General features: G+C 28.0%; 28 protein-coding genes and 1 CRISPR repeat array (1 of these 29 only partly in view). Of the genes, 11 read left to right on the forward strand and 17 right to left on the reverse strand.

The genetic code is table 4. From position 1 onward, the window contains the following. A protein-coding gene (locus tag ACWXVS_RS00400) for a hypothetical protein (RefSeq protein WP_455994479.1) crosses the window boundary here: on the reverse strand, window positions 1-274 show its start. 317 nt of this gene lie to the left of the window's left edge; 274 of the gene's 591 nt are visible here — the first part of the coding sequence; the start codon lies at window positions 272-274; its stop codon lies off the left edge, out of view. 394 nt (window positions 275-668) lie between these two features. Here ACWXVS_RS00400 and ACWXVS_RS00405 point away from each other — a divergent pair, with 394 nt between their 5' ends. From ACWXVS_RS00405 to lon, 5 genes are all read left to right on the forward strand, one after another. Next, complete coding sequence (locus ACWXVS_RS00405) at window positions 669-2,225, forward strand: M28 family metallopeptidase (RefSeq protein WP_455994481.1); 1,557 nt, start codon at window positions 669-671, stop codon at window positions 2,223-2,225. Between the two features lie 129 nt (window positions 2,226-2,354). After that, a complete protein-coding gene (gene plsY / locus ACWXVS_RS00410; RefSeq protein WP_455994483.1) occupies window positions 2,355-3,032 on the forward strand; it encodes a glycerol-3-phosphate 1-O-acyltransferase PlsY in 678 nt (225 codons plus the stop codon). A gap of 67 nt (window positions 3,033-3,099) precedes the next feature. Further along, window positions 3,100-4,092 carry a heat-inducible transcriptional repressor HrcA gene (gene hrcA, locus ACWXVS_RS00415; protein ID WP_438340469.1) on the forward strand — a complete coding sequence of 331 codons (993 nt, stop codon included), beginning with the start codon at window positions 3,100-3,102 and terminating at the stop codon, window positions 4,090-4,092. Further along, window positions 4,092-4,910, forward strand: a complete 819-nt coding sequence (locus ACWXVS_RS00420) for a nucleotide exchange factor GrpE (RefSeq protein ID WP_455994485.1) — start codon at window positions 4,092-4,094, stop codon at window positions 4,908-4,910. Before hrcA ends, ACWXVS_RS00420 begins: the two co-directional genes overlap by 1 nt. A gap of 76 nt (window positions 4,911-4,986) precedes the next feature. Beyond that, window positions 4,987-7,485 carry an endopeptidase La gene (gene lon / locus ACWXVS_RS00425; protein WP_455994487.1) on the forward strand — a complete coding sequence of 833 codons (2,499 nt, stop codon included), beginning with the start codon at window positions 4,987-4,989 and terminating at the stop codon, window positions 7,483-7,485. A 38-nt stretch (window positions 7,486-7,523) separates the two neighbouring features. Here lon and gap read toward each other — a convergent pair whose 3' ends face one another. Beyond that, the gene (gene gap, locus ACWXVS_RS00430) at window positions 7,524-8,525 is read right to left on the reverse strand and encodes a type I glyceraldehyde-3-phosphate dehydrogenase (RefSeq protein ID WP_455994489.1); all 1,002 of its coding nucleotides are present in this window, start codon (window positions 8,523-8,525) and stop codon (window positions 7,524-7,526) included. A 491-nt stretch (window positions 8,526-9,016) separates the two neighbouring features. On the opposite strand from gap, the gene ACWXVS_RS00435 reads away from it, so the two are divergent. Genes ACWXVS_RS00435 through ACWXVS_RS00445 form a run of 3 tightly spaced genes read left to right on the forward strand, consistent with a single transcriptional unit; the run spans window position 9,017 to window position 27,005 of the window. Then, window positions 9,017-9,241: a hypothetical protein gene (locus ACWXVS_RS00435; RefSeq protein WP_438340465.1), complete on the forward strand. Its 225-nt coding sequence runs from the start codon at window positions 9,017-9,019 to the stop codon at window positions 9,239-9,241. A 17-nt stretch (window positions 9,242-9,258) separates the two neighbouring features. After that, window positions 9,259-18,162 (forward strand): hypothetical protein, encoded by an 8,904-nt coding sequence (locus tag ACWXVS_RS00440; RefSeq protein WP_455994491.1) that lies wholly within the window; start codon window positions 9,259-9,261, stop codon window positions 18,160-18,162. After that, the gene (locus ACWXVS_RS00445) at window positions 18,162-27,005 is read left to right on the forward strand and encodes a hypothetical protein (protein ID WP_455994493.1); all 8,844 of its coding nucleotides are present in this window, start codon (window positions 18,162-18,164) and stop codon (window positions 27,003-27,005) included. Before ACWXVS_RS00440 ends, ACWXVS_RS00445 begins: the two co-directional genes overlap by 1 nt. Before the next feature lie 128 nt (window positions 27,006-27,133). Here ACWXVS_RS00445 and ACWXVS_RS00450 read toward each other — a convergent pair whose 3' ends face one another. The 7 genes from ACWXVS_RS00450 to ACWXVS_RS00480 form a co-directional block, all read right to left on the reverse strand. Beyond that, window positions 27,134-27,565, reverse strand: a complete 432-nt coding sequence (locus ACWXVS_RS00450; RefSeq protein WP_455994495.1) for a 23S rRNA (pseudouridine(1915)-N(3))-methyltransferase RlmH — start codon at window positions 27,563-27,565, stop codon at window positions 27,134-27,136. A 9-nt stretch (window positions 27,566-27,574) separates the two neighbouring features. Beyond that, on the reverse strand, window positions 27,575-29,398 hold the full coding sequence (mnmG, locus tag ACWXVS_RS00455; RefSeq protein ID WP_455994497.1) for a tRNA uridine-5-carboxymethylaminomethyl(34) synthesis enzyme MnmG: 1,824 nt from the start codon (window positions 29,396-29,398) through the stop codon (window positions 27,575-27,577). 10 nt (window positions 29,399-29,408) lie between these two features. Beyond that, complete coding sequence (rbfA, locus tag ACWXVS_RS00460; RefSeq protein ID WP_438340442.1) at window positions 29,409-29,738, reverse strand: 30S ribosome-binding factor RbfA; 330 nt, start codon at window positions 29,736-29,738, stop codon at window positions 29,409-29,411. Window position 29,739: 1 nt separating this feature from the next. Further along, on the reverse strand, window positions 29,740-31,545 hold the full coding sequence (infB, locus tag ACWXVS_RS00465) for a translation initiation factor IF-2 (protein ID WP_438340441.1): 1,806 nt from the start codon (window positions 31,543-31,545) through the stop codon (window positions 29,740-29,742). Then, window positions 31,506-31,805 (reverse strand): DUF448 domain-containing protein, encoded by a 300-nt coding sequence (locus ACWXVS_RS00470; RefSeq protein ID WP_438340440.1) that lies wholly within the window; start codon window positions 31,803-31,805, stop codon window positions 31,506-31,508. The genes infB and ACWXVS_RS00470 overlap by 40 nt, the downstream gene beginning before the upstream one ends. Beyond that, window positions 31,789-33,393 (reverse strand): transcription termination factor NusA, encoded by a 1,605-nt coding sequence (gene nusA / locus ACWXVS_RS00475; protein WP_455994499.1) that lies wholly within the window; start codon window positions 33,391-33,393, stop codon window positions 31,789-31,791. The genes ACWXVS_RS00470 and nusA overlap by 17 nt, the downstream gene beginning before the upstream one ends. Before the next feature lie 105 nt (window positions 33,394-33,498). Then, window positions 33,499-35,658, reverse strand: coding sequence for a helix-hairpin-helix domain-containing protein (locus ACWXVS_RS00480; protein ID WP_455994501.1), 2,160 nt, complete (start codon window positions 35,656-35,658; stop codon window positions 33,499-33,501). A 139-nt stretch (window positions 35,659-35,797) separates the two neighbouring features. Between ACWXVS_RS00480 and ACWXVS_RS00485 the strand changes: the two genes are divergently transcribed. Both ACWXVS_RS00485 and ACWXVS_RS00490 read left to right on the forward strand, forming a co-directional pair. Next, window positions 35,798-36,703 carry a nucleotidyltransferase gene (locus ACWXVS_RS00485; protein WP_455994503.1) on the forward strand — a complete coding sequence of 302 codons (906 nt, stop codon included), beginning with the start codon at window positions 35,798-35,800 and terminating at the stop codon, window positions 36,701-36,703. A 238-nt stretch (window positions 36,704-36,941) separates the two neighbouring features. After that, window positions 36,942-37,115 (forward strand): hypothetical protein, encoded by a 174-nt coding sequence (locus ACWXVS_RS00490; RefSeq protein WP_455994505.1) that lies wholly within the window; start codon window positions 36,942-36,944, stop codon window positions 37,113-37,115. A gap of 414 nt (window positions 37,116-37,529) precedes the next feature. Here ACWXVS_RS00490 and pip read toward each other — a convergent pair whose 3' ends face one another. The 5 genes from pip to ACWXVS_RS00515 all read right to left on the reverse strand — a co-directional run bounded on the left by pip (window position 37,530) and on the right by ACWXVS_RS00515 (window position 43,911). Then, complete coding sequence (gene pip / locus ACWXVS_RS00495) at window positions 37,530-38,465, reverse strand: prolyl aminopeptidase (protein WP_455994507.1); 936 nt, start codon at window positions 38,463-38,465, stop codon at window positions 37,530-37,532. A 93-nt stretch (window positions 38,466-38,558) separates the two neighbouring features. Continuing rightward, complete coding sequence (locus ACWXVS_RS00500) at window positions 38,559-39,488, reverse strand: DHH family phosphoesterase (RefSeq protein ID WP_455994509.1); 930 nt, start codon at window positions 39,486-39,488, stop codon at window positions 38,559-38,561. A gap of 3 nt (window positions 39,489-39,491) precedes the next feature. Continuing rightward, window positions 39,492-41,687: a PhnE/PtxC family ABC transporter permease gene (locus ACWXVS_RS00505; RefSeq protein ID WP_455994511.1), complete on the reverse strand. Its 2,196-nt coding sequence runs from the start codon at window positions 41,685-41,687 to the stop codon at window positions 39,492-39,494. Window positions 41,688-41,689: 2 nt separating this feature from the next. Further along, window positions 41,690-42,568, reverse strand: coding sequence for a phosphonate ABC transporter ATP-binding protein (phnC, locus tag ACWXVS_RS00510; RefSeq protein WP_455994513.1), 879 nt, complete (start codon window positions 42,566-42,568; stop codon window positions 41,690-41,692). A gap of 50 nt (window positions 42,569-42,618) precedes the next feature. Further along, window positions 42,619-43,911, reverse strand: coding sequence for a hypothetical protein (locus tag ACWXVS_RS00515; protein ID WP_444704854.1), 1,293 nt, complete (start codon window positions 43,909-43,911; stop codon window positions 42,619-42,621). A 418-nt stretch (window positions 43,912-44,329) separates the two neighbouring features. Here ACWXVS_RS00515 and cas9 point away from each other — a divergent pair, with 418 nt between their 5' ends. After that, window positions 44,330-47,830, forward strand: coding sequence for a type II CRISPR RNA-guided endonuclease Cas9 (cas9, locus tag ACWXVS_RS00520; RefSeq protein WP_455994515.1), 3,501 nt, complete (start codon window positions 44,330-44,332; stop codon window positions 47,828-47,830). A gap of 86 nt (window positions 47,831-47,916) precedes the next feature. Next, a CRISPR array of direct repeats spans window positions 47,917-48,283; the repeat unit is 36 nt; unit sequence GTCTAACCTTGCTTAAGAATAGTATAGTACTAAAAT. A 38-nt stretch (window positions 48,284-48,321) separates the two neighbouring features. Here the strand turns inward: cas9 and ACWXVS_RS00525 are convergent. The 3 genes from ACWXVS_RS00525 to cas1 all read right to left on the reverse strand — a co-directional run. Beyond that, window positions 48,322-49,068, reverse strand: coding sequence for a hypothetical protein (locus tag ACWXVS_RS00525; RefSeq protein WP_455994517.1), 747 nt, complete (start codon window positions 49,066-49,068; stop codon window positions 48,322-48,324). Window positions 49,069-49,071: 3 nt separating this feature from the next. After that, window positions 49,072-49,377 carry a CRISPR-associated endonuclease Cas2 gene (cas2, locus tag ACWXVS_RS00530; RefSeq protein ID WP_438340428.1) on the reverse strand — a complete coding sequence of 102 codons (306 nt, stop codon included), beginning with the start codon at window positions 49,375-49,377 and terminating at the stop codon, window positions 49,072-49,074. Window positions 49,378-49,381: 4 nt separating this feature from the next. Beyond that, on the reverse strand, window positions 49,382-50,188 hold an 807-nt coding region (gene cas1 / locus ACWXVS_RS00535; RefSeq protein WP_455994519.1), incomplete at its 5' end, for a type II CRISPR-associated endonuclease Cas1.

Genomic DNA, 50,188 nt, shown 5'->3' on the forward strand with positions numbered 1-50,188 from the left:
CAGTAAGATTGCTATACTCATCCCTAGCCTTGTCAGTCATAGTGAAGTTAGCGTTAGCAATTGTATCATTTACTTTAGCTCGCAATTCTTCCCCAATTAAAGAACCATCGCGATTAATAGAAGCATCAATGCTATTGCTTTGTTGAACGCCGCTATCTTTTTCTTGTTTATTTGTAGTTTGACTACAGCTAGTTAGCAAAACAGCTCCTGTAATAACGGGCGTTGCAGATAAAAAAAGTTTCAATATAGTCTTCTTCTTTTTAAATGTTTTCATAATCTAATACCTCTTTTAACATAATTATAAACTTTTTAGAAAAGATATATAAAAAAATAAAACACTGAAATTTTGGAAAATATGCATTATTTATTAAAGCACAACTAGATTATATTTGTCAAACTGTTAATATTTTTATTATGCAAATCATATATTGGGAAATGAATATTGCTTAATTTAATTAAGAAATTTGCAACATGCTTTTTTAAAAGATGTCTTAATTTTAATTGAAAAATTGTTATTATTAATATATTTATTATAAATATATTTTTGCTTAATCTGGTCGATTTTTGTGTATAAAAAAATAATAATAGTTTAAAATATATTTATATTTTACAAATTGCTGAATGTTATTTTGTACAAATATAAAACAATTTAAGAAAGGAAATAGTTTATGAAACGTTCAATTAAGGGACTAATTGCCATGGGGGGGCTAACTGGCATTGCACTACCAATAATGGCAATCTCATGTTCAAATCCAAATAATCCAAAATCCACTGATGAAGTAGGGCTAAGAAATACATTTACAAATTTCTTGTCTACTGTTCATGGTAGAAAAGCAGGAGATGATAATAACTTTAAAAAAACGTCATTAGCGACGACAACTCTTAAGTACAACCCTAAAAAACTTTTGAATGATGGAATAAAGTTAGAAAAAGATAAAAGATTAACAACAGAAATAGTTGAAAAGAATTTACTATACAAATTTGGCGAAAAAGTAGATCAAAAAGTTAATAATTATGGTAGCTATTATGCATATAAATATTTAGTTAAAGAAATCGCAGATATGGGTTATACTAATTACACTCCAAATGGAATCACATATCCTGAATATGCTCATGCAAGAACTGTGCAATACGATGAAACCAAAGATAAAGCAATAGTTGATTCAATGAAGCAAAATTTAAAGAATGATGGCTTCTTTACACAAGGTTTTTTATTTGCAAATAATGGATACAATAATGTGGGTAATAATATTGTGGTAACAATTAACCCAAGTGCTAAATTAACTGATAATGGTAAAAGAAAAATTAAAGATTTTTACATTGTTTCTCACTACGACTCAATGAATAATGTAGGACCAAAAGGTGTTTCATGAGGTGCAACTGATAATGCTACCGGTGTTACTGTTAATTTAAATTTATTAAAGTATTTCTCAGATCCTAAAAATAGAGATAATCTAAGTGTTAGATTACATTTAATTTTTGTTGATGGTGAAGAGCTTGACAAACTAGGCTCAGAAGCATTCGTAAAACAATTTTTAACTGGCGAAAAAAATGAATTACGTGATAATTCTTTAGGAATGATTAATATGGATACAGTTGCCGGCGGTGATTATATGTATATTCACTCTCCTAATACTGTTGATGATTTGAATGACGATGGCAAGGTTGAAAAAGATAAATGAAATTTATCTCCATTACTACGTAACCACATCAATAAGCTTTCAAAAGAAAGAGCTAACAAAATAAAGGATGCTGATCAAGAATTAAAAATTCATCCGCAATTTGTTGAAACGGAATATAAAGAAGGCGAAACTGGAGACTGATCAGACCATGCTCCATTCTATCAAATCGCTAAGTTACCAGTGGCTTATGTTGAATCAACAAACTTCGCAATTAAGGCAAAATCAGGTAAATATGATGGATATGCTCAAACTATTAATCCTAAGGCTTGAGTATTAACAAACGGTAAAACAATAGAAAAATTAAAAGAAAGAAAATTGGAAAATGGCCAAATTGTTCATGATTGACCTGATGGATTAACGAAAAAAGATTTTGCGATCCTTGGAGATATTTGACACAGTGATTTAGATACTCTAAAATGGGTTAATGATAACATTGGTCCAAAATTTTATAAACAACTAGATACTGTATTTCAAACTTTAAAGGCAACAGTAACATCATTACATAAAATTGAAGGAAATAACTTTAGTTACATTAAGCTATAAACTAAAAATCCTTGTTTTCAAAAAACATTACCTAATTACTAAGCGGGTAATGTTTTTGTTTAATTTTTTTGATGTATACTTGTCTTAATTTTGAATAATGATTTACTAAAATAATGTATTATTTTATTTATGTTCAATTGAAAATACGTGTGAGTTAATTTAATAATTTTAATACTAGGCTACTTAATTGGCTCGATTAATATTAGCATAATTATTTCAAAAAGAAAAAAACGTGATATTAGAAATTTTGGTTCAAAAAATGCAGGTGCGACAAATGCCTTAAGAGTCTTTGGTTTTAAATTTGCATTAATTGTTTTTTGCTTTGATATTTTTAAGTCTTTTATTCCCACAATCATTGTTTTTGCTATCAAAAAAGGAGTAAATAGTAATTTTATAATTCCTTTATTTGCAGGTTTGGGAGCATTGATTGGGCATATTTTTCCTTGTTACTTTAATTTTAAAGGTGGCAAAGGTGTTGCTTCATTTTTTGGAATGATTTTGGCATTTGATTTTCCAACATTTTTATTGCTTGTATTGGTTTATATAACCTTAGTTTTAATCATAAGATATATTTCGATTTCATCCGTGGTTATATCAATTATTTTTGCTTTTTATTCATTTATTCCTTATTTTTATACATCTTGAATTCTTTCGTTTATAAACCATAATATTCCATTATGATCACATAGTTACATTTTAGTTTTTGCTTCTATATTAATTTTGTTGAAACACATTCCAAATTACATTAGATTATCAAATAAAGAAGAAAAGAAACTTAACTTATTTAGTAGTAAAATTAGCAATTAACTTTATAAAGTGCTAAAATAGTGCTAAAATATATATTATTAAATTTTAAGGAGGTGTTTTTTGTTTTATGGAATTAAAGGCACGCCACATAGAAATTTTTAAGATGATTGTTGAAAAATTTTTTGAGACAGGAGAACCTGTTGGATCTAAAAAATTAGTTGAATCAAAACACTTGACTTCTTCATCTGCGACTATTAGAAATATTATGTCTGATCTTGAAAAGATTGGTTTTCTAGAAAAACCGCATGTATCTGGTGGGAGAATACCTTCAACTAAGGGCCTTGAATACTATACGAAATATATTGCATATAATCCAAAAAAGTTTTTTAATAAAAGTTTGAGTGATATTCTTGTAAAGAAAAGATTGAGTGTAGATTCTACATTAGATGAAGCTGCTAATTTGATTAGTAAAATGGCACATTTTACTGTTGTTGCAACTTCCAATAATAAAGATGAAAAATTAAAAAGTATTCAATTGACACCTCTTGATACGTCTTCAGCAGTTATTGTTATTGTTACCAGCAGTGGTAATGTGCAAAATAAAATTTTTGATTTTAGCGATGATATTGCTTTAAATGATTTGAGAATTGCTGTGAGACTATTTAAAGAAAGACTAATTGATACGCCTTTAATTGAATTGGCTGAAAGAGCTAAGGCTTTGTTACCTTTATTTAAAGAAAGAATAGGCAATTATGAAAAAATATTAGAAAAGTTTGTAAAAACTATTTTTGTTTTTGAAGAAAAGATTCAAAATAAAACCTATAACAAAAACGCAATGATTTTATCAAAAGATATATCTCGTGAAGAATTGGTTGACTTATTAGATCTCATCGAAAAACATTCGGTATGATCAATGATTGAAAATAATTTGGACGAAGACAATAAAATTAAGCTTGATTTTTCAAGAGAAAATTTAAATATTATTAGTAAAAAAATTGACTTTGAGAACGATAAAAATATTAAGGAAATCTCAATTATGGGGCCTAAAAATATTGATATTGATGAATCATTAGAAACGTTAGACATATTGGCAAAAATAGTGCAAAAAGGAGATAAATAATGTGAGATTTTAAAAAATACGAAAAAGTAAATTTTGAGCTATGTGAGAAAGAAAATCACAAAGAAAAAATAACACACTTTTCATACGTTTGAGATTATGATGATGTTGATCCTATTATTAATGAAATATTAAACAAAGGTAAGAGTGAAGCTGATGATTTACTTAGTTATAGGATTAAGAAAAAAAGTTATGTTCTTAAATTGGTTTCAGTCGCTGATCTAGATGATTGAACAAAAAAAGTAATTGAAAAAAATGCCATTCTTACAAATGAACTTTCAGAAAAAAAAGATAGAATTAAATCTTTAGAAGAAACTATCGAAAAAATTAACAACGAAAAAGAGGAGTTAAGAGTTAAATCAATAATCGAAGCTAATAAATTTAAGGATGAGGTTATTGCAATTCAAAAGAAAGCCCAAGACTTAATTAGTGATCATAAACAAAAAAATAATGATCATCAAGAAAAACAAATTGCTGAAGCAAAGAAATATGCGCTTCAATCTTTTATGGAAAATATAATTCAACCTATAAATAATTTTGAAAAAGCAATTCTTGCTGCTAAAAAAATTGATAATGATACATTGAAAAATTTTATCGTCGGATTTCATATGTTATATAATCAGGTTGAAAATATTCTGTTTGATTTTGGATTGAATAAAATTATTCCAAATGTTGGTGATAAGTTTGATTCTAATATTCATCAAGTTTATGAATTGGTTGCATCAGATTTAGAAAAAGATACAATTTTAGAAGTAAAAAATATTGGTTATAAACTAAATGATAGAACTATTAAACCGGCATTAGTTATTGTTTCAAAATAATTCGCTATTTTTTCCTAAATTAGCAAATAAAAATAATAACGTAAATAGAATTTAATAAAATGAAATGAGGAAAAAAATGCAATTACCTTTTATACCAGTTAAGAAGCAGATAATACTGCCACAATCAATGGATGAAATAAGAGTAGGAAAGAAAAATTCGGTTCTTGCCTTACAAAGTGCATTGGATAGTAAGGAATCTAATAATAAGATATTAATAACTTTTATTAAGGAGCAATATATAAATGCCGAAGTAATTACCTCTTCGTCAATGCTAGAAGATTATGGCATTGTAGCTCTTATCAAAGAATCATCGGAAAATAAAGGTGTTTATAAAATAAGTCTTGATGCAGATAAAATTGTTAAAATTAATGAAATTCATTCGTCTGATACCAACCCGGAAGCACCGCTAATATATGCTTCATTTGAATACAAAAACGAAAAAGGGCAAAAGGTCGATATTGAAAAAATAAAAAATTCTATTGAATACTTAAATAATTTTGTTTTAAAACTTGAACCGCAAACAGATAAAAATTTTTCGTCAATTTCTAAACAGGTATTTAACTTTGAAAAAGTCAAAGATTTTGCAATGCAAATGAATTCACTGGTTAAATATAACAAGGAAGAAAAAATCGATGAATTGATATGAAAAAATTTTGCAATTATTAGAGAAGCCTTTACTCGAGATGAACTATTAGGTTTTTTGTCTTTAGATATTTACGATCTTATTAAAAATATCGCTGATAGATTAGCTTGAAAAAAAGAGTCAACAAATATTGACATAGAAATAACTAAGAAATTAAATGAAGAAATGGAAAGCTCACAAAGAGATTTTCTTCTTCGCGAAAAGATGAAGCAGTTAAGACAAATGCTTAATGATGAATCACAAAATAATGCCGAAAATATGGAAAAAGACCCAGAAACTAGCCGCAAGTTTCCTAAATATGTAATTGAAGCATTAAAGACTGAACAAGCTCGCTTGGCTGCCATGATGGCTTCGAGCCCAGAGGCAAATATCTCTAAAACATACATTGATTTAATTTTGGCATTACCATGAAGAAAAGTAAGTAAAGAATTAATTGATATAAATCATGTTAGAGAAGTCTTAAATAAACACCATTTTGGACTTGAAAAACCAAAAAAGAGAATTTTAGAATTTATTTCAGTTCTTACTCACAAACAAAATCAAAAAGAAACTGGTGATTATTTGCCTATTAAAAATGATTCTGACCATTTTATTGATACAAAATTATTCGTTCATAAAACCGGTGATACCTTGAATAATCCAGTTAATAATATTCCTATTTTAACCTTGATTGGTCCTCCAGGAACAGGAAAAACCACATTAGCAAAATCCATTGCAGAAGCTTTAAAAAGAAAATTTATCAAGGTATCGCTTGGTGGTGTAAAAGATGAAAGTGAAATTAGAGGGCATAGAAAAACCTATGTTGGGGCAATGCCTGGGAAAATTATCTCCGCTATTAAAAAGGCAGGTGTTTCTAACCCAGTTATTCTTCTTGACGAAATAGACAAAATGTCTTCTGATTTTAGAGGCGACCCAACTAGCGCTATGTTGGAGGTTCTTGACCCTGAACAAAATGCTAATTTTCAAGATCATTATCTTGACCTTGAATATGATTTATCAAAGGTTTTATTCATAGCTACTGCCAACTATTTTGATTCGATCCCACCCGCATTAGTTGATCGTGTTGAATTACTAGAATTGTCAACATATACCACTGCCGAAAAATTAGAAATAGCTAAAGCACACTTAATGCCCAAAGTTTTAGAACAAAATTCGCTTAAGGAATCGCAAATCCAAATTGATGATGAGGTTATAAAATTTATAATTCTTTCATATACAAGAGAAAGCGGTGTCCGTGAGCTCAAACGTTTATTAGATAATATAGCTCGTAAAATAGTTGTGAAAATATTAGATAATGAAATTAAGGATGAATTTAGAGTTTCTAAAGATGTTGTTGTTGATTTCTTGGGCCCAATTAGATTTGAAGATGATGAAAACGAAAATAGAGATCAAATTGGTGTTGTTAATGGCCTTGCATACACAAGCTTTGGGGGTTCTACACTAGCCATTGAGGTTACTACATTTCCGGGCAAAGACGGGATAAAATTAACCGGTCATTTAAAGGAAGTTATGAAGGAATCTGCGCAAATTGCCTTAGGTTATGTGAGAGCAAATGCTGAAAAATTTGGAATTAATTTTGATTTTGATAATAAGGCAATTCACATCCACGTACCAGCGGGCGCTATTCCAAAAGATGGACCATCAGCCGGTGTTACATTTACTACTTCTATAATTAGTGCGCTAACTAGAAAACCGGTTCCCGCAAACATTGGTATGACTGGCGAGATAACGTTGAGAGGTAAAGTATTACCAATTGGTGGACTGAAAGAAAAATCATTAGCTGCATGTCAATTTGGAATTAAAAAAATATTTATTCCATATGACAATATTAAAAATTTAGTTGATGTACCAGAGGAAGTTAAAAAAGAAGTTACTTTTGTACCTGTGAAGTATTATGAAGAAATATTTGATGATATCTTTAAGACAAAATAATTAGAAAAAAACCTGCTTTAAAGCAGGTTTTTTATTGTTTATTTTATGTTAACTAGATGCTTTAATGTTCTTATATATTGATTAACAAACGACGATTCGTTATCATATCATGCATAAACTTTGTATAATTTTTTGCCATCAACTTCTAATGCTTGAGTTAATTGAGCATCAAATATTGAACCAGCGGTTGAACCAATAATATCACTAGAAACAATAGGATCTTCAGTATAGAAAAAAGATTCTGAACTTGCATTTTTCATTGCCTTATTAATTTCCTCGACAGTTGTATCTTTTTTAAGTTCAACAGTAACATCGATAATTGACCCTGTAATAGTTGGAACTCTTAAAGCAATACCATTCATTTTACCCTTTAGCGTTGGGATAACCTTACCTATCGATTTAGCCGCACCTGTTGTGGTTGGAATCATATTTGAGGAAGCAGCTCTCGCTCTTCTTAAATCTGAATGAGGTGCATCTTGTAATCTTTGGTCTGCAGTGAATGAGTGTACAGTGGTCATGAAGCCTTTTTCAATACCGAATTCATTTTCTAAAACATTTAGAACAGGTGCTAGACAGTTTGTTGTACATGAGGCCCCAGAAACAACAACATCGTCTTTTGTTAAAATATTTTCATTAACTGAATAAACTATAGTTTTTACATCCGCGCTTTTTGAAGGGGCCGTAATTAAAACTTTTTTTGCTCCAGCATTAATATGTAGTTGGGCTAGTTCAGTTGTTAAGAATCTACCTGTACCTTCAACAACCACATCGACTGCCAATTGTTTTCAAGGGAGTTGAGCAGGATCTTTTTCACTAAATATTGGAAACTCTTTACCCTCCACAATTATTGATTTTTCAGTGTTTGAAACACTAAATGGAAACACGCCATGAGCTGTATCGTATTTTAATAAGTGTGCTAATGTTTTTGCATCAGTTAGGTCGTTGATTCCAACAATTTCAACATCTGCATCATTTCATATTTTTCTAAAGATTAAACGGCCTATTCTACCAAAGCCGTTAATTGCTATTTTTTCCTTCATTTTATTTATACTCCATAAATAATAAAATAATTAATTTAATATTAATAATTATAATTCTAAATAATTCTAAAATAACTTAAAAAAACAAAATATTAGGGATTTTTATAATATAGATAATTCCTTAAATTGTGTTATATTCTTAAACATTAAAATTTAACAAAATTAGCAATTTTGTCTTAAAAATTATAAATTCTATATTTTAAAAGAAAAAAATATTTTGTTTTTTGTTATTAAGTATTTTATTATTACAAATAATTATTTTTCAACTTAAATTAAGCTCTAAAAAAAAAAAAAAAAAAACATTTTTTAACCCAAAAATTAATTATTTTTTTAAAAAAAGCGCTTAAAATAAGCAAAAAAATGCGAACTTAAATAAGTATTTATTTAAAAAATATGTTTTTTAGTTTAAACTATTAAATGAATTTACAAAAATTTTATTGTATTCAATAACAGTTAAATTTTTAATTTAAATAATGGAGGAGGGCAAAATTATGGACAATGTAAAGCCTGTTCATTTAGCAAGCGAAAAAGCCATAAATCGAAAAATAAAGGTATCAATAATCATTGGAACAATTTTTATTCTTTTATTTCTTGCTTTGTTAAGTGTAGCAATAGCATATTTAGCAGATTACTTGGTTTACATGAATACAGATAGTGATGGGCTATTATGAACCGTAGCACAACGCAGTAAAGGTTTATTTAACTTGTTTGGTTAAATAATAAAGGAGGAAACATGAATGAAAGAAATTTAGATTTAGAAAAGAAGCATAGAAAAGTAAAAAAAGGTGTTATTGTAACTTCTTTATTAACTGCAATACCAGCTATTACTTTAGCTGCTATTGTTCCTTTTCTTCATAATACTGAATATAAGTCAATAGATACAAAAGCTCATGATGACTTGGTTCAAGAGCAAAAGAAGGCTAGAATATTTTTAAATAAGTATGATGAAATGCTTTCGGAGCAATCAAAAAATAAATTACAAACAGCAATTAACTATGCAAATCAATTAATCGCAAATAAAATTAGCAATCAAACAGCTGATGCTGTCTCGGCTATTAGAAATATGCTTGAGCAAAGAAATATTTTAAGAAGAATGGTAAGCAGTTTAATGCTTGTTGATTCAAACAGTGCAAAAGTAGCGCGTGATGCTATAGAACAACTAGGCAATTTAGTTAAGTCACCAGATTTAAAAAATGAGTTTAATAAACAACTAGACATCTATAATGCTAGTCAGCAAACTTATGATGATAAACAAAAATTTGCTGATGAGGTTGAAAAAATAATTGCTAAGCAAGACAAGATAGCATTTGATCTAGAATTAAAAATGAATGTTTTTGTCCTAAAGAATATTCAAAAAACAGATAGACTTAATATCAGTATTAAGAATGTTAAGGTTCTAAAATTAATTGATTTTATCAACGGCAAACTTGAACAAAATGTTTTATCTAGGGATAGTGTTGTTGATGTCTTGGATACATTGTTCACAACACAAAGTAATGATTTATTTAAAGATGAATCAATTAATAATGAAGCTGAAATTCAAAAAATTTATTCACAAATTGTTGAGGCAAAAAATCAAGTTGCAACAATGGATTTAGACCAGACAATAAAACAAATCATTTATGATGAACTAGATGCTATTAAGAAGTTTGTAATAGAAAATAAAGGAAATCTATCATTTGAAGTTATAGGACTGCAAGATTCAAAAAAAATAACGGCTTCACAAGTTATAAGTGACTATATATCAACAATAATCAACAAAACATCAGACTATTTTGGCAGTGATGAAACTACCTTAAACAAGGTAAAAGACTTAATTGCACAAGCAGATAAAATTAAACAACAGGTTGATAGCAAGTTTATTGGTGCTATTGATTTTGCTATTATTCAAGCAAATAATAAGGTTAAAGATACAGACCCTTCAACCAACAAATTAAAAACTCCAGCATATAAAATTCATTCCGATTTGTATAGGGCGTTAAATGAAATAGCTATTGCGAATAAATTACTTAATGATGCGAAGGAAGAAATTAATAAAATTCAAGATGCAAATTTTAAGCAAGCACTTATTGACAAAATTGAAAATCAAGAATTCAAAAGTAGTGCTGGCTTCTTTGAATATGTTTCAACTATAAATCAGATATTAAGTGATATTGACACTAATAATACCCTTAAAAATTTCTATAAAGAACAATTCAACATATTATCTAAACAGTTGAAATTTACATCCGGAAAAAATAGATACAACAAAACTTTTGTAAATGATGATTCTACGCTTTTAAATGTGCAACAAGCACTTTTAGCTATTAATGAAATTGACTTTGAGAATACTTCTCTTGCCGATTTAAGTAGTAAATTTGAGGAATATAGCGAATATGAAAGAATTGCCAACAAGAAGGAAATTGAAACTATTATTGAAGGAATCGAAGGCGAAGTTTCAAAAATCGTTAATATAAATAAATATTATCCAACCATTAAAAAGACATGAGAGGAATTAAAGTCTAAATTATTAAGTTTAGCTGCCATAAATTCAACAGCAACTCGTAAAGAAATGTCTGTTTTTGAAGATGAAAAAGCCATTTTACCTAATGGTCAAAAAGCGATAGCGGGTGGTTTAATCAAGGAAGCTCTTGATTTCTTTGATGTTTCTAAACTTTCACATCAATCAAGCCCAATTTTTGAAGATAATAATAAATTATTAGATGATATAAAAAATGAATGAAAGGATAATCCTGATTCTCCTGTTGCAAAGGATCTTGCTTTTAAAACGGCCCGCATTTCTGCCGATATTAAGCTAGTGATGGAAGATGATAAGCTAACATTAGAACAAAAAGAAGCAGAAATTGCTAAATTAAAGAAGTTACAAGATGAATATGCAAAGAAGGTTGTAAGTGCAAAAAAATTGGAAAATACCAAAGATGAAACTGCCCAAATTTTAGCAATTGTGAAAAATAAGGAAAAGGTTAAAACTTATCTTGGTAAGGAATTAAATGAAATTCAAAAACTTAAAAGATTATCTGATGAAGCGCTAAAAAATCCGACAGAATATGATTTGGATGATATTCAAACCAAATTATCAATAGCATTAAAAGATTTTGAAAATAAGCGTTCAATTTTAGAATCATCAACACAATCCTCAATTATTGCACAGTTAATTGATGACACATTTTCATCTCGTCGCGAAGAAGGCAAAACAACTCCTGTTGAAGCTAAATTTTTAGCCAAGTTAGCTGATTTGCAAGCCGAGGTAGATGCTATTAAAGACGAAAAGAATTTATCGGAAAAAGAAAAGAGCGATAAACGTCAACTTTTAGCTAATAAGTTTGATGTTTTGCGTGAATCAATTGAAGTTGCGGCAACATTTGAGCTAACTATTAAACAACTTGAAATTGAAAATAAAGAATCTAAGAAAGTTTATCAATCTTTAAAAGTCGATTCAACTAATGATAACCAGTTTAAAACTATAGAGGCTAGAAATCAAATTAGAACCATTGTTGATAAACTTGGGGTTTTAAATACGGAAACTGATGGATTAATTGAAAAATATCACAATATTGTTGATAAGGAATTATATAACCCTGAAATACATAATAAGACATGATTAGCAAAACAAAATATAGATATCGCTGGTCGCACGCAAAAGATTAAATTAGAAGTTGCTAAGGATAAATTAATTAAAGAAAAAATATTATTAGCAAACAATAAACTTGCTGATGCCGATTTATCCAACAATTTAAAAATTAATAATGATCCATTTGCATTAATAAATGGTGATATTGAAATATTTGAAAAAGCTAGTCAAGATGGACTTAATAACATTGACAAGGTTCAAAAAAGTATTGATGAAATGAGTGCAAGCATTACATCTATTCAAGATGAACTTAAAGTATTGTATAGTGATTTGATTAAAGAATCAGATGAAGAAAAAGTTAAAGATATTAGAAGCAAAATTGAATCAAAAAATTTCCAAATTGAAGGTATTTCGCAACGCATTACCTTTGCTTATCAAAATATTATTAACGATACAAATCGAACGGTTGCAAAAATTGCTTCACAACATGATTTACACGAAAAAACTAAATCATCAGCAATTGAATTATCAAAAGTTGATAAAAACAAATATTTGGAACTATATACAGCTTTTACACAAGTTATCAATGTTAATAGAGGTTCGCTAAATGATACATTAGCAGAAATTAATGATAAGATTATTGCCTTAAATGAGATAAATGCAAAAATAGAAATTTCTAAAGAAGTTAAAGATGCTATTGTTCGCCTGCAAGCCGTAAGAGATAATCAATATAAAAATGAAGCAAATGATAAGTCACAAAGATATATTTTTGAAAAAATAGATAAAGAAATTGAAGAGGAAATTATCAAATTTAGTACCTATATTTCTAATTATCGAACCACCAAAGCAGATCTATCTAATCAAAAACAAAGAATTGAATATTTAATTAATCAACATACTGTTAAGAAACAAGAAATTCATAGTCAATTTGAAGATGCTAAGGCCCGTTTAGAAAGACAAATTAATAAGTTCCTAAATGATGAACAAACTGAAAAATTTTCAGTTTTGGTTTCAAATCCTAGTCTAAATAGTGGCTCAGAAATTCAAAAGTTAAAATTTAAATTTGATGAATTAGTTAATAAAACAAAACCTATTCCATCAGATCAAACAAGTAAATCTAATTATGATAAAGCCAAATTTGAAGACTTAAAAGCATTATCTTCGAAAGTAGATATTAGTTTTAGAAAAGATGAATTTAAACATACTAAATCATTGGTAGATAGCAAACTAGATAATTTAAAAAATAAGATGAATGAATCGCCAACTATAACTCTACAAAATAACATAACTATTGAGAATTTTATTTCAAATATTAATGAAACTATTCTTCATGCTGATAATGAGGTAACACCGAGAGTTAATGCTATTGATGTGAATGATGTCTTATCTGAAACTCGTAGAATTGAAACCTTAGGAAACTTGATTGATGAACAATTAGCTGTTTCAAAAAGATTATTAGAACTAAAAAATAATAGAAGTACTGATGCATACAATCGTTTAGTAAGTGCGCTTGTTAAGTCAATTCCTGAACAAAGTGCCTCGACACCACTAATTGAGGATAAAATAACAGAATTGCGTAATGCTTTTGTTGAGTCCGTACCTTTTGAACAATTAAAACAAAATCAAAAGGAAAGATTTGATGCATTTAAAAAGGAAGTAGAAAGCAAGGTTAATACACAAATTCACGATGCTAAAGTAAAAGAATCATTAGTTGGGACTGATGGTTTAATTTCGAAATATGTTGAAGAACTTGAAGCAATTACATACGTAGATGATAAGGCTAAATATATTGGAGAAGTTAATGAAGTTAATAAAAAACTGCAAATTGTAAGAACTAATTTTAAAGCAATTTTATCATTAGCTGAATCCGTAAAAGAAAATGAAGATAAGGTAGCAAAATTAACAGTAGTAGATGGTCCGATTAAGGATGTATTTGATAACCTAAAAGAACAGTTTAAGAAGCAAATTGATGATGCCAAAGCTTCATATAATGATCCTACAAAATATTCAATTTTAAGTCAAAAGAAAGCTGATATATCTTCATTGGTTGTAAGACTAGAAAAGGTTATTGAATTAAATAATAATATTAAAACCTTAAAAACAGAATCAACTCAAATGACCTATAGAGAAGGTAGAAACGCTAATGGTGCTGCGACTGCTAAGGAAAAGCTAACTAGATATGTAGAAAAATTAGAATCATATGCAAAAGATGCAAAGGTAAATAGTGATTTAAACCAAATGCAAATTTTGGATGAAATAGTTACTAAATTCAAGAGATTAATTGCAAAACAAAAAGACATTTTATCAAAATATGATTCACTTGGTGAATGAAATTTTGACAGTCAAAAATATGGCTATGATATTGATCAAAAGAATCTAGGTCAAATTGTAATTGAATCAATTCCAGAAATACCACAAGATACATTTGCTCCAATAACTATAACTTCAAAAATTGATAATGCAACCAAAGTACTTGAAAGCCAACACCTTGCCTATCAATCACTTTACAATACAAGAAAATCTGCATATGAAGAAATTAAAAAGGCCTTTGATAATGAAAATAATATGCTAACAACTTCTGATAAGTATAAAAATCAAGATCAGAAAATATTTGATGAACTTAAAAAAGATAGAACGCAAAGATTTAAAGAAAGATTATTAACCATTTCCCAAATAATGAATGCCACTGATATTAATGCAATTGATAATATAAAATCAGAGGTTTTATCATCACACTCTTTATTTGATAAATATGCTGATTTAGCTGTTGTTGTTGCACAAGCTAAAAAACAAGTAGAAACTGGCCAAAAAGCCACAAATAAATCTGATGCTTTAAATAAGGCAATTCAAGTATTGGAACATGAGTTTAATATTGTGGAAAAAACATCAGCTACGCAATCAAAGGATAATTTTTACTTTGGCGTTTTAATTGCATTAGAAATTGAGGCAAAGCACAAATTAATTGAAAGTAATGCTAAAAAGATAGATATTTTAATTTCTTATTCTGATAAATTGAGTAAATTGAATAGCACAAGCGAAATTAGTGAGGAAGCTAAAAAACCGCTAAAGAAAATTCTAGATGATTTGTTAGTTGAATTAGATAACCGGGACGCTATTGATGTACGTGGTTTAGAAGCATTAAAAGAAACATATTTAGATGTTGGAAAAAATAGCTTTGAAATTAGTTTAAAAAATAGTATCGAACTAAAAAAAGCTATCACCGCTGCTGAAGCATTTATTCCTACAAACGGTGATAATGATTATAAAACTAAGGAATCGCAAGCGATGCGTAATTTATATCAAGCATTGCAACAAGCTGTTGATGAAGCTAAAAGTAATATAAAAGTTGAACATCATAATGAAGAAAATAAATTAGCTTCTATATTTAAACTTACTAATCAAACGGAAAGTGTAATTCAAAAACTTAAAGATCAAAAACGTGAAGAATTACGAGAATTAAAGGCACAAATAGATGAAGCAAATAATTTTATAACATCATCATATTCTAATGCGGGTAGCGATAAAACAAAAACTCCTTTACAAGATACATTTACAAATGATGCTGTTTCATTATCGGTCGATACTACTTTGGATACACTAGACAATATTAAAGGTGCTAATGAAAAATTATTAAAGGCCAAAAAAGCTCTTGAAGATCAAATTAAGGCAATTGTTAAATATGAAAAAAATCATCTAACTCTTGTTAAAGATAGATTAGATTTATATGTTAAATTATTTAAGTCACAACAAGTTTCGATAGATAATTCAAATAATAAGCAATTAACCCAAGAGCAATCAAAAAAACTTAGTGTTCTATTTAATCTTGATAAACTAATTGATAGCTTTGAACGTAATGTTCAAAAAGCCGGCCAAATTCTAAGCAAGAATACTTCAAACTATAAACTAATTTCACAAGAATTAAGAAATACAACTAATACCCTCGAAAATGATTATCAAACAATTAAGACTTTAACCAAAAGTGCATCCGAACAATTAAAAACGCAAATTAACTCATTTAACGAGGAAATGAAGCAAAATAGTTCAAGTACGAATAATGTTTTTGGAATTGTTAAATTATTAGATGAAAAATTAAATACCTCAAGTAGTGATAATATTAATGGCATTAATGAAATAAAACAAAATATTCAAAAAGTCGAAGAAGCAAATAGCGCACTTCCTGCTAACTTTAATGATCTTGCAGTTCAACAATTGAACATTAATTTTAATAATGATATTAATAGTTCGAATAATGCAACAATAAAAGATGATTTTAAAAAATACTATGAGGCTATTGAAAAATTAATCAAGGCATTAGAAGCTATTGATACATTGATTTATGGTTCAAGTGATTTAAATACAGCCAAGAGTTCACAAGGTAATTTAATTAACTTTTACACAGAAGTGGTATCAAAATCAGATTTTCAAAATATGTTAAGTTTAATTGCTGGAGATCATTTTAAACAGAATAATTCATCAAATACTGTATTTGCCAATATTATTAATTCATACAATACTATTCATAATTCCGCTAAGACACAAATGCAAATTACTGATACTGCTTTAACCAATAAAAATGCCTCTATATCCTCAAAACAAGAAGCATTAAAAGGTATTTTTGCTAATTTGAATAATTTAAATACGTGAATAAATGATCAAGGAAATAGTATTTTCTTATTTGATTATATCAATCGCAATGGTGAAGAAAAAATTAGAGAAGTAGAACCTAAATCTACAACATTATATGAAGATTTTATTGAACAAATTAATAAAATAAGTAATCATTCTAGTGCCATGGAACTTGATATAACACAAAATAATGGCCTATTAGATTTATTTGATAAATTTGGAATTTTAAAAGATATCGGCAATTTACCTTATAACACAACTAACGTTAGAGTATATATTACTAGAGCCGCTACATCAAACTCATGGGCTCCTGAATTCTTGCAAACCGACACTTCAACAAAAAAGACAAAAATCAATTTAAAAGTTGTATATAAAAAACCAACATCACATTCAACGCAGAACTTCTTTAATGATGTAGCAGATAGAACGCTTACATATAATGATGTTTGAATTACATTTAAGACACTATCTTTATTTAGAGTTACTAAAAACGATTTGGGAAGTGAATCTAATACAAAAGAACAAAACAAACAATTTATTAATAGCCATAAAATATTCGAGGCCAAAAAAGCTGGATGAAATAATAGAAATATGAATGTTAACTTAATGAATGCTATTGCAGAGGGAGCAAATAAGCACTTGATTAATCACGATATTAAGTATATTCGCGAGGATGTCACTTTTACTGGTCAACAATGAGATGATTCATTATTTAACAAAGTACAAAAACCAAAAAATCTAGATTTATATAAACTTTCATTAAAAGATGCTATGAAACCAGAATATGCAAATTTCGATCTTTCGAATTCTCATCCTAATGTCAAGTATAAGATTAAACTTGATAATTCAAAAGGGTTAACTTTTGCAGCTAATGGTATGGGTAGAAAATTTAAACATGCTATGTTGCCAAATAGGAAAATGTTTTCGTATTGAACACAAACAGGTGCTGACCTTGATTTTACATCCAATTATTTTAGAAACTGGATACCATTTGGTTATACAATACCAGTTGTCTTTGAGGAAAATGGAAAAATGGACTTTGGTGTATTACATACTTGATATGAATTAAAAATTGATAATAACATAAACCAAACCGATGTCTCATTTAAGATGACGTTATCCGGTACTGCAAAATGGCATTTTTATCCTCCAAAAGATAATATTGAGAAAGAGCAAATTAATATGAATTCATTAGTTAAGGCAAACCCCGATAATGCGAATATTAAGGCTTATGTTTTTGCTGAAATGTTTGCAGCAAAATGAACTGATAAAACTAAACAAGCAAACAATATACAAAACCATGGTTATAGAGATTATAACAATAATAATCCTAATGGTAAACGTGGTGGTACTGAATGAAATGAGCCGCAAATTATTAAAGCATATGATCATTTTGATTTCATGGTAAGGATTCATGAGGATAAAGAAGGGGATAAATAATGAATAGAAGAACAAAAAAAAGAACAACCGCCGTTGTTATGGCTACAATTGCCACGGCATCGACATTAGCTGCGGTATTTTTAACCAAGCATCATAATGATTTTGTGGCCTCAGAAACCAATAATAGATTATTGAAAGAATTTGAAAAAAGTAATTCACTTTTTGAAAAAGTTGTCAAAAAACTTTCTCCAAGTCCAAAACAAATGAATGAACTTGATAAATTAATTGATGCAGTAAAATTAACATTATCTAACCCTAACTCAACTGCTGTTGAAAAATTTATTGCCCTAGACGACATAAAAAATGTGCAGAAAGATTACATTATTAAGTATGTTAAGAGACTAATAAGCAATAATGAAATCAATAAATATAGTATAAAAGAAATTGAAGAATTATTAAAGGATCAGGCATCAAGAATTAGAGAAATAGACATTAAAAATCAATTTGATTCTATTGATCTTACTGATTTAAAAATCGGTCTTTCTTCTTTTGCAAAATTAAACAAAGAACAACAATTTAATTGAATTAATAGATACAGTGAAACATTAACAATTAAAATTGAATTACAAAGAAGTTTAATCGAAAAATATCTTTTAATACCAAGCAATAGCTTTGATGAAAATATTGTTGAATTAAAAAAGATGCTTCCTACAAAAGCATTACGTGGTGATATTGAACAGGTTATTAATCAAATTGAAAATGACTTGTTATTTAATGATTTTAGAATTAATGATATAGCTATTAATAAACAATTAGTTGAAAATAAAATAATGGATACAAGAAGTACAACTAAGCATGGAGAATTCAATGATTTTTATCAAAAAACAATTAAAGATATTGAAAAAAGTATTGATGCAAACATTTTATTTATAACTTCTGAAATTCTTAAAAAATCTATTAATAGGCAAACTGACAAAGATTTATCTGAGCAGTTAGAGCTATTAAGTAACAAAATACTGTTAACTAATTCTGTTTTGCAAAATAAAAATGTTTTTGATCAAATGATTACATTTGTTATAAAAAATAAAATGATTTCGCAAGAAGAATTAAATGAAATACTTAATTATCAAGTAACCAAAAATTATATTAACTTGGTTGAATATTACAACAAGATAGTTGCAATCAAAATTGATAGTTCATTAACCATAGCTGATTTGCGATTAGCAAAAGCTAATTTTGATATTTATGAAAAAGCCTTAAATGATCAACAATTATCATCGGAACAAATTATTAATGAATTTAAGCTTTTTGTTGAATATGTAAAAAATGTAAATATCAATAATTTAGGCAATCATTTTGGAGCAATTCTGAATGAAAAAGACTATAAGGTTTTAGTTAATACAAATAACTTTGAAAAAAATAATAAACAAGAAATTATTAATAAAGTTATTGATTTCATGAATCGAATTAATCATATTCAATATTTGGATAGTTATATCACAAATATTATTAATGAATATTCACAAGTACATAAAAACAATCCTAGATTATTAAATGAACAAGAATTAAATATTGTTTTAAATCAATTAGCAGAGGTTGATAATGCTAATATTAAAGATGTCCAAGATAAAATATCAGATATTAATGATTCGGTTTCTACATTAGTTGAAACTAGATTAGAACTTGCAAATATCGCCAAAGAAATTGATGATACTATTATTAATATCAACGGATTTAATAGTAAGAATAAAGAAAAATATTTAAGCAAAGATGTATTGCAAAAAGCAACAGATTTAAAAAATCAGATATTAAGCGAAAATATTATTGCTAATTTAACAACACAACAAATTATTGAAAAAAAATATAGTATAAGAGAACAACTAAGAACCCTACAAAAGGCTCAGTTAGATTATTTACAAAAAGCGACATCACTTGAAATTGCAAGATTAAAGGATTATGATTTGTTAAGTATTACACAGTTAACTAGTGATAAACTGAATCAAGTAAAATCGCAAAAAGTTGATATTACCTTACTTGCTAAAATATTTGATAAATTAAACATTGAATCTAAAAAAATTACATCAATTAATTACAATCCAATAATTTCAAAAGATATCCTTAATCAAATTCAAAAATATAAATTAATTGCTATCCTCGAAACGACGTATCTGCAAAATAATGCTGCTCAATCACGTATGGACGTTGAAGATTATACATTATTAACATTTAACCCAACTAATGAGAACTCGCATATTTATACTGATTATGAACAAACACAACTAGATAAATTAAGCAAAACTAAACAGGATCTTACTGATCGAGCTACAGAAATTAATAATTTATTGAAAGAACTATCAAATGGTAATAGTGTCGATACACAAAAAATAAACTCATTTAGTAATACTAAATCAGTTGAAGATGTTATTGAAATAACAAGTAATATTCAAGAAAGTGCGAAAATAATCAGAAAAGTTAATTCCACTCTCAATGATCTTGATAAGCTTATTGATGAAATTAATGGTGATGATGATATTAGACATCAATTTGTGCAGGATTTTGCAGAAATTGAACAAATTAAAGCAGATATTAAAAAAGCGCTATCTGCTACACCAGTTGATTTTGCTTTGGTTAATAGATTAAGCCAGGAAGCTGATAAAAAACTTGTAAACCTAAGAGACAAGCGAAAAGATAGTAGTCTTGAATCGCAAATTAAAAGTATTGAAAAATTAATTAATAAAAATTATCCACACCAGGATGCATCGGAACCTGTTTCCGAGGGAGAATCATCGCTACGTTATGCCTATAATGAACTGTTAAATCAGTCACGTCAACAAGGTTTAACAAAATCGGAAAAAGATGAGATTCTAGATAAGGCTAATAAAATTAAAGCAATGATTCCTTATGTAAAGGGTATTGAAAATAATATTGCAAGATATGAAAAAATATCAGATGAATATAATGCCCATATTGATAAACGATCACGTGTTCCTCAAACAATCGCTTCCGCAGAAGGAACCAAAAATGAAATTGATTTGGTAATTAGACAAATTGCTAACATTAATAATTTACCTGATGTTGCAAAAGTAGCTGATTCGGCAAGACTATCAAAATCTATTAATGATGACCTCGATCTCGCTTTTCATAAAGATCAAATTCGTGCACGAAACGAAGCTATTCAAGCCAAAACATATCCGATATCTGCTAATTTAAAGCCAATTGAAACAAAAATAAATGATGCTATTAAACAATTGGATGCATATGCTAAAAGCAAGGAAACTACAACATCAGATGTCACTGCACTTGATGCTGTAAAAGTCTTAACAGGACAATCTGAACTTGTTGATATTACTAAACGTGCTATTTTAGAAGCTGATAAAATCAAAAATTCACCTTCATTAGTGGAAACAGAATCAGCTAAGGATGCAAATGCTTTATTAGATGAAATTGAAAAAAATTTACCTGATCATTCTGACACAATTGAATTAATCGGAAAGAAAAAGAAAGCTATTGAGGATGCTATTGTTATTGCACAATCAAAACACGAATTACGTAAGATTGTAATTAATGATTTAGTTAATGTTTTAAGTGAAGATCAACAAAAGTATAGAATCCTTGAAGTTGTTAAGAATAAAGTTAATGCTGCTAAGGAAATATATGAAAAAATTCTTTCTGTCAATTCTTCATCAGGGGGTGAAGCTTATACTCCCGAAAGTCTTGCGTTGAAAGTTGAAGAACTAAATGAATTAGTTAAGAAACTTGCTATCGAACGTGATGATCTCATTAATAAATATAAGGAAGAAAAAGCAAGAATTGAACTCGAGGTTATTCAGTATGATAAAAAGTCATATCATAATCTAGCTAAGCCCGATGCCTTAACAACCTTTGATAATTATGAAAAAGCCCGCCAAAAATATGTAATGGATATTAATGATCCTATTAACTCAACCATTGAATCAATTAGAGAAAATGAAAGAATGATGGCTGCGGGTTATCATAAGGATATAGTTTTAATCACTCTGGAAAAATATAAAAATTTTGTAAAAACAAATGTAGACGCCCTTCATTCTTCATTGGAAAAGAATTTTATTAAAACTTATTCTGATAGATTTTTAGCAAGAATAAATAATCAAATATCAATTGATATCGATTTTCCTATAGCTCAAAATTTAATTGTCAATATTAATGAGATGCTAAAATTCCATGTGTTGCAAATTGACGTAGCGACAGAATTAGATTTATACCAAAAGGATTTAGATTCAGATGTCAAAACACGCGCCATTGCTGAACTTAAGGCATTATTAAGCGATGAACACGCACCATTAGAAACATTAAAAATTAAGCAACAAAATGAATATGTTCTTAAGGAATTGACTCGTATTAAAGAAGAAGCTGGTCTGAGAGCAAGAAACAAACAAAAGGCAATTGGTTTATTGCAACACTTTGAAAACTTCCGTGCCCTTCCTGGATTGAATAATGGCCAAAATCAAAATCGTGTTTTAGTTAATGAAATTGCTAAGCAAATTTTTGGCACTAAAATAATTGAACTGGGAGATCTAGCTGATAATAGCCTAGCAACAAATTCTAAGGAAGCTATTGATCAAATACTATCATCAAACTTGCAATCAACGACTAAGGCTCAACTTTTGCAAGTTAAAAATCGAATTGAAACTATTGAAAAAATCAAGGAATATTATGACATACTCGCTTTAATTATTGGTTCTGCCGAAACAATAATTAGCGCTGCAGGTTCTGCGATTAATGATACTGTTAATTCATATATAACGCAAGATTTAAATCCTTTATTATCACAAGCGAGAGATTTATTTAAAACAGTAAGTACAGATAATACAAAAACATCAGATGAATTGGCTGAAATAAATAAACAAAAATTTGTTGATTTAATTAAAAAAATTCAAGTATCAAAAGAACGTATTTTAGATGTTATCGAAGTCACAGAAAAGATTATCGGTAAGATTAAAGATATTAATAGTGATCTTACATTTTATGATCTTGAATCAATCAGTGGAACAAGAAATAATGACAAAATTGACAGTTGATTGAACTCATTATTGGCCGAAGCTGCTAACAATCTATCTGAAACAACGGATTTACAAAAGTCTCAAAGAATTCAAAAAGTTAAATCAAAAAGTGAAGAGACATTAAAATTAGTTCAATTGTTAAAACAAGTATCTCAAACAGTGGGAATATGAAGACTTGAACGCCAAGGTTCATCAAATTACGATGCAACGCAATTTGATGAAAATAAATTAATTCAATTTATGTGAAATGCCTTGCCTAATATTGGACAAAATCCTGAAAAAGAACAGATTACTAAATATATTAATGAATTAACTACTAAGGTTAATGAACAAACGAAAATACGTCAAACTCGTAAAGACTTATTTGATGCTATTAATAACATTAAGGGTTCTGCAGTATATCAAAACGCTAAACAATATCTGCCCCTAATAACATCATTAAATAATCAAATAGATGATATTATCGATGCATCAACTAATAAAGAGGAAACAAATAGCGTAGAAAAGTTAAATGAAAATCTAAATAAGGTTAATAACCTAAAAGCATTTTTATCTAAGTTAGTCGAACTCGCCTCAAAAGCAACGGAAATTGAACAGTTTGTTAGTGCTTTCGTTCCTTTGGATGTCACTGTGAATACAAATAAGGCTGAGTTAGAAAATGAATTAGCTACTGTTAAAACATTGTATGAAGCCAATATTTCATCAGCAGACCAAACTGAAGAAGCATCAAATAAAATTGATAAGAAAATCAAGAAACTTGAACTTCTTAAAGCACGTTTAGAAGTTTATCAACAACTAGCAAGTGTTAAGTTAAAAATTAAGAATGATACTGTTATTATAGCGAACGAAAAAGCAGTAATTAATAAAAAAATTACAGAATTTGAAAATGAATTAAAACAAGTCCAATTAGATGAAAATACTGATCCTAATACATTTGCAAACTTAGCACAAAAGTGACTGAATGGAACTGGTAATGATTCAATTGAATATGTTTTTGCCAATGCTAAAACATTAGCATACAAATACCAAGACGCCCAAAATATTCTTTCTTATAAACAAACAGGATTAAATGAATTACTTGATTCTGATGCTGTTAAGGAAGCTTATAATCAGTTGCAGACATTAATTACAGAATCAAAGCAGTTAAACTCTAATACTAATAATGATGAATTAGCTAAATTAGCTCAGATAAAGAAGATTCAAGATAAAATTGATGGTATTGTTAATGAAAAAGTTAACTCAGCAAGATCTCTTCGTACTAAAACTAGCGAGCTTTATACTAAATTATCAAAACAAGGCCAAAACGAAGTACAAAGTAGTGTGCTATTGCCAACATTTGAAGTAAATGCCGTTAATTCATTAAACATTGATAATGTAAAAACCAAAGATAATACTTATTCCGAGGCAGTAGAAGCAATTAATAAAACTAATACCGCTTTGAGAAAAGCGCTTGATGAATATAAGAAGCAAATTGTTGCTACTTTTGATACCCAACAAACACTTTTAAATACCGAGTTTCAGAAGCTTGTTGATTTCAATGCAAATATAATTAGTGATACATTATGGACACAAGGCGCTAAAGATAAACTAATAAATCTAAGAAAACTAAAAACCTCTATTGAAACGTTTATTAATCAAAATAAAAACTTCAAAAACACAGTTGATAGTAAATATATTTCCATCGGTTCAAAAAAATCTTTTATAAATGATTTTATAAATTTAAACCTTGAAAATATCAAACTAGCAAAAGAAGCAAAGCAAAATCTAACACAAAAAATAAAAGATGATATTTCTCAAATGGTTGAAGATGGCACGGGTATTATTTCTAAGCTAACTACTACTTTTGATAAATATAATTCTCAATTTTCTAATAATGTTTCAACTAAATTGTTTGAAAAAGCAGGGTTTGAAAATTCCAAGAAATTATTTGATGAATTAAAGCCAAAATTTGAATTATTAAAACAAAAAATTTCAACAATAAAAACTACTGAATCGGCTCCTGATTTACAAACTTATGCATTTGATACAAAACAATTGATAAATGGATATGATGAATTAATTAATGAATTTAAGTTAGAATTCAGTAGCCTTTTAAATAAACGTAGAGATTTAACAGAAATTTATCAATTATTATTCAAAACATCAGTTAAGTGAAAAAATAATAACAACAAACTTACTGCTCTTGAAACTAAATATTCACAGGATTATGAATCATTAAATAGTGAAAAAGATAATTTAGTTAAGGAAAAAAGTGAAGATATTATTAATGACTTATTCTTAGTTGAAAAAACTAATACCGCATTAAACAATATTGAATCTAAGCTAAAAGTTTTATTAGATTGAACTAATAAAAATAGCAAACTATTTTATGAAACTATTTTAGGTGAAACTAATTCAAATGATCAAAATGCTAATAAAACTAAACCATATTACAAAATTTCTGCTAAACCAGGAATTACTAGGGAAGAATTTGATAAGAAACTTGAAATAATATTGCCTAAAGATTCATCAAATGAACTTGATATTACAAATCTTGATGGATTTCTTGAATTATTTGATACATTTGCATTTACCAAAATTGATAGTAATTCAATCTATAATCCCTTAAACTTTAAGGTTAAATTAGTCAAGGATTCATCAACTAGCAAATTTATTAAACCTGGTAGTTCAAGTATTACCGAAAAAACCAATAATCTTAAATTACGTTATGAATTTAAACCAACAAATTTAGAAGTATTTAAGGAATTTTCAGGATTTTCTGTTGAAAAAGATGTAGATATTACATTTAAGACAAAGCAAGATTTACAACTTCAAGCGGGAACTTCAGGATTATTCTTTAAAGATTATAATAAATCTAATCTAGGTAAAAATACTAAACAAGTTATTGGTAAAGCTGATGAATTAGGTTGAATGCAAACAACTGCTGAAGAAGTTAAAAAACAAACTATTAAAACATTTAAAGAAGCATTGGGCCTTGAAAATTCTAATGACGCTGTAATTATTAATTACAAAACGAAGGAAATATTTGATTATAAGAATGCCAATAATGCAGCTAGTGCCGCCGTTACTAAGCGTGATGGTTGAATAGATAAAGCTAACTTTAATATTAAGTTTCAATTCCCTGAATTTGATATTTATCAACAATCTACATCAGTAACATGAGAATCGGAAAACCAAGTTTTAAGAATAAGAGTTATTAATGATAAATTAATTCAAGTGGAAGCGATATTACCTGGAAAAATATTAGTTGGACCACAAAATTATACTCAAAACCAACATACCATCGTGGACACACAAGGAAATAAAATTACAAATGCAAGTAATCAAACCTACGATCCTTCAAAAACGATGCCTGTTGCTGCGATATATACATTAAGATTAGATGTAGATTATGATCAAAATAGTAGGGATGTTTCATTATTTATTAATCGTTATGAAAGTTTTAATGTTGCCAAAAATAAAGCATTACAAGATAGTTCAATAGCACCACTTTCTACATTTACAACTAATTTTAATAATAATAAAATGGGATCTACCATGGCATATGTTTGATCAAATTATGATTTTGCTAAATGGTTATCTACTCATCCTACGAGCTGACAAACACCAGATGACGCTGATAATAATAAAAAATCTCCATTAGATCACCCTAATAATGGATTTAGACATAGTGGTGGCTCAAATAAAGAATGAGATCAAATGTTAGGTAACGACCTTTGAGTAAAAAATACAAGATCATCAGGGACTTATATATGAACAAATAATAATCAACAGCAAATAATTCAAGATAGTGAAATCGAAAAACTCGCAGTAGTTTATAACTCTGGTATTATTAATTTTGAATTTAAAGATTTAAAGAAATAATGCTTAATTTTAAATCAAAACCTATAAGCTGTAAAGGTTTTGGTTTTTTTGTTTTAACTTCGTCAATAGATCCCTAAATGTCTAAAGAAAAAAATCAAATAATAAAATTACACCAAAATTTGGTGTAATTATTTATGATATTTAATATTTTTCTTAATGGCTAATCCACGATAAATTTGTTCAATTAACATGATTCTAAATAACTGATGTGGGAAGGTCATTCTGGAAAAACAAATTTTATTTTTAAATTTTGTTTCATCTACGCCATTTGACCCGCCAATAATAAAAGTTAAATTATCTTCAATAAGTATATTAGAAAATTCCTCACTATTCATTTGTTTTCCTTGTAATGAAAGATAAAAAATTTTTGAATTTTTTGGTATTTTTGCTAATATTGCTTCAGTTTCCTTTGCAATTTTAATATCAATATTATCATTAATAATTTCTTTAATTTCAATTAAATTAATTGTTGCTAAAAAGTTTATTTTTTTTAAATATGAATCATAAATTTTCTTAATATCTGAATTTAAAGAACCAACTGCAATTAAGTTTATTTTCATTTTTATTTTTTATTTTTTGCGGTTATTTAGATAGAACATTAGCATTTGTATGTCAGATGGGTTAATTCCACTAATTCTTGTTGCTTGTCCAATAGTTGAGGGTCTAATTTTTTCAAGTTTTTGTCTTGCTTCTGTAGCGAGATTATCTACCAAGGAATAATTTATATTTTCAGGGATTTTTAGATTTTCCAGGCGAATCATTTTTTCAGCAGCTGTTTCTTGTTTTTTAAGATATCCAAATAGTCTTACTTGAATTGTTAATTCTTCAATGAAGGGAAAATCATTTTCTAAGATATCTATTGGGTCTGTCTCAGGATTGGCAAGTAACTTAAGGTAAGATTGGCCATTGATAACGTTATATTTAATGCCTAATTCGCTCTTTGAAGATACATATTTATTTTTAAGTTCTTCAATTGTTGTTTGAATAAGATTATATTTATTAACAATTTTTTGATATTCTTCTTCATTTATCATTTTATTGTCATAAGCATATTGGCATAATCTTTCATCAACATTGTCATTTCTTAATAATAATCGATATTCTGAACGACTTGTTAACATACGATATGGCTCTGTGGTACCTTTGGTAACGATATCATCAATTAAGACACCGATATAAGCGTCGCTTCTTTTGATTTCCATAGAAGGCATATTTTGAATCTTATTTGCTGCATTAATTCCGGCTATTAAGCCTTGGGCCGCTGCTTCTTCGTAACCACTTGTCCCATTAGGTTGTCCGGCCGAAAAAAAGTTTTCTAATATTTTAGATTCTAGCGATTTATATAAATTAAGCGGATTAATAGCATCATATTCAATGGCGTATCCATATTTTTGAATTCTACAATTTTCTAATCCAGGTACTGATCTAATCATTTCATCTTGGACATCGACAGGCATTGAAGTGGATAAACCGTTAATGTACATAATGTCACCTTTTTTAGTTTCTGGTTCAAAAAATATGTGGTGTGTTTCCTTGTCTTGAAATCTAACAATTTTGTCTTCAATGCTAGGGCAATATCTTGGTCCGATACCAATAATTATTCCAGAATATAATGAGCTTTTATCAAGGTTTTTTAGTACTATTTCTTTAGTTTTGGCTGTTGTATGAGTTAGAAAACAAGAAGTTTGTTCATCTAATTTTATATTACTTCGCTTGGAAAAACAAAGTTCAGTTTTATCTAGAATTTCTCTTTCTACTTTTGTAAAATCAATACTATCAGTATAAATACGACAAGGAGTTCCGGTTTTTAATCTTTGGATTTCAAAACCATATTTAGCTAAATTTTTGGATAGAGTTGAACTATTTTTTTCACCGTCAGGACCATCGTTTTTAATATCAGTGCCTCGTAGGATGCGTGAGTTCATATAGACACCGGTTGTCATAATTGTGACTTGCGAGTGTATATCGCCGTGTTTTAAAGTTTTAACACCAACACATTTTTTGTCAACTATGATTAGATCAGAAACTTCATCTTCAATTAAAACAATATTATTTTCTTTTTTTACAGCATTTAGAATTATTTGTGAATATTTATCTTTGTCTATTTGGGCTCTAAGCGATCAAACAGCTGGACCTTTTGAAGTATTTAACATTTTAATTTGGATCATGGATAGGTCGGCAAAAAAGCCCTGAACTCCTCCTAGGGCATCGATTTCACGAGTAATAATTCCTTTTGCCGATCCACCAATCGATGGATTACAAGGTAGCATTGCTAAGCGGTTAGTATTTAGAGTTATTAAGGCTACTTTTAGATTTCTTTTTGCTAGTGCAAAAGTTGCTTCGATTCCGGCATGACCACCACCTATTACGATAGCATCATACTGATTGTTCATTTATTAAGTACTATTCTTTAATATCTTTAAGTATTTTTTCAATTCTTGCAGCTTCAGGCTCAACTTTATCAATTAAAAATACTAGTTCTGGTAATTTTTTATATTTTCAACTTTTAGCTACAACTGAACGAATAAATGGCGCCATTGAAGTCACTTTGTCAAAGTATCTTTCCTTGTCTTTAAATAAGGTTATATATACTTTAGCATGTGATCCATCGTTTGATAAAATTACGTCGTTAATTGAGATGTTTGTTACATCAAAATCTTTTAATTCAAAAAAACTATTTCCAATTAATTCTAATAATAATTGAGTTTTTCTTTCATGCATAATTGCGTTCATATTATACTAATACATCCTCATAAAATTTTAATTCATCATCTATATCTATTTTATCAAAATCTTTAATATGGGTACCAAAATCAAAGCCTTTTTCGACAACTTTAACATCATTTTTTTCTCTTTTTAAGGAGCTTATTGAGCCCTTAAAGATACTTTTGCCTTTTCTAATTACTTCAACTTTGCAAAGTTCTTTCGCTTGTCCTTCAAGCATCATGCAACCTGCAATTGTTCCTACTTTCGAGTAGAAAAAAAGTTTTATAACAACAGCCTGTCCAATTAATTTTTCTTCATAAACTGGTTCTTTTAAGGTATTGATAATTGCTTCTATTTCCTCAACAATTTTATAAATAATGTTATGAGAAACAATTTTTATTTTTTTAGTTTCAGCTAGTTTTTTAATTTCGCTTGATGTGCTAATGTTAAATAGATAAATTCTTGAATTAGATGCTTCAGCTAAGAGTAAGTCTGCTTTAGTTAGCTCTCCCGCTGTTGCTCTAATAACATTAACAGAGATTTCATCATTTTTTAGTTTAGATAGCGTTTGCTTAATTGCTTCAGCAGTCCCCTGCACATCGGTTTTAATAATTATGTTTAAGGTTTTTTGTCCATCTTTTATAGTGAAGGAATTTCTTTCACTTAATTCTTTTTGTTTATTAATAAAAGATTTTTCTTCTGCTAGCTTCTTAGCGAATTTTTCATCACTAATTACAATAAATCTATCACCTGATGAGGGATTCTTATTGAGACCTGTAATTATGCAAGGTGTGCCTGGTAAGACTTTTTGCAATGGTTTTCCCTCGGTTGAGGTTAAGCTTCTAATGTTTCCATATTGACCACCAGCGACAATAAAATCTCGAGGCATAAGAGTACCATTCTCAACAATAACCGTTGACACTACCCCTCTACCTTTATCAATCTTTGATTCAATAATAGTTCCAAAAGGATCGCGATTCAGATTTGCCTTTAGGTCTAGTAAATCAGCTTGAAGAAAAATAGATTCTAATAAAGCATCAATATTATTATTCATCATTGCTGAACCATAAATGAATTGGTTTTCGCCTCCTCATTCTTCACAAATAATATTATGCTCGCTTAGTTGGCTTTTAATTTTCTCAGGGTCTGCATTTGACTTATCCATCTTATTAACAAAGATAATAATTGGCACATTGGCAGCTTTCGCATGATCGATGGCTTCAATAGTTTGCGGTTTAACTCCGTCATCTGCAGCTACAACAATAATAACAATATCAGTTACCCTAGCCCCTCTCGAACGCATTTCAGTAAACGCTTCGTGTCCAGGGGTGTCAAGAAAGGTAATTTTTCTACCATTATATTCAACTTGATATGCACCAGTATGTTGGGTAATCCCACCAAATTCTGTTGAAAGAATGTTACTTTTTCTAATTTGGTCAATTAGTGTTGTTTTACCGTGGTCAACATGGCCCATAATTGTCACAATGGGAGGGCGTGTTGAAAGGTCGTTTGGATCATTAATAACTTCAAGTTTATCAAATAAATTTTCAGCATCAACTGATTCTTCTTTTTGAAAATCAAGATTATAATGTAAACATATTTCCGCAATTTCTTCTTCATTTAAGAAGGTGTTAATATTTTTCATTATTCCTTTTTTAAAGAAGTAGGTTAAAATTTGCGCAGCAGTTTGGTTAATTTTTTGACTAAATTCACAAACTGTTAGTGGACCTGTAAAAATAAATACACCATTTTTGACTTTTGCTTCTACAACGTTTAATTTTTCTTTAATATTGTCTACATTTGAAATTCTTTTGTTACATTTTTGCTTAGCCATATATTCACCTCATTTCATAATTTTTTATAAATACAATCATCAATATTTTGTCTAAATGCTTTATTTAGTAAATGCTTTTTAAAAAGGGTTTCGATTTGTTCCTCATTATCTAAACAGTATGTTCCTCGGCCACCTAGTTCAATGTTTGGATCAAAATAAAATTCATTATTAATTTTTGCAAATCTAACTAAGTTTTTTATAGGATAAATTTTTCCATCAACAATAGATTTACGACTATATTTTTTATCAATCTTCATCATTTAAATCACCTAAATCTAAATTCTCTAAACCAGCACTTAGGTCATCATCTTTTTTGAAGTCCTTCATTTTTGTTTGAGTTATTTTTTCATAGTCGGCTTCGATTTTTGCTTTGTCTTTAATTTCATTTTGTTTAGTGTTACCTGAGTATACATCTAAATCTTCCATTTCTTCGTTTTCTAATTCATTTTGCATATCAATTCATGTTCTTTCTATTTCCTCATCAGAAATAGATTCATATAATTGTTTTTCAAAAATATGATCTGTTTGTTGTGCTTTTTGTCTAAGCTCAGCTAGGTCTTGGTCAAATTCTGATATATTGAATGTATTATCAAAGAATGATTCATTGGATTTCTTAGAATTTCTATGATTGCTAATTGGTTTTAGATTTAACTTTTGACCTACATATTTTAATTTAGCTTCTTCTTCAGTAATATTTGCATTTTTAAATGAATATTTTATTTGGAGTTGATCGGCTTGCGCTTGGCTAATTATGTCTAAGCGGCTTCTTGTTAATTCTGAGGCAAGTCGAACATTTTGCCCTTTTTTGCCAATTGCTAAAGTATGTTGAGCATTAGGAACAATAACAATAAAACTATTGAACTGTGGAGTTGAATCTTCTTTTTCGACAATATCAATAACTCTTGAAGGACTAACAGCATTCATTACAAATTTCTTTTTGTCCTCATCATATAATACAACATCAATTTTTTCGTGGTTTAGTTGTTTCGAAATAGCTTCAATTCTAGCTGAATCTGTTCCGATTACTGTGCCTAATTCTTCGAGAGCAAAAGGCGCTTTTTCTGTTTTTCTTATAGCAACTTTTGCTCTTTCCCCTGGTATTCTAACAACCTTAATAATTTCAATAAATCCCTCAGCAATTTCTGGTATTTCTTGTTCGAATAATTTATTTATTAATTTAGATTCAACTGAGGATACTAATATTTGTGCATTTTTAGATTCAGGTTTTACTTCTTCAATATAAACATCTAACAAATCGCCGGCTTTTAGATTGGATAATAATCTTAAATTGCTTGTAGATGGTGGCATATAAGCAACAGTCCCATCACGAAATTCCATGAGTGTACCAGTTTTGGTAATATTTGTTATTTTAGCTTTAACTATAGTACCTATTAAGCTACTATATTTATTAAAGGTTAATTGTTTTTCCAATTCTCTAATTTGTTGGTTGAAGATACTTAGAATTTTTTGATAATCACGTTTATGGAATAATTCAAAATCTATTTCCTCGGCAATGATATCGCCCTCCTTAATATCTGCATTAATTTTTTTAGCATCGCTTAAAGCGATTTCAATGCAAGGACAAAAATTATCTTTGTCTTCATATGTTATAGGGTCATTAGTAACGATTTTTGTATGGTTTATTATTTTAAACTGTTTCTTATCTTTATCAATGATAAATTCTAATTCAGCATCAGGATCATATTGACTAAAAATCACTTGTTCAACAGCTTTTTTAAATAAATCAACTACTGCTTCTTCATCAATATTTTTGATCTGTGAAACATTATATATAGCACTAAAAATTTGTGTTGCTTTTAGTTTCGAATCAAAAGTTTTGGTATTCATTTTTATCTCCTTTTTTATATCTTATAATTACAAAAAGGATCGGCCTATGGCCAACCCTTTTTAATCTTAATTAAAAACAGTATAATAAAATTTTAATACATTAATTTATTTTCAAATAATTTTTCCTTGAATTTTTGAGTTTACTTTATCAATATCAATAATTTTTATATTTATGTTATCGCCAATTGAAACTAGTTCATTAGGATGGTTGATATATTGGGAATTTTCCTTCTTCATATTGCGAATATGAATCAAAACATTTTCCTTTAGGCCAATATAGGCAAATACACCGAAGTTGGTAATATTTTGAACCTGGCCAATAATTTCTTGGCCCAGTTGGATATCACTAAATTTTAAAATTTTGTCATTAACAATATATCCTGGTTTATCATCCCTTATATCCTTTCCAGGTGCTAATAAAGAATCAATAATTAGGTCAATGTCATATTGATTTGCGCCTAGGTTTTTAGCTAATTCATCCTTATTAGTTGAAAGCAATATTTCCTTATCGATATTTTTTAAATCAATAGCTAATTCTTTTATTATTCTATCGGCAAGTTCATATAAGTCAGGGTGTATATTTGTCTTATCATAAAATACATTAGAATCATAAATTCGTAGAAAACCAACTGATTGTTCATAAGCTTTAGGGCCTAAACCTTTAACCTTTTTAAGATCAGTTCTTGATTTAAATAAGCCGTTCTCATTACGATAATCAACAATATTTTGTGCTAATGATTTCGAAAGGCCAGAAACATACTCTAATATATATTTGGTTGCGGTGTTTAAATCAATTCCAACCATATTGACTGCCTTTCCGACTTTGAATGCTAATTTTAAAGATAATTCTTTTTGATTAACATTATGTTGATACTGACCTACCCCAAGAGATTTTGGTTCAATTTTAATTAGCTCATTCAAAGGATCTTGAAATTTTCTGCCTATATTAATTGCTGATCTAAATTCTAGTTCTAAATCAGGGAATTCCTCTTGCGCAATTTTTGAAGCCGAGTATACAGAAGCGCCTACTTCGCTAACAATGGCAAATTTAGTGTTTTTGTTTAATTCTTTTTCTCTTCTTATTTTTAATAATTTATCAATAAATTCTTCTGTTTCACGGCTAGCGGTTCCATTTCCAATAACAATTAGATCAATCTCATATTTGTTAAGTATTTCATGCATCTTTTTGACTGCATTTAGAAATTCTTCTTTTGAGTTAGTGTGTGGATGGATAACAAAACCTTCTAAATATTTTCCATTACCGTCTAGCATTGCACATTTGCAGCCGTTAGTATATCCAGGATCGATAGATAAAATATTTTTATTTTTTGTGGCTGGAGAAAGTAATAAATCTTCAAGGTTTTGAGCAAAAATTTCAATAGCTTCTTTTTCGGCACGCTCAAATAAATCTGTCTTTATTTCTCTTATTATCGATGGAAATATTAAACGATCTAGTGAATCCTTTATTGCTTCATTAACAATCTTAGCTGTTCTTTTGTTGATGAAAAATTTGTTGTTTAGATAATAAATGATAACCTTTTCATTGAATTCAATTGTATATGAAATGATTTTTTTGTCTTCGCCACGAGTAATAGCTAATACACGATGGTTAGGGATATTTTTAACCTTCTCGCTATAGTCATAATATTGTTTGAATGTTTCTTTTTCGTCATCCACGCTTTTCTTTTTTGTTACGATAACACCGTAGTTTATAAGTTGATTTTTAACATATTCGCGAACTGAAATATCTTGTGAAATATTTTGAGCAATTATATATTTAGTTTGTTCTAAAACTTGTTCAACATCTTTTAATGTATCTCCATTAATATATTTCGAAGCTTCTTTAAAAACATTAAATTTTTCATCCTTATTTGTCATAATAAGCTCAGCAAGTGGCCCTAATCCTAATGCAAGAGCTTCGGTGGCTTTTGTTTTTTTGCCTACCTTAAAAGGTTCATATATATTTTCAACTTCCTGCTTAGTTATTGCATCATCAATTTTTTTCGATATTTCAACATCAAGTAGCTTTTTTTCTTCAAGAATTTTTTTAACATATTCTTTCCTTCTTTGAAGTTCTACATCATACTCATAAAATTCGCTAATATTTGCAACTTGTTCTTCATCAAGACCACCGGTCACATCTTTTCTATAACGTGAAATAAAGGGAATTGTAGCGCCTTCTTTTAATAATTTAAGGGTTTCACTAACCTGCTCATTACGTATATTCAATCTTTTTGCAACATTTTTTATTGATAAATCAATCATAATTTCTCCAATTTTTATTTATTATCTTTAGTACATTAATTATAAAGAAATTATTTTTTAATAGGTCTTTTTAGATTTTTTTTAAAGCAAATTAATTTATAATTTTTAAGAATTATTGAATTGTAGGAAGAATAAATTTATGTTAAAAATTGGCATTATTGCAGAATATAATCCATTTCATAATGGTCATATATACTTAATTAATAAAATTAAAGAAAGATATCCAAATTCGAAAATTATTGTTGCCTTGTCCTCTAATTTTACCCAACGTGGTGAGATTGCTTGCGCTCCTTTTGCAAAAAGAAAAAAAATATGTATGAAATATGGTGTTGATAAGGTTGTTAAGTTAGATTTTGAAACTTCAACACAGGCAGCACACTTTTTTGCAAAAGGCTCAATTGATATGTTAGATAAACAAAAAATTGATATTCTTTTTTTTGGAACATCCGATAGCGATGAAATAAAAAAATACATAAGTGCTGCCAGGTTATTGGATGAAAATCTGGATTTATATAACAAAAATGTTAAGTTGCTTTTAAAACAAGGAAAATCCTTTATTTTATCCTGTTATGAATCGTTAAAACTATTCTTAAAAGAAGAAGAAATTCCGCAGGATATTTTGGGCTTTGAATACACTAAATACATATTAAAAAATAAACCTCATATTAAACTTGATTGTATAAAAAGGTCAATTTCACATCATTCTGGGGAAACAAGTTCAATTTATGCATCAGGAACAAAATTAAGAGAAATGATAAAAAATAATGAGGATATTTCAAATTTTTCTCCACTAAAAATTAAAAGAGTTAAGAGGATTGAAGATACATATAAAAAATTCCAAAGAATAATAAGACATTGGTCACCACAAAGAATCGCCAAAATTAAACTTGTTAGTGAAGGGATGGAAAATTTATTTAAGAAAAACATTGAAGCTTTATCCTACGATGAATTTATTGATTCTTGTACATCAAAAAGATATACAAAATCACGTATTAAGCGAACTTATTTGTATGTCTTAAAGAAGTGATTTGCTAAAAAAAACTAGTATATTTTTAATTTTAAATTAAAGCACAATTAAGAAAAAAAGTTAATTCTAAATTGGATGCAGCAAGTTATTAATACCTCTAGGTATTATTTTTCATTATTATTGTTTATCAGGGTAATCATATGCACTTCAGGCGCTTAGAAGGTAAAAAGATACTGAAATAAAGATACATATTTTTTTATAAATTATAATTTAGTTTAATAAGTTAAATATTTAAAAAATATAATAGGTTATAGATTTGAAATTTAAAGGATTTATTTATGAGTGACTGGCTATTTTGATGAAGCAACATTTGTGCGAAACAAAAAAGTCTAAACAAGGTCATTTTGTTTCATTTGATCTATCACTGGCATTGTTTGTTTTTACTTTTATTGTTGTTGTAATGTCGATATATACATTTGTTGCAATATAGCTAATGTTGGTCCAGGTTTTGCGTCAATTATTTTAATTATAATCTAGCATATATAGACCTACAGTTATTATATTATTAATATTTTATGATAATGCTCTTAGTGAAATTAACAATGAAATTGTCACTATTTCTGAATTTCAATAATATAGACATTGAAACAAAGCATTATTGTTTATGTTTGAATATAAACACTTTATTTTTGTTAATAATTGTCGGCTGATCTTGCTAATATTAACACTTGTAGGTTTTATTATCTTTTTTATTTCAGCTTCAAAAGCTTAAAAAATTTTGATTCAATTTATTTAAAATATTTTTTTGAATCTAATCTAGATGAAAAACTTAAATGAGATTTTGTAAAAAAAACATTCAGGCGTATTTTCTGAATGTTTTTTGCCTTCAAAGTCTATGAATTATTTATTGCAAATTTTTAAATTCTTCTGTAGCATTAACTAGTGCTTCGGCAATCTTTTCTTCTTTTGAGGAATGACCTGCAATAACAAAATTTAACTTTGATTTGTTTAGATTTTTATGTAAAAGGTAAGCGCCCTCTGGTCTGCAATCCATATCAAATCTACCGTGAATAATTATTGTTGGAATATTTCGGATTTTGTCAATATTTTTTAATATATAGTTATCTTCTAAAAAAATATGATTAATAAAATAATGATTTTCAAGTCTAGCTAATTCTAAATTGCTTTTCTTATTAGATAAAATTTCTTCTATTTCTGTTAGTGGATTCATCGTTATAAGCCCGAGTTCTCATTTAGCTCAATGGTATGCTGCATTGTATGCTAATTCAATATTTGGACTATTTAGATACTTGTGGTATGCCTTGATTAAATTATGTCTTTCTTCAATTGGAATAAAGTTGGAAAATTCTTCATATGCTTCAGGAAAATAGAAAGAAGCACCCTGTTGATAAAGGTAATAATCGTCTTCTTGGCGCCCTAAGAATACACCTCGCAAAATCATACCCAATACATTTTGAGGGTAATTAATGGCATAAATAAGTGACAAACAGGATCCTCATGAACCACCAAAAAGTATCCATTTATCAATATTTAAGTTTTTGCGCAACTCTTCAATATCGCTAATTAAGTTTAGTGTAGTATTTTCTTTTATTTCGGCAGATGGCATAGATTTGCCGCAACCTCTTTGGTCGAATAAAATAATTCGGTAATGACTTGGATCAAAATATTGGCGATTTGATTCAGAAATTCCCCCTCCTGGACCACCATGTATAAATAAAATTGGTTGACCATTTGGGTTACCTACTTCTTCATAATATATAGAGTGAATATCGCTTACTTTTAAAAAACCAGTTTTATATGGTTCAATTGGTTCAAACATAACAATTTCCTTTTAGATAAAATATTAGTACTTAAAATTATATTTTAATATTTTAAAAAGTTAGAGGTTTAATGCGCCCCTAACTCTTATTTTTTATATTAAATAATGTTTGTTTATAAAGTTAACTATTTCTTGCAATTTATTTAAATCCTGTTGAATAAATCCAGATGAGTTTAAGTGCCCACCGCCTTGAAAATAGTTTGCAACTTTTGATACATCATAAGTAGTTTTTGATCTAATTTCACAGCGATAATCACCCTGTTTTCGTTTTAATAATGCTAGTGAAACTTCAGTGTTAGATACTTCTACAAATTTAGCAACAAGAGGTCTTGCGATATCATTTGAAACAATTTGATCAACAATCATATATGTAACTATTCCTTCTTTTTGGGAATTGTTTATTGCATTAAAAATGAATCTGTTTTCTTCCGCATTAAGTTGCATTTTTTTAAGTAAAAGATTATAATCTAGACCTTCCTTTAATAAAAATTCCATACATTTAAAAGTTTCTTGGGTAACATTTCTCTCTTTGAAAAATTCAGTATCAGTAATGATTGCCACAGCAAGGCCTTCGAGAACTTTTTTGTCTGTTTTTAAATTTAGTTCCATAACAAGTGTGGTCATTACTTGTCCGGTTGCAGGTCAAAAATCACCACCAATTTCAAATAATCATTCGCCTTCCAAAGGATGATGGTCAATTTTAATTGATTCTTCGGTTTTGACTCTTTGATCAAAGATTCTATTCTTTGTAGATGTATCAACAACCACCTTTAGTGAGTTATTAAAAAAGTCATTATCAACTAATGAAATTTTTTCATCTTCCAAGAACAATAGGTTTCTTGGATAATCGCCGCCAGAAATTCTTACATTCTTATTTTTTAGGTTTATTTTTATAAGATGCTTGAGAGCGACTGCAGATCCTAGGGTATCACCATCTGGTTCAACATGAGTACATAATGTTATATTATTTGCGTTTTCTAGATATTCTCAAAATTTAATAAATTTTTGTTTCATATTTTCCATAATTTAGGCCACCGTTAATGAATAATTGTCAAAATAATGATCAACCGCAATTTTGGCGGATTTTTTAGCTATTTTAGATTTCTTGAATCAGTTTTTCATATTTGCTAGATTTTGAATTGTTCGCATATATGTTGTTTTATAAACATTTTTAACATCATTTTTAATTTTAACTAATATTTTTTTATATTGATTTAAATAGTCTATTTTATTTGACATTAGTCTTTTATAATTTTTTTCATCTGGAATTAAATCATTTTTTAATCAATAATTGTATATAAATAATTGATCCTTCTTGTGTTTTGCAATCATATATTTTGCATATCTTGTTTCATTTTTGAATTCCTCATTGTTCACAAGAGCAATGGCAAGCGACTTAATAATCATATTTTGCTTAATCAGTTTTTTAAACCAAACATCTTGGCCAAAGAAGTATCCAGTTGTTAGTTTTGAGCGAATGATATTTGAAATTTGTTCAATTGTCAATAATACAATAATGGTAAAAATTAGGTATGATGAAAGCTTGTCTCAGTCTTCAGTTTTGGATGAGTATGTACTGATTTGGAAACCAAAGTCACTAGCTCCTACGGCGCCAATTACTACTGTACTTTTGAAGTTGATTTCAACTCTATATAAGAAGTTAGACAGAGATTGCGGTAATATTGATTTAATAACAATAAATTTGACTTTTTGAAATCATGTCGCGCCTAGTGAGTCTAAGGATTGAAACACCTTGTGTGGAATTTTTTCAACTGACTCCATAATTAGTTTTCCAAGCATACCAATTGAATGTATCCCCAGTGCCAAGACACCGGCGAATAGTTTTGAGTCTTTTGACAAGATTATAAAAAGAATGGCAAAAGTGAACGCTGGTATAGCACGAATAACAATAATAATCAATTTAAATGGGTAAGAAAAATACTTATTAATATTTTTTGCGGCAAGAATTCCTAATATTAGTGCAAAAAACAAACCAATGACTGAGGAAGCTATTGCCACTAGTAGAGCCGAAGCCCCTAATGGTATAACACTTGTTTTTGATGTTTTTCAATTACCACCAAACAATGATCAATCTGGATTGAAAAGCTTATTAATTCCATCTTTGAATTGGCTAATTTTTATACTATTTCCAATTTTTCATTCAATTTGTGTTAGCGAAGCAAGGATAAGCGCAAACACAAGAATAATGACAAAAATCTTGAATATATATATTTTTGACTTTTGCTTTTTAAGCTGTTCTAATTGTTTTGCAAATGGAAGTTTTTCATCAATTTGAGGGTGCTTTTGAGAATATTCTAAAATGAATTTTTTAATCATATAGTTTAATGCTTCGATTACTATCATCAAGGCAATTAACACTCATAAAACAATTGACATATGTGATAGGTTATCTGTTATGGCGTATTGATCAGAAAGAAGTTGCCCAATTGTTGATATTCCAACAATTGATAAAATAGCTGCAAATCTAACAACCATTTCGAATGAGTAGAATCCATATGATACAATTCTCTTTATTAAATAAGGTAAAATTGCGCTTTTAAAAGCAAGAGTTTTATTATTACCAATTGCTTGCGCTCCCTGAAATGCACTTGTATCATAGGTGTCTAAGTCTTCATATAATCATTTTGTCATTAATGAGCTAACAAATATAGCAATTGAAAACATTGCCGCTAATGATTTTGAAAATAAGAAGAAAAAGATAAATGCGAATACAACTGGGGGGACTGCTCTAATTATCGACATTATTATTCTAAAGGGAAGATAAATTAATTTATCTTTAATAATATTTTTAGAGCTTAATAATGCTAGCGGTACTGATATAAAAATACCAAGTATAGTGCCTAATATTGAGTATGAAATAGTGGTCCATAAATAGGATAAGCTGCGCAAGAAGGTTGCATAAGGCGTGAACTCTGCAGCTCCGATTTGCGCCTTTTTATTAGTCTCAAAAAAGTGCGAAATATGGTTTCAAAAAGCTTTTCAGTTTTGAAAATCAGGTTTAATAGCAGCAATTATTATTACAACTAAAATAAAGATTAGTGCACCACCCAAGATTTTGAACCAAGGGAACTTTTTAGTTACCTTTTGGCCATTGATGTCAACGAATTTAGGATTAAAGTAATTTGTTACTGATTCACTAAATAATTTTATTTTGCTTTTATATTCAATAGAACCGCTAGATTTGCTTTGTTGTTTATCCATTTCTAGATTTCCAATTTTTTAATTTTTTCTTTAATTTCATTTTGAATAATTAGTCTTTTTCTACGGTTTTCATTGAATTGTTCTTCATCAAATTGTTCCAATTTTTTTCCATATATTTCTTTTAATTGTTCTAAATTAACTTTATCTCAACTATCATTAAAAATAATTTTGCCTTTTTTTACCCCTATTATTCGATCTGCATATTGTAGGGCTAGATCAACATGATGGAGATTTGCAATTATGGTAATTTTTTCAGATTTGTTAGCTATTAAAAAACCATCCATAACACTTTTAGCCATAATCGGATCAAGTGCCCCTACAGGTTCATCTGCAAGAATAATTTTTGGTTTTTGGGCTAGAGTACGTGCTAAGGCCACGCGCTGCATCTGACCGCCTGATAAATCTTTTGCTAAATCATAAGCATTTTCTAGAATATTAACCTTTGCTAAACATTGATATGCTAGTTCAATATCGCTTTTACTATAAAATCCAAAAAACGCTCTAAATAAATTCATTTGTGGTAATCTTGCCGAGAGAACATTTTGTAGTACAGTGATGTTTTCAACTAGATTATAATTTTGAAAGATAATTCCAATTTTTGTTCTAAATTGTCTTAATTTTTTTCCTTTTAATTCATTAACATTGTAAGGTCCAACCGTTAATTTTCCTGAGGTAATTGTATTTATTTTGTTTACTGTTTTAATTAGTGTGGTTTTTCCGGCTCCCGATAGACCAATAATTGCAACAAACTCGCCTTGATTAATTGAAAGATTTACATCAATTAAGCCCTTAGTTCCATTAGGATATGTTTTTGATACATTATCTCAGTTGATATTTCAATTATTATTAGTATTTTGTTGTATGTTGCTAATACTTTTCATTTTTAAATTTTTATTCATAATTAAGTTTTATATTAAATTAAGTTTTTGTATTATTCTAAGAAAGATTTAAAGCCTTCAAAATGTTTTTTAAATCATTGTTCAGGGTATATATATGAGGCGGCTGATGTTGTTGAAGTATAACCATAAATTACATAATCCCTTACTTCTGATCATTTTAGTTTTCAATTAGAACCTTGTTCTTTTAGGGCTTTAATAACAATTTTGTAAATTTCAGAATCTTTGCGAACATAAATATATGAACGATAGAAGCCAACGGTTGGAAGTTCTTCTCCTGTTGCCAACGAATCAATATGTGTTTTTAATTCATCGTTGTATCCGTTTGTAGTTGAATTTGGATTTTTAGATGGTTCCTTGTTGATATAAAGATTATTTTTATTGAATATTTTGTAGTTATTAAATGCTTCAACTAGTAGTTTTTCATCATTAAATTTAGGTGTTGATGGATTCTGCTTGCTTATATATGGGTCAATAATTTGGACATTTCTACCAGCTTGAATAATAAAGCTAGAATCTCCAGATAGCTTAGCTCATGTATCGACGGGTAGAAAGGCGACATCGATCGATTTAGCTTTCAAAGCTGTTGCAGCACTATTGTAATCACTTGAAACACTAATTTCAATATTTTTGATTCCTTTTTCCTTTATTCATAATTGTAGTTTCTCTGTTGCTTTTTGTACTAATGCTGCATCAGAAGAAGGAATGAATTGAATTTTAAGGTTTTTCTTTTCATCAACAGTTGTGAATTTATTTGTTTTTTCATCAAAGGAAATATATTCACTATCGCCCTTAGGAATAACTTCATAGGCTTTTTTTGAATCTCCATTTATGTTGTAAACGATATTTGCATCAAATCCAACTGGAGCATAGCCATCATGGTTGTATATTTTGAATATACTTTGGATCTTGTTATTTTTATCTAAGTAAGTTAGATTGCTTTCTTTGTTAGAATCTTTATTATCTTTTACTTGTTTGTTTGATTCTTTTATTGCAGCAATTAAAAGTTGTTGAAGAGCCTTAATATCGCCAAGCTTTAAGTCAGATCTCGCCTGAACACCATCATTTGAAATGTGCGATGTAGCCCCAATAACTGCTAGATCATTAGCATGGTCTTTAGCATAAAAACGAGCGTCTGATCATGCCCCAGCAACAGTGATTGATTTGTTGGCTAGTTTTTGCATAGCATCAGCATACCCTTGGGTTTTTATTGCTTCGACATTGGAATCTGTTGTGCATTGTGAAGAAATTAGACCTATAGCCATCGGAAGTATAGAAGCACTAGTTATAACTGAAGGTAGTAAGAACTTTCTGATTGATTTTTTCATTTGTTTTCCTTTTTGTGTGGATTTTCTTTAATATAAAGTATTTAAATTTACAAACGAAATTATATTAAAAACTCAAGGAGCAATAAAAAAACACTTATTAGAAGAGTTTTTTTAAAAAAATTAACAAGTATGAAAAAAAATAAATTTTTTGTGGTGAAAAATTATATTATAAAATTAGTTTTTTTATGAAATTACAATTTTTTCATTTTGCTGCAATTTAACGTAAATGTTAAAAAAAGTTATTTTATAAATTTTGTGTAATCTCATTTGGTTCGAAAATTTAAGATAAAAGTTTAGTGTATTAAAATTGCAATATTAGCAATAATAAAATCTTCAAATTTTCGCTAAATTTTAATGAAAAAAATAAATATTTATATTTGTAATTTATAATAAATATGTTTTTTAGAATGGAGAATTCATGCAAGATAATAAAAAAATTGATGTTTCATTAGGCCTAGATTTAGGGATTGGTTCAGTAGGCTGGTCGCTTGTTAATAATGAAACTAACGAAGTTATTGCGCTAGGTTCTAGATTGTTTGATGAACCTAATTTAGCTGAAGATAGAAGAGCACACAGATCTCTTAGAAGAAGCATAAGAAGAAAAGCTTTAAAGAAAAATGCTTATGCAAAATTAGTTATTAAATATAGCAAAATGTTTAATTTAGATTTAAAATCTGTCGAAGATGTTTTAAATATTTATTTAAAATCTTCACAAAAACACCCACATATTATAGATTTAAAATACAAAGCATTATCAAAAGAAATTTTATCAGAAGAATTAATCTGAATACTACACGATTATTTAAAAAATCGTGGTGTATTTTATGAAATAGAAGAAGAAACCAAAGATAATAAAGGCGGCGATAAGAATAACAGTTCATTTGCTGAATTTAAAGACGATTCAAAATATCCAAGCGAAATTGAAAAAAAATACTTTGATAGATTCGGATTTGTCAAAAACATTGAAGCAAATACAGGTAATTTATTTACTAATAAAAGATGAGTTGCCGAACTTGAAAAACTTTTCGAAGTTCAGTCTAAAAAATATGATCAAAAATTATTTAAAGAATTTAGTGATAATTATCTAAATTTATTTAAATATATACGTTCATTTGAACAAGGGCCTGGCAATATAAAAAGTCCGAGTGAATACGGAATTTTTCAAAGAGATGAAAATGGTGAAGTTATTCAAAAATATACTGTAATATGAGAAAAAACCACTGGAAAATGTAGCGTGTTTAAAAAAGACAATAGAGCGCCTATTAATACGCCAAGTGCAGAAATGTTTAATTTATTACACAATTTAAACAATACAACTTTTTATATTGACGAAAATTCACAAAATAAAATAAATCTAGACAATCAAGTTAAAAAAGATCTAATTTTAAATTGATTTAATTCATTTAAAAACGATAAAAAAGTTAAAAACATAGATAAAAAATCAATTATTAAAGAAATGAAAAAAAATAATAATGATTTAACTACAAATAGTTTTAGCAATGAAGATATCGATTATAAAAATCTAAATATAACAAATGAAATTTTAAATATCTTTGTAAAAAATAATTGTATTGCTTCAATGTTTAACAGTGAAAATTTATTCAATGTAATAAGAGACTTAGATAAGCTATATCAACCAATATTTTATAATAGAAGTATTGATGACCGTATCAACAAGTTAAACGATAAAGAATGTATTAAAGTATTCAATAAATATTTATTAAATGACAGTGATATTCAGAACACGATAAAAGATATTGCTCAAAGTTCTAAATTAAAAGGAAATAAAACACATTCACTTTCATACCGTGTTTTTGAACATACGTTGCAGGCATTGTTTGATGAAATTACCAATCTAGAGTCATTAAAATGAAATAAAGAAAGTGATTTATATAAAGCAGTTAGTGAATATAATAAAGAAAATGAAATTAAACTAATTTCAAAAGAACAAACTGGCAAATATTTACAAGCCAATTTTTTAGACGATTTAATTGTTTCTCCAGCAGTTAAAAGTTCAATTAGAGAAAGCGTTAAGGTATTTAACCAAATTATCAAAGAATTTGGAAAAAAATATTTAATCACAAAAGTTGGCCTAGAAATGCCAAGGGATAAAAACGGTGAAGAAGAAGCTAAAAAAATCAGTGCTCAAAATAAACACAATAAAAAAGTTAATGATCTAATTGAAGTGGCAGTAAAAGAAAGAACTATGGATAATTCATTCAGTATTTCAAATTGCTCAGATCATACAAAATTAAAGTTATTGCTATGATTACAACAGGACGGAATTGATTTATATTCTCTTCAAGATATTGATTTAAGAAAAGTTTATAAAAATCCAGGATATACACATATTGATCATATTCTTCCTCAAAGCAAAAGTTTTGACGATTCAATCAGAAACAAGGTTTTGGTACTAAAAGAGTCAAATGAGCAAAAGGAAAATAAGGTTCCTAAAGACTTTTTATCAACCGAAAAATTTGAAGAGCTAAAAAAATGGTTATATGCACATTGAAGATCAAAAGCCGATAAATATACTTCTAAAAAAGATAAAATCAAAGATTTACCTTGATTTAAAACATACGATGAATTAATTGCAAAGTGCAACAATTTATTGCATGACACACTTTCTCAAAGCGATGAAATAGAATTTGCTTCTAGAAATTTAAACGACACGCGTTATGCATGTAAAGAATTTTTAAGTATTTTAGCAAACTATGCTAAAAATCATGACAATCAATTCACAATAAAACCTATTAGAGGTAAATTTACAAGCATAATTAGAAAATTAGCGAAATTGGATAAAAAGAACCGTGATGAATTTGATCACCATGCTATTGATGCTTCAATATTAGCAATTGCAGCAAACAATATGAAAATGAACCATAATAAATGAGCAATTTTGGAAAACTACTACATTGACAAAGACAACAACATTATTGATAAAGAAACTGGTGAATTTATTTGTAAGCGTTCTGATTTAACTGTCAATACCGAGGATATAACAGATAAAGTAAAAAAATCGATAGGCGAAAATAGACAACAAGAAATTAAATCTAAAGTAAGATTTACAAGAAAATTAACGAAAGATCATAATATCGAACTATTTAATGCAACTTTATACTCTTCTATCAAAGATCCAGATGATGAAAATATAATTTATAAAGTTGAACGTAAAAGTGTCTATGATATGAAAGATTACTTCGAAAAAGAAGATAAACACGATAATGTATTAATGTTCAGAAGTCACCCTCAAGAGTTTAATAAACTTAAGAATATATATCTAGAATATAAAGGTGAAAAAAGTCCTTTTGAAGTTTATATGAATGATTTACAAAAAGAATATAGTGAATTAATTTCAGAAGAGTATAAAGATTTCTGTAAAAATAATCAAATTTTATTACTCGTTGAAAACAATAAAGTCAAAATGGTTAAAAAATTAAAAATAGTTAGTGATAAAAAAGATATTAACAATGTAGCTTTAAATAAAAATGATAGCAAGTCATTTAAAGAATCATTTAATTGGGTTGCACTATTGATTTATAAAACAAGAAAAGATAAATATGCTTATATCCCGGTAAATGCAAAAATCTACACATTTGATAACAATAAAAAATCTGATTTTTCTTTAGAAGAAATTTACAATCAAAAAGAATTAAATAGAATTAAAAAAACATTAGACATTCCAGAGGAAAATAAAATAATTGATGTCTGATATAAAAATACGTTGTTTAAAAACGCAATCAATAATCAAGTCTATTATTTATGTGGCAACAATTATAGTACTCAACAAATAGAAGTAAAATTTATTTCAAAACGAAACGTTATTGTAGAGGGCGATAAACAAAAAATAAAGAGAATTTTAATTAATATTAACGTATTTAACTTAAATTATCTTAAATTAAAAAATAAAATAGTTTAAATTTTACTAATGAAAATTTATAACACATTCCATACAGAATGTGTTTTTTAATAATAAAAAAAATAAACCACTTAAATACTTAAAAAGTCTAACCTTGCTTAAGAATAGTATAGTACTAAAATTAATAAGAAGCAAGAAATTTCGAACGATTTAGTCTAACCTTGCTTAAGAATAGTATAGTACTAAAATCTCTATCTTCAATATCATCAGTAAAAATATGTCTAACCTTGCTTAAGAATAGTATAGTACTAAAATTGTCTTATTATAACCTGCTTGATTCTTCGCGTCTAACCTTGCTTAAGAATAGTATAGTACTAAAATTTATTCATAAAGTCATATAAAATTAGTAATGTCTAACCTTGCTTAAGAATAGTATAGTACTAAAATCGAAATAAGTTGCCACTTTTAAGAGCGAATGTCTAACCTTGCTTAAGAATAGTATAGTACTAAAATGTCATTTTTGTATATAAACGTTTAAATTCGATTAAAAATTAATCTAAAATGATTGATTTTATTGCATTTTGCAATGTTTTACTTTCTTTGATTTTTTCAATGTCATCAATATTGAATTTTTGCATAAGTATTTCTTTAATTAAAGATACATTATCAATATTGATAAATGTTTTATTATCAAAAATTGAACAAACTTCCAACTCTTCAAAGCTATTACAAATATCTCAAATATTGTTAGTTAATATAATAAAGTTAAATTTATTAGTAAAAGTAACCAACTCGCTAATATTGATATTATCAAAATTAGTGATAATTACAAGTTGCTTATCTAATTGATTTGTTAAATCAAAAAACTTAAATAAAATATCTTTATTAATCAATTTCTGATCATTTAGTTGGAATAAAAATTTAACTAACTTTGATTTATCTAAATTAAGATAAATAAAATCTTCAGCAACTAAATTTGTATAAAAATTTAATACTTCAGATAATAAATCACTTTTGATTAAATTTTCTTGATCAATTCTACTGTCTTTTATAAACATTTTATATAAACTATTTTTGCTGCTAAAGTTAAGGATATCAATAACTTTTGATAATGGATTAATAATAATACTTTCATTAACAAAATAGCTTTTATTATTAATTAAAAGACTTGGTTGATTATTTTGATTTTCATGATTAATTAACATAGCTAAAAAAGCTAAAGAGTTACTGCTTTCAATAACTCTAATTCCTTGATAGTCATAATCTAAAAGATGACTAAATTTTACTATTTCTAACATAATTTATACCTCTAAATATATTTTTTTATCTAAGTAATATTCATTTAGTGATTTTTCGCCATTAATGATTTCAATATTTTGATATTGACTTTCTGTTACTAATAAAATTCTCACATTTGATTTTTTTGGAACGATTTTTATTAGTTTATCCTTTTCATAAGGATATTGAGTGTGAGCTGATATACATTTAACATAGATTGAATATTGAATCATGCTATAACCTAATTTAATTAGTTCATTTCTAAATTTATTATAATAAGCGATATTATCATCGTCCATCGAAATATCATACATAACAATTATTCGCATAAATCTACTTTGAATTTCAATCAATGATTAACTCTTCTAATGAACAATTTTCTAATATTTTTTTAACTGAATAATCAATATAATCGCGAATTCTTATATGCTTATTGTTGACATTAATGTGCTCATCAAAAAATTCATATAGCATTTGCTTAAAAATTTTTCAATTCACTTCTTGATAATTAGCTTTCTTGATTAAATACTGATATACAACATAGTCAATAAACACTCTAGCTATTTCCATTAGATCGCATGCTAAACTATAAGGGTTATTAAAGCTTTTATGAAAAACGCCAATGCGATTATCAAAGCCACGCCCATTAATTGACCGACTATAAAATGATAGTAAAATCGTATACCCATAATTTAGCATCGCATTAATATCATCATCGAAGTTATTTCTTTCTCTTTTAAAATCAGCTCCAAAAATATTTTTATAATAAAGTTTAGCTGCATGAGCCTCGCGGTTAGATAAATCACCAATTTTGACATCTAAAATATAATTTTTAAATTTTTGATAATCTTCATCATTAACTAAATTAAAATTTACTAACAAATTAAGTTGATTAGAAATCTTTAATTTAATAATATTTTTTCAGGTTATGGCTTTGTAATTCTCATCTCAAGTTAATTGAGATAAAAATACTTTGTTATTATAATAATTATCAAACGGAATAATTTGCGCCTGAGGCAGATGTTTTTCGTTGCATATAATTATATTAACTTTTTCTTTTATAAATTTATTAATTAGTGGTATTGCATTAATTAGCGTGAAAAATGAGCCACCGATATTTTGAATTTGTTTAATTATACA

The sequence above is a fragment of the Mycoplasma sp. 327 genome (assembly GCF_053851655.1).